51 protein-coding genes and 1 riboswitch (1 of these 52 running past the window's edge) are annotated in these 57,671 nt (G+C 44.4%); of the genes, 15 read left to right on the plus strand and 36 right to left on the minus strand.

The window, feature by feature from the left end:
• Positions 1 to 151: 151 nt before the first annotated feature.
• The 6 genes from KP77_RS14960 to KP77_RS14985 all read right to left on the minus strand — a co-directional run bounded on the left by KP77_RS14960 (position 152) and on the right by KP77_RS14985 (position 7,448).
• Complete coding sequence (locus tag KP77_RS14960) at positions 152 to 1,102, minus strand: L-threonine 3-dehydrogenase (protein ID WP_041123557.1); 951 nt, start codon at positions 1,100 to 1,102, stop codon at positions 152 to 154.
• Positions 1,103 to 1,664: 562 nt separating this feature from the next.
• Complete coding sequence (locus KP77_RS14965; protein WP_041123812.1) at positions 1,665 to 2,594, minus strand: ABC transporter ATP-binding protein; 930 nt, start codon at positions 2,592 to 2,594, stop codon at positions 1,665 to 1,667.
• A gap of 12 nt (positions 2,595 to 2,606) precedes the next feature.
• On the minus strand, positions 2,607 to 3,659 hold the full coding sequence (locus KP77_RS14970; RefSeq protein WP_041123558.1) for an ABC transporter ATP-binding protein: 1,053 nt from the start codon (positions 3,657 to 3,659) through the stop codon (positions 2,607 to 2,609).
• Between the two features lie 15 nt (positions 3,660 to 3,674).
• A complete protein-coding gene (gene opp3C / locus KP77_RS14975) occupies positions 3,675 to 4,706 on the minus strand; it encodes an oligopeptide ABC transporter permease (RefSeq protein ID WP_041123559.1) in 1,032 nt (343 codons plus the stop codon).
• Entirely contained in the window at positions 4,706 to 5,635 is a 930-nt protein-coding gene (opp3b, locus tag KP77_RS14980; RefSeq protein WP_041123560.1) for an oligopeptide ABC transporter permease, read from the minus strand. The genes opp3C and opp3b overlap by 1 nt, the downstream gene beginning before the upstream one ends.
• A 127-nt stretch (positions 5,636 to 5,762) precedes the next feature.
• Positions 5,763 to 7,448: a peptide ABC transporter substrate-binding protein gene (locus KP77_RS14985; RefSeq protein ID WP_041123561.1), complete on the minus strand. Its 1,686-nt coding sequence runs from the start codon at positions 7,446 to 7,448 to the stop codon at positions 5,763 to 5,765.
• A 238-nt stretch (positions 7,449 to 7,686) separates the two neighbouring features.
• On the opposite strand from KP77_RS14985, the gene KP77_RS14990 reads away from it, so the two are divergent.
• On the plus strand, positions 7,687 to 8,037 hold the full coding sequence (locus KP77_RS14990) for a DUF3899 domain-containing protein (protein WP_041123562.1): 351 nt from the start codon (positions 7,687 to 7,689) through the stop codon (positions 8,035 to 8,037).
• A gap of 55 nt (positions 8,038 to 8,092) precedes the next feature.
• On the opposite strand, the gene KP77_RS18240 is transcribed toward KP77_RS14990, so the two are convergent.
• Both KP77_RS18240 and KP77_RS14995 read right to left on the minus strand, forming a co-directional pair.
• On the minus strand, positions 8,093 to 8,230 hold the full coding sequence (locus KP77_RS18240) for a hypothetical protein (protein ID WP_160289541.1): 138 nt from the start codon (positions 8,228 to 8,230) through the stop codon (positions 8,093 to 8,095).
• Positions 8,231 to 8,660: 430 nt separating this feature from the next.
• The gene (locus KP77_RS14995) at positions 8,661 to 9,848 is read right to left on the minus strand and encodes a glycine C-acetyltransferase (RefSeq protein WP_041123563.1); all 1,188 of its coding nucleotides are present in this window, start codon (positions 9,846 to 9,848) and stop codon (positions 8,661 to 8,663) included.
• 222 nt (positions 9,849 to 10,070) lie between these two features.
• Here KP77_RS14995 and KP77_RS15000 point away from each other — a divergent pair, with 222 nt between their 5' ends.
• A complete protein-coding gene (locus KP77_RS15000; RefSeq protein WP_041123564.1) occupies positions 10,071 to 11,345 on the plus strand; it encodes a tetratricopeptide repeat protein in 1,275 nt (424 codons plus the stop codon).
• 32 nt (positions 11,346 to 11,377) lie between these two features.
• Here KP77_RS15000 and KP77_RS15005 read toward each other — a convergent pair whose 3' ends face one another.
• On the minus strand, positions 11,378 to 12,679 hold the full coding sequence (locus KP77_RS15005) for a DUF2254 domain-containing protein (RefSeq protein WP_041123565.1): 1,302 nt from the start codon (positions 12,677 to 12,679) through the stop codon (positions 11,378 to 11,380).
• 193 nt (positions 12,680 to 12,872) lie between these two features.
• Between KP77_RS15005 and KP77_RS15010 the strand changes: the two genes are divergently transcribed.
• Both KP77_RS15010 and KP77_RS15015 read left to right on the plus strand, forming a co-directional pair.
• Positions 12,873 to 14,522 carry a PTS transporter subunit IIBC gene (locus tag KP77_RS15010; RefSeq protein ID WP_041123566.1) on the plus strand — a complete coding sequence of 550 codons (1,650 nt, stop codon included), beginning with the start codon at positions 12,873 to 12,875 and terminating at the stop codon, positions 14,520 to 14,522.
• Between the two features lie 3 nt (positions 14,523 to 14,525).
• Positions 14,526 to 15,314, plus strand: coding sequence for an endonuclease/exonuclease/phosphatase family protein (locus tag KP77_RS15015; protein ID WP_041123567.1), 789 nt, complete (start codon positions 14,526 to 14,528; stop codon positions 15,312 to 15,314).
• 29 nt (positions 15,315 to 15,343) lie between these two features.
• Here KP77_RS15015 and KP77_RS15020 read toward each other — a convergent pair whose 3' ends face one another.
• The 4 genes from KP77_RS15020 to ybaK form a co-directional block, all read right to left on the minus strand.
• Entirely contained in the window at positions 15,344 to 16,495 is a 1,152-nt protein-coding gene (locus KP77_RS15020; protein ID WP_041123568.1) for an acyl-CoA dehydrogenase family protein, read from the minus strand.
• A gap of 117 nt (positions 16,496 to 16,612) precedes the next feature.
• Positions 16,613 to 17,254, minus strand: a complete 642-nt coding sequence (locus KP77_RS15025) for a YczE/YyaS/YitT family protein (protein WP_041123569.1) — start codon at positions 17,252 to 17,254, stop codon at positions 16,613 to 16,615.
• Positions 17,255 to 17,620: 366 nt separating this feature from the next.
• Positions 17,621 to 17,953, minus strand: a complete 333-nt coding sequence (locus KP77_RS15030; RefSeq protein WP_041123570.1) for a general stress protein — start codon at positions 17,951 to 17,953, stop codon at positions 17,621 to 17,623.
• An 87-nt stretch (positions 17,954 to 18,040) separates the two neighbouring features.
• Positions 18,041 to 18,514, minus strand: coding sequence for a Cys-tRNA(Pro) deacylase (gene ybaK, locus KP77_RS15035; RefSeq protein WP_041123571.1), 474 nt, complete (start codon positions 18,512 to 18,514; stop codon positions 18,041 to 18,043).
• A 357-nt stretch (positions 18,515 to 18,871) separates the two neighbouring features.
• Between ybaK and KP77_RS15040 the strand changes: the two genes are divergently transcribed.
• Positions 18,872 to 20,251: an MFS transporter gene (locus KP77_RS15040; protein ID WP_052474307.1), complete on the plus strand. Its 1,380-nt coding sequence runs from the start codon at positions 18,872 to 18,874 to the stop codon at positions 20,249 to 20,251.
• A 142-nt stretch (positions 20,252 to 20,393) separates the two neighbouring features.
• On the opposite strand, the gene KP77_RS15045 is transcribed toward KP77_RS15040, so the two are convergent.
• From KP77_RS15045 to KP77_RS15070, 6 genes are all read right to left on the minus strand, one after another.
• On the minus strand, positions 20,394 to 22,544 hold the full coding sequence (locus KP77_RS15045; RefSeq protein ID WP_041123572.1) for a DNA topoisomerase III: 2,151 nt from the start codon (positions 22,542 to 22,544) through the stop codon (positions 20,394 to 20,396).
• A 283-nt stretch (positions 22,545 to 22,827) separates the two neighbouring features.
• On the minus strand, positions 22,828 to 24,660 hold the full coding sequence (locus tag KP77_RS15050) for a cation:proton antiporter (RefSeq protein ID WP_041123573.1): 1,833 nt from the start codon (positions 24,658 to 24,660) through the stop codon (positions 22,828 to 22,830).
• A gap of 73 nt (positions 24,661 to 24,733) precedes the next feature.
• A complete protein-coding gene (locus tag KP77_RS17680) occupies positions 24,734 to 25,381 on the minus strand; it encodes a Rossmann-fold NAD(P)-binding domain-containing protein (RefSeq protein ID WP_052474313.1) in 648 nt (215 codons plus the stop codon).
• A gap of 241 nt (positions 25,382 to 25,622) precedes the next feature.
• Positions 25,623 to 26,474: a transglutaminase family protein gene (locus KP77_RS18465; RefSeq protein WP_041123574.1), complete on the minus strand. Its 852-nt coding sequence runs from the start codon at positions 26,472 to 26,474 to the stop codon at positions 25,623 to 25,625.
• 51 nt (positions 26,475 to 26,525) lie between these two features.
• Positions 26,526 to 27,494 (minus strand): alpha-E domain-containing protein, encoded by a 969-nt coding sequence (locus KP77_RS18470; protein ID WP_041123575.1) that lies wholly within the window; start codon positions 27,492 to 27,494, stop codon positions 26,526 to 26,528.
• Positions 27,475 to 28,941: a circularly permuted type 2 ATP-grasp protein gene (locus KP77_RS15070; protein ID WP_041123576.1), complete on the minus strand. Its 1,467-nt coding sequence runs from the start codon at positions 28,939 to 28,941 to the stop codon at positions 27,475 to 27,477. The genes KP77_RS18470 and KP77_RS15070 overlap by 20 nt, the downstream gene beginning before the upstream one ends.
• 198 nt (positions 28,942 to 29,139) lie before the next feature.
• On the opposite strand from KP77_RS15070, the gene KP77_RS18340 reads away from it, so the two are divergent.
• Both KP77_RS18340 and KP77_RS15075 read left to right on the plus strand, forming a co-directional pair.
• Complete coding sequence (locus KP77_RS18340; RefSeq protein ID WP_200889078.1) at positions 29,140 to 29,310, plus strand: SE1832 family protein; 171 nt, start codon at positions 29,140 to 29,142, stop codon at positions 29,308 to 29,310.
• 342 nt (positions 29,311 to 29,652) lie between these two features.
• Positions 29,653 to 31,719 carry a cation:proton antiporter gene (locus KP77_RS15075; protein ID WP_041123577.1) on the plus strand — a complete coding sequence of 689 codons (2,067 nt, stop codon included), beginning with the start codon at positions 29,653 to 29,655 and terminating at the stop codon, positions 31,717 to 31,719.
• 79 nt (positions 31,720 to 31,798) lie between these two features.
• On the opposite strand, the gene KP77_RS15080 is transcribed toward KP77_RS15075, so the two are convergent.
• Positions 31,799 to 33,178 carry an MATE family efflux transporter gene (locus KP77_RS15080; RefSeq protein WP_041123578.1) on the minus strand — a complete coding sequence of 460 codons (1,380 nt, stop codon included), beginning with the start codon at positions 33,176 to 33,178 and terminating at the stop codon, positions 31,799 to 31,801.
• On the minus strand, positions 33,162 to 33,629 hold the full coding sequence (locus tag KP77_RS15085; protein ID WP_052474315.1) for a MarR family winged helix-turn-helix transcriptional regulator: 468 nt from the start codon (positions 33,627 to 33,629) through the stop codon (positions 33,162 to 33,164). Before KP77_RS15085 ends, KP77_RS15080 begins: the two co-directional genes overlap by 17 nt.
• 151 nt (positions 33,630 to 33,780) lie before the next feature.
• Here KP77_RS15085 and KP77_RS15090 point away from each other — a divergent pair, with 151 nt between their 5' ends.
• Positions 33,781 to 35,337, plus strand: a complete 1,557-nt coding sequence (locus KP77_RS15090) for an ABC-F family ATP-binding cassette domain-containing protein (RefSeq protein ID WP_041123579.1) — start codon at positions 33,781 to 33,783, stop codon at positions 35,335 to 35,337.
• 282 nt (positions 35,338 to 35,619) lie between these two features.
• Here the strand turns inward: KP77_RS15090 and proC are convergent, their stop codons facing one another.
• Positions 35,620 to 36,429: a pyrroline-5-carboxylate reductase gene (gene proC, locus KP77_RS15095; protein WP_041123580.1), complete on the minus strand. Its 810-nt coding sequence runs from the start codon at positions 36,427 to 36,429 to the stop codon at positions 35,620 to 35,622.
• A 347-nt stretch (positions 36,430 to 36,776) separates the two neighbouring features.
• Here proC and KP77_RS15100 point away from each other — a divergent pair, with 347 nt between their 5' ends.
• From KP77_RS15100 to KP77_RS15115, 4 genes are all read left to right on the plus strand, one after another.
• On the plus strand, positions 36,777 to 37,124 hold the full coding sequence (locus KP77_RS15100; protein ID WP_041123581.1) for an ArsR/SmtB family transcription factor: 348 nt from the start codon (positions 36,777 to 36,779) through the stop codon (positions 37,122 to 37,124).
• Between the two features lie 18 nt (positions 37,125 to 37,142).
• On the plus strand, positions 37,143 to 38,438 hold the full coding sequence (locus tag KP77_RS15105) for an arsenic transporter (RefSeq protein WP_041123582.1): 1,296 nt from the start codon (positions 37,143 to 37,145) through the stop codon (positions 38,436 to 38,438).
• A 373-nt stretch (positions 38,439 to 38,811) separates the two neighbouring features.
• Positions 38,812 to 39,231: an arsenate reductase (thioredoxin) gene (arsC, locus tag KP77_RS15110; protein ID WP_041123583.1), complete on the plus strand. Its 420-nt coding sequence runs from the start codon at positions 38,812 to 38,814 to the stop codon at positions 39,229 to 39,231.
• Positions 39,232 to 39,331: 100 nt separating this feature from the next.
• Positions 39,332 to 39,616, plus strand: coding sequence for an iron-sulfur cluster assembly accessory protein (locus tag KP77_RS15115; protein ID WP_041123584.1), 285 nt, complete (start codon positions 39,332 to 39,334; stop codon positions 39,614 to 39,616).
• 164 nt (positions 39,617 to 39,780) lie between these two features.
• Here the strand turns inward: KP77_RS15115 and KP77_RS15120 are convergent, their stop codons facing one another.
• Together KP77_RS15120 and KP77_RS15125 are read right to left on the minus strand one after the other, a co-directional pair.
• Positions 39,781 to 40,644, minus strand: a complete 864-nt coding sequence (locus KP77_RS15120) for a permease (protein WP_041123585.1) — start codon at positions 40,642 to 40,644, stop codon at positions 39,781 to 39,783.
• Positions 40,645 to 40,723: 79 nt separating this feature from the next.
• The gene (locus KP77_RS15125; protein ID WP_041123586.1) at positions 40,724 to 41,050 is read right to left on the minus strand and encodes an ArsR/SmtB family transcription factor; all 327 of its coding nucleotides are present in this window, start codon (positions 41,048 to 41,050) and stop codon (positions 40,724 to 40,726) included.
• Between the two features lie 167 nt (positions 41,051 to 41,217).
• On the opposite strand from KP77_RS15125, the gene KP77_RS15130 reads away from it, so the two are divergent.
• Positions 41,218 to 42,024: an alpha/beta fold hydrolase gene (locus KP77_RS15130; protein ID WP_041123587.1), complete on the plus strand. Its 807-nt coding sequence runs from the start codon at positions 41,218 to 41,220 to the stop codon at positions 42,022 to 42,024.
• A gap of 33 nt (positions 42,025 to 42,057) precedes the next feature.
• On the opposite strand, the gene KP77_RS15135 is transcribed toward KP77_RS15130, so the two are convergent.
• From KP77_RS15135 to KP77_RS15145, 3 genes are all read right to left on the minus strand, one after another.
• Positions 42,058 to 43,014 carry an ATP-grasp domain-containing protein gene (locus KP77_RS15135; protein ID WP_041123588.1) on the minus strand — a complete coding sequence of 319 codons (957 nt, stop codon included), beginning with the start codon at positions 43,012 to 43,014 and terminating at the stop codon, positions 42,058 to 42,060.
• A gap of 11 nt (positions 43,015 to 43,025) precedes the next feature.
• Positions 43,026 to 44,084 carry an LLM class flavin-dependent oxidoreductase gene (locus KP77_RS15140; RefSeq protein WP_041123589.1) on the minus strand — a complete coding sequence of 353 codons (1,059 nt, stop codon included), beginning with the start codon at positions 44,082 to 44,084 and terminating at the stop codon, positions 43,026 to 43,028.
• A gap of 270 nt (positions 44,085 to 44,354) precedes the next feature.
• A riboswitch (SAM riboswitch) is annotated at positions 44,355 to 44,461 on the minus strand.
• Positions 44,462 to 44,780: 319 nt separating this feature from the next.
• Positions 44,781 to 46,046 carry a hemolysin family protein gene (locus KP77_RS15145; RefSeq protein WP_041123590.1) on the minus strand — a complete coding sequence of 422 codons (1,266 nt, stop codon included), beginning with the start codon at positions 46,044 to 46,046 and terminating at the stop codon, positions 44,781 to 44,783.
• Between the two features lie 626 nt (positions 46,047 to 46,672).
• On the opposite strand from KP77_RS15145, the gene KP77_RS15150 reads away from it, so the two are divergent.
• On the plus strand, positions 46,673 to 48,046 hold the full coding sequence (locus KP77_RS15150; RefSeq protein ID WP_041123591.1) for a dipeptidase: 1,374 nt from the start codon (positions 46,673 to 46,675) through the stop codon (positions 48,044 to 48,046).
• 289 nt (positions 48,047 to 48,335) lie between these two features.
• Here KP77_RS15150 and KP77_RS15155 read toward each other — a convergent pair whose 3' ends face one another.
• From KP77_RS15155 to KP77_RS15180, 6 genes are all read right to left on the minus strand, one after another.
• A complete protein-coding gene (locus tag KP77_RS15155) occupies positions 48,336 to 48,548 on the minus strand; it encodes a hypothetical protein (protein ID WP_041123592.1) in 213 nt (70 codons plus the stop codon).
• Positions 48,549 to 48,646: 98 nt separating this feature from the next.
• Positions 48,647 to 49,297: a 3'-5' exonuclease gene (locus KP77_RS15160; RefSeq protein ID WP_041123593.1), complete on the minus strand. Its 651-nt coding sequence runs from the start codon at positions 49,295 to 49,297 to the stop codon at positions 48,647 to 48,649.
• Positions 49,298 to 49,310: 13 nt separating this feature from the next.
• Positions 49,311 to 51,185 (minus strand): DUF294 nucleotidyltransferase-like domain-containing protein, encoded by a 1,875-nt coding sequence (locus KP77_RS15165; protein WP_041123594.1) that lies wholly within the window; start codon positions 51,183 to 51,185, stop codon positions 49,311 to 49,313.
• Positions 51,154 to 52,830: a sodium:solute symporter family protein gene (locus KP77_RS15170; protein ID WP_041123595.1), complete on the minus strand. Its 1,677-nt coding sequence runs from the start codon at positions 52,828 to 52,830 to the stop codon at positions 51,154 to 51,156. The genes KP77_RS15165 and KP77_RS15170 overlap by 32 nt, the downstream gene beginning before the upstream one ends.
• Positions 52,831 to 52,888: 58 nt before the next feature.
• Positions 52,889 to 53,191, minus strand: coding sequence for a DUF4212 domain-containing protein (locus KP77_RS15175; protein ID WP_041123596.1), 303 nt, complete (start codon positions 53,189 to 53,191; stop codon positions 52,889 to 52,891).
• Between the two features lie 19 nt (positions 53,192 to 53,210).
• A complete protein-coding gene (locus KP77_RS15180) occupies positions 53,211 to 53,393 on the minus strand; it encodes a hypothetical protein (protein ID WP_041123597.1) in 183 nt (60 codons plus the stop codon).
• A gap of 329 nt (positions 53,394 to 53,722) precedes the next feature.
• Between KP77_RS15180 and KP77_RS15185 the strand changes: the two genes are divergently transcribed.
• Positions 53,723 to 53,914, plus strand: coding sequence for a YwbE family protein (locus KP77_RS15185; RefSeq protein WP_041123598.1), 192 nt, complete (start codon positions 53,723 to 53,725; stop codon positions 53,912 to 53,914).
• A gap of 220 nt (positions 53,915 to 54,134) precedes the next feature.
• On the opposite strand, the gene KP77_RS15190 is transcribed toward KP77_RS15185, so the two are convergent.
• The 3 genes in view from KP77_RS15190 to KP77_RS15200 are tightly spaced (at most 28 nt apart) and all read right to left on the minus strand, a layout consistent with a single transcriptional unit that may run on beyond the window.
• Positions 54,135 to 56,381: a helicase C-terminal domain-containing protein gene (locus KP77_RS15190; RefSeq protein ID WP_235420734.1), complete on the minus strand. Its 2,247-nt coding sequence runs from the start codon at positions 56,379 to 56,381 to the stop codon at positions 54,135 to 54,137.
• A 28-nt stretch (positions 56,382 to 56,409) separates the two neighbouring features.
• On the minus strand, positions 56,410 to 57,591 hold the full coding sequence (locus KP77_RS15195; RefSeq protein WP_041123600.1) for a class I SAM-dependent rRNA methyltransferase: 1,182 nt from the start codon (positions 57,589 to 57,591) through the stop codon (positions 56,410 to 56,412).
• A protein-coding gene (locus KP77_RS15200) for an SRPBCC family protein (protein WP_041123601.1) crosses the window boundary here: on the minus strand, positions 57,572 to 57,671 show its end. It continues 371 nt past the right edge of the window; 100 of the gene's 471 nt are visible here — the last part of the coding sequence; its start codon lies off the right edge, out of view; its stop codon occupies positions 57,572 to 57,574. The genes KP77_RS15195 and KP77_RS15200 overlap by 20 nt, the downstream gene beginning before the upstream one ends.

The following is a 57,671-nucleotide window of genomic DNA, read 5'->3' on the forward strand; positions in this document are numbered from 1 at the left end:
TAGTCAACAATTACGATACAGGAGTTTTCGTTTTCTTTCTATTTATAACTGTTAAATTGTGCTAAATATGGTCTATCCCACGGGTTGTGGTGATGAACCAAAAAGCTGTTCCAAAAACCTGTAAACAGGCTTGAAACAGCTTTAATATGAATCAGTTTGTGATTGTTGTACGGAGTTTTGTCAGCATATCTTTTGTCATAGATGCCAAGTCATGCTGCGCTTTAAAGCCCCATTCCTGCTTTGCTGCCGATGCATCAATGGCATCCGGCCAGCTATCGGCGATTGCCTGACGCACAGGGTCCGGCTGATAGTTCATTTCAAAAGAAGGAATATGCTTTTTGATTTCAGAAGCGACCATTTCCGGCTCAATGCTCATTGCAGTCACATTGAATGCATTGCGATGCTTCAGCTTCGCAGGATCAGCTTCCATCAGATCCACAATCGCCTGAAGCGCATCCGGCATATACATCATATCCATATAGGTACCTTTATCAATATAAGAAGTATAGCTACCTGATTTTAATGCTTCATAATAAACTTCCACTGCATAATCAGTCGTCCCGCCTCCTGGTGGCGTTACATATGAGATCAGACCCGGGAAGCGTACGCCGCGTGTATCAACGCCAAAGCGCTTGAAATAATAATCACACAGCAATTCACCAGACACCTTGTTCACACCGTACATTGTTGTCGGGCGCTGAATTGTATCCTGTGGCGTATCCGTTTTAGGTGTATCAGGACCAAAAGCACCAATAGAACTAGGCGTGAAAAATTGCAGGTTATGCTCACGGGCTGTTTCAAGACCATTCATTAGTCCACCCATATTCAGATGCCATGCAAGCTGAGGAGATTCCTCTGCTTTGGCTGATAGCAGTGCAGCCATATGCATCATTGTATCTACATTGTATTTTGATACGAGTTCATTCATCTTTGCGCCGTCTGTGACATCAAGGATTTCAAATGGCCCTCCAGTAACAGCTTCTGTGTCTGCTGTACGGATATCAGATGCGATGACATTGTCTGCACCGTATTCAGCACGAAGTTTTGTAATTAATTCTGATCCAATCTGACCTAGCGCCCCAGTGACTAATATACGTTTCATATGAAACCCTCCATTACCTATTTATATTTAGGCTTTGTTAAAGTTCAATGTTGTTTTAGCACAGCTGGTGATTGCAGCGGAAGGGGGACGACTCCAGCAGGAGCAGCGTGACAGGTGAGACCCCGCAGAAGCGTAGCTTCGAGGAGGGCCGATTGAACCGGAGCCAAAAGACGGCTCATGCGGAAAGCGTTCCCCCTGAAGCGGAAATCAACAGCCAACTTTAACAAAGCTTATATTTAAAAGAACAAATGTCCATTCCAGGAATACACTTATCGTTATCAAATAGTTATTTCTCTATTAATTTAACATATATCAATTGAAATGTTTATACTGGAAGGACATTTTTTATAAATAAGTCTATTATAATTGTTCGTTTCAGCAGAGGATTGGCGGAATAGTTGTTGTATCACTTAAAATAAACTGCTTTCTATAACATCATATGGGTTGTCTATGGAATCATCCTGCCGGTTTACGAAATCTTGTCATTAGGAGCGCTTGTCGTTCTCTCCTGAATCCAATAAAAAAACCAGCCATCATGGCTGGTTTTTTCACACAGATCATATTAGAAAGTTTTTTGCATTTCCTGCATTTCTTTTTCTGAACAATAAACAAAGTGTCCAGGTTTCACTTCACGCATTTTCACGTCATCACTGTCAGTGTAGTTATGACTTTTCGGATCGTAGGTTTTACGTACTCTTTGACGCTCATAATCAGGATCCGGGAATGGAATAGAAGATAACAGTGATTGTGTATATGGGTGTAATGGATTTTTGTATAATTCTTCACTCGTTGTCAGTTCAACAAGCTTTCCAAAATACATGACACCAATACGGTCACTGATATACTTTACCATTGATAGATCATGGGCAATGAATAGATACGTTAAACCCTTGTCCTTCTGAAGTTTTCTCATCAGGTTAACGACCTGTGCCTGAATCGATACGTCCAGTGCTGAGATCGGCTCATCGGCGATAATGAATTCAGGATCAACAGCCAGTGCACGGGCAATTCCGATACGCTGACGCTGACCGCCTGAGAATTCGTGAGGATATCTGCCGGCGTGATCACGATTCAGACCAACAATCTCTAAAAGCTCATGAACTTTTTCTTCACGTTCCTGCTTGGAAGAAGCCAGTCCATGAAGGTCAATCCCCTCAGCAATGATATCTACTACTTTCATTCTAGGATTCAGAGATGCATAGGGATCCTGAAAGATCATTTGCATGCGGCGGTTGAATTCGAGTGTTTTCTCTTTGTTTTTCACGTTATGGACATTCTCACCGCGGTAGTTTACTTCACCGTCAGTCGCATTATAAAGGCGGATCAGTGTACGGCCTGTTGTTGACTTACCACAGCCCGATTCTCCTACTAGACCAAGTGTCTCACCTTTATAAATATCAAAGCTGATATCATTTACAGCTTTCACTTCATTCTTTTTACCTTCATTGAAAAATAATTTTAAGTTTTTTACTTCAATTAATTTTTCATTCATTTTTTCACTCATTTATTTCTCCCCCTTAGTTACATTGCCAGGGAATTGCTTTCTTCTTCTTTGCACAGCCTCCGGCGGATCGATCTCCGGTGCATCCGGATGCAATAACCAGGTGGCTGCATAGTGCGTATTTGACACTTTAAACATTGGCGGCTCTTCACTCTGATCAATGGCCATCGCATAGCGGTTACGCGCTGCAAAAGCATCTCCTTTTGGAGGGTTTAATAAGTCAGGTGGAGACCCGGGAATAACAAATAATTCATCGTCTTCTGTATCAATGCTTGGCATCGAACTGATCAGCCCCCAAGTATATGGATGCTGTGAATTATAGAAGATTTCATCTACTGTTCCTACCTCGACAATTTTACCACCGTACATAACAGCTACACGGTCAGCAACACTTGCTACCACGCCAAGGTCATGAGTAATGAAAATAATAGATGTATCAATTTTATTCTGAAGATCCTTCATCAGGTCCAGAATCTGAGCCTGGATTGTCACGTCAAGTGCAGTAGTCGGCTCATCCGCAATTAACACCTTTGGATTACACGCAAGTGCTACAGCAATAACGATTCTTTGACGCTGACCGCCTGAGAATTGGTGAGGATACTGATTAATTCTGATTTCAGGATTAGGCAGTCCTACAAGCTCAAGCAGTTCAAGCGCTCTTTGCTTTGCCTGTGCTTTTGAAAAGTTCTGGTGCTTAATTAATGGCTCTGCAATCTGTTTGCCAATTTTCATTGTCGGATTCAATGAAGTCATTGGATCCTGAAAAATCATTGAAATATCTTTTCCTCTGATTTTTTCCATTGCTTTATCTGATAGTTCAGCAAGGTTTTTGCCATCAAATAAAATCTGGCTTCCCTGCTTAATCTCTGAATTTGATTTTGGAAGAAGTCTCATAATAGATTTAGTCGTTACAGATTTTCCTGAACCTGACTCCCCTACAATCGCAAGTGTTTCTCCCTTTTTCAATTCAAAGTTCACACCTCTGATCGCTTGAACTTCTCCGGCATAAGTGTGAAAGGATATATTTAAATCTTTAACTTCTAAAATATTATTCACGATTATTCACCAGCCTCAGTCTCTCATTTTTGGATCGAATGCATCACGCAATCCATCAGCCATTAGGTTGAATGTAATCATCAGAATACTAATCACGATTGATGGAATAATTAACTGGGATGGATACAGAAGCATAACCTTGAACCCATCTTCAATCAATGTTCCGAGTGAAGCATCAGGTGGCTGCAGTCCGAGTCCAATAAAGCTTAAGAATGCTTCAAAGAAAATCGCATTCGGAATTGTAAACATTGTATTGATGATAATAACACCGACCATATTTGGCATCAGGTGTTTAAAGATAATACGGAAATCAGTGGCACCAAGCGTCTTAGATGCAAGCGCGAACTCCTGATTTTTTAATTTCAGAACCTGTCCACGTACAACACGTGCCATGGTTGTCCAGCCGGTTATGGCCAGGGCAAGTGTGATGGACAGTATACCAGGCTCAAGGACCAGGATTAATAGAATAACAATGACCAGGTTAGGAATACCTGTCAGAATCTCGATAATACGCTGCATGATGTTATCGACTCTGCCGCCGAAATAACCGGAAATCGCACCGTAAGATACACCGATGATCATATCAATAGCCGTTGCAAGAACCGCGATTAATAATGAAATTTGTACACCTTCCCATAATCGGGTGAACAGGTCGCGTCCAAACTTATCGGTTCCAAACCAATATGATTCTTCAATGCCCCGTTCTTCGTATGGATAAAGCTTTTCTCCACTCCGGTTTTCCCACGTTCCGTCAAACGGAAGCCAGCTTACATCTGCCACTGCATCTATTCTAGGAGGCAGGTTAGAGTGAGCAGCATTTTGAGTTTCACTATCATAGCCATTAATATATGGACCTACAAACGTCACAATCACCAGTAACATTAAGATGATGAAACTGATAATTGCGGCCTTGTTTTTTCTGACTCTTAAAAAAGCATCCTGCCAAAAGTTCAAACTTGGCTTTTCAATTTTCTCTGCCAGTTTTTCATCTACCTGGGCAGGTTCGAACATCGCTTTTGGAAAGCGCTTATCAGAATGATTTGCCATTAGTTATTTCCCCCTGACAATCTGATACGAGGATCAATAATACTATAAAGAATATCTACTACAAACACTGTAAAAATAAACAGAGACGCAAATAGTATCGTTGTACCCATAATAACAGAGTAATCTAGTACGTTAATTGATGTAACGAATTGTTCACCAAGTCCCGGAATTGCAAATACCCGTTCTACTACCAGAGAACCTGTGATCAAACTTACAGTTAATGGTCCTAAAACTGTTACAACCGGAATCAGCGCATTTCTCATTGCATGCTTAAAGGCGATTTCATATCCTGAAGCACCTTTTGCTTTTGCAAGAGTAATATAATCTGAACCTAAAACATCAATCATTTCTGTTCTCATAAATCTGGCAGCAATTGAAATGGGGAAGATGGACAATGCAATCGTAGGAAGGATGGAATACTCAAACCCACGCCAAAATGCTACAGGTAACCAGCCTAACTGAACACCAATAATATATTGAAGCATTGCAGCAAATACAAATGACGGGATTGATTTACCAAGAACGGCAACAAACGTGGAACCATAATCAAGCCATGTATTCTGTCTGAGAGCCGCAATGATTCCAAGTAAGATTCCGAAAATTGTACCGAAAATCATTGCCTGCAATCCTAAGGATAAAGAAGGACCAATTCTCCCTGCAATTAATTCAGTGACAGGCGTGTTACTGAATTGAAAAGATACACCGAGATCTCCCTGCAGTACATTACCCATATACATTGCATACTGTACTGGTAAAGGCTGATCCAGTCCGTACTTTGCATTCATAATTGCCAGCTGTGAGTCTGAGAGCTTAGCTGCTGTGGAAAAAGGTGAACCTGGTATTAACTGCATCAGGAAAAACGTTAAAGAGATTACGATAAATAAGGTTAACGCCATATAGAATATGCGTTGCAAGACATATTTACCCAATCTTCACACCTCCATTTTGTGCGAATATAAAATATTTTTAGAATACTTTTTGACACTGAAAGAGAGAGTATAAAATCATACTCTCTCTTTCAGGTCATCATATCATTTTAATTTTTTTACGATTTAATTATTCACCCATAGAAATTGGATAGAAGCTGTACTCAGGTCCTACGAAATGATAAGTAAAGTCATTTACATTCTCATTTACAAGGATATTAGACTGACGCTGGTAGATTGGGATAATCGCAGCATCTTCTTCTAATAGTACTCTTTCAGCTTCCTGAAGTGTTTCCCAACGCTTAACAGGATCGTTAGCATAAGTAGTTTGAGCTTCTTCTAGAAGTCTGTCATACTCTTCGCTTGAGTAAGCCATATGGTTGTTACCGCCATCTGTAATCCAAAGGTCAGAGAAAGAAATTGGATCCAGGTAGTCAGGTCCCCAACCAGCCATCTGAAGGTCATAATCAAGAGAAGTATCTCTTTCAAGACGTACGCTGAAAGGAACACTTTCAAGTGTGATTGTTAAGCCTTCAAGGTTTGTTTCAAGCTGATCTTTGATGAACTCATCTGAAGTCTTAGCAGCTTCAGAGTCACCGCCAAGGTAGCGAAGTTCAAGTGAATCTACACCGAGCTCTTCAAGACCCTGCTGCCAGAACTTCTGAGCTTCTTCAACGTTGTAAGTCAGCATGTCGCCGTTTGCTTCACGGAAGTCTGCTCCTGTTTCAGGATGCTGAACGAATTCTTTTGGTACAGCATAGTTTGCAGGAATAGAACCGTTGTTAAAGATGTTATCAGTTAGAGACTGCTTATCAATTGCCATTGCAAGTGCTCTTCTGATGTTTTCGTTTTGCAGAGCTTCATTTGTCTGGTTCATCTTGATCCAGAATACTGTTGGCTCTAACCATGAAACCATGTTTTCATCACCCTCGTACTGAGGTACAAGTTCTGATGAAAGCTTAGTTGTAATATCAGCTTCACCTGATTCATAAGCATTTACAGCCGTTTGTGAATCTTTTACTTCATTAAATGTGACCTTATCAAGGGCTACATTTTCTGCATCCCAGTAGTCTTCGTTTTTAGCGTAAACCCATTCTCCATCCGTACTGCCGTCCCAGTTTTCAAGAACGAACGGTCCGTTGTAAAGAATTGTATCTGCGCTAGTTGCATAATCTTCTCCCTGTTCTTCAACAAAAGCCTGGTTTTGCGGGAAGAATGTTGGGAATGCCATTAGTGATTTGAAATAAGCAACTGGCTTTTCAAGTGTTACTTCAAGTGTTTTTTCATCGATTGCTTTAGCGCCAAGTGTACTTGGGTCTGCACCATCGTTGAATACTTCTGAAGCTCCTGCGATCTTACCTTCCATCAGGTAAGGTCCGTAGCTTGAACCACTGTCCGGATTAAGTGCACGTTGCCAAGCATATACGAAGTCGTTAGCAGTTACAGGGTCCCCATTAGACCATACTGCATCTTCACGAATTGTGAATGTGTAGACTTTACCGTCTTCACTTACTTCAGGCTCACCGTCAGATAATGCAGGAACTTCTTCCTGATTAGCATTCACGCGGTAAAGACCTTCCATAACATTGTTCATTGTTGTGAAACTTACTGTATCAGACGCCATGATTGTGTCCATTACAGGAATTGCAGATGACTCCATTACACGTAGTTCCTGTGCTGCTGAATCAGAACCAGCATCATCAGAACCAGCATCGTCTGAACCAGCGTCATCAGAGCCGCTGTCGCCACCATAACAAGCTGCTAAAAAGATGCTTGCTACTAGCGTAAGTACAAGTAGAAAAGAAAACTTTCTCATTCTTAAGTGACCTCCCTTTATTTATATCTAAAATTGATACATTCACAATTATACAATTTTTTTGACTATTGTACACACATTACAAAGAATTATTTTTTTAATTTCCTGTGTTACAATAGTATTAGTCATAAAATGATAATATTATTGGGTTTATTTTACTTTGTTATCACTTTAGCGATTAAAAGCGTCAAATCGTTAATTTACCAATGCAACTTTAGCACAGGAGTGAAAATCAGGCATGAAATATACCGTTTTATTTGTTTTCGCAGGATATCTTTTTTATGGAATAGTTTTACTTTCAGGCCAGGCCGCGCCGGGGCTGGAGAGTTTCATTGATGCGTCTTTCTATATCAGCTTTATCTACTTATTTATAGCCGTTACATTCTATATACTCAGTACAGGTTTTTTCGATGTTACAACGGACAGCCTTAGAAAAGTGCTGATGATAGGCAAAAAAATGACAAAAGAAGAAGTTGAGGATATGAGATCTCTTTCTGATGCTGCGTCATACTTTAATACAAAACCGCTTTTATTCGCAGGTCTCATTACATTAATGTTCATGGGGATTGGGCTTTTCCTGTATTACTAATGCGTCCATGCATATTACAGTTTGATTAAGAGGCTTCTATTTCTGAAGTCTCTGATCATCTGAAAATGATTTTCAGGATAAAATTTAATACACCATTAATTGAATCGAGTATTAATCCTTGATTCTTACTCTTCATTCTCCGATGATATTCATCCTTCTCAAGAACCGGGTACTCTTTCTTTAAATCTTTCATTTAATCGCACTCCCTTCTTATTAATATGTATTTTCACATTACATCGACTAAAATATATCATATTTTCTTTATTTTGTAATTATTTAGCCATATAATAAAACGCACAGCTTTTATCTGAGTGCATTTAAAAACTCACATTTCTTTAAAGGTTTATCTATACAAAAAGGAAGATGACGCTCTTTTTCTTAAGCGTCATCTTCCTTTTTATTATAACAAATTGATTAAAAAGCTAGGTTCATTGAAGCGGAAGGCGTGGACTCCGGGACGATTAGCGGGATAGCTGAGACCCCGCAACCGAAGGTGAGGAGGCTCAGCGACCGCCGTCCGGAAAGCCTACGCCTGAAGCGGAAATGAACCGGTCTCTTTTAGAGACTTTTTCAGCGCCCTCATTTTTACCTCTGTGCGTTTTTTATATAACATTTATCCGTTTTTAAATAATCCCCAGCTCTTTACCTACTTTTTCATATACTTTCACTGCTTCATCAAGCTGCTCTTTTGTATGGGCTGCTGTCGGCATGTTTCTCACGCGCCCTGTGCCGCGGGGAACGGTTGGGAAGACGATTGATTTTGCGTATACGCCTTCTTCAAACAAACGTTTACTGAACTTTTGAGTCAGTTTTTCTTCACCAGTAATAACCGGTGTAATCGGTGTTTCGCTTTCACCAATATCAAACCCAAGTTTCTTCAGGCCGGCTTTCAGATAGTCACCGTTTTCCCAAAGCTTATCGTGCAGTTCAGTGCTGTCAAGTAAGATCTGCAGTGCTTCTGTAATGGCAACTGTATCTCCAGGCGTCAGTGCCGTTGAGAACAGGAATGGACGTGAACGTACTTTCAGCAGATCGATCAGATCCTGTGTACCTGCTACATATCCACCGACTACACCAATAGCTTTTGACAGTGTGCCCATCTGGAAGTCCACTTCTTTTTCAAGACCAAAGTGCTTAACTGTTCCTTTTCCTTTACCCATTACACCGGAACCGTGTGCATCATCAACATAAGTGATCAGATCAAATTCTTTTGCAATTTCAACGATTTCAGGAAGCTTTGCAACGTCTCCGTCCATAGAAAATACACCATCAGTAATCACCATGACTTTATTATAAAGACCTGATTCTGTTGCCTCTTTTGCTTTGGCACGCAGATCATCCATATCTGAGTGTTTTACGCGGATGATTTTTGCTTTTGACAGACGGCAGCCATCAATAATAGAAGCATGATTTAATTCGTCTGACAGAATGGCATCATTTTTATCCATCACAGCTGAGATCGCAGCCATATTACAGTTGAAGCCTGACTGATAGGCAATCGCTGCTTCTGTTCCTTTAAATTCAGCAAGCTTTTCCTCAAGCTTTACGTGTACATCAAGCGTTCCATTGATTGTACGAACTGCCCCGGCGCCTACTCCGTAATGATCGATGGCTTTTTTAGCCACTTCTTTCAGGTGATCATTTGTTGCAAGTCCAAGATAGTTATTAGAAGAAAGGTTGATCAGTTCCTTGCCTCCGATCGTAATCATTGCGCCATTTGGACCTTCAACCGGATCAATTTCATTATATAGTCCCTTATCTTTTAAGTCGTTCAGGTTATCCTGTAAAAACTGATGAAGTACTTTAGACATTTTATTTCCTCCTCGTTTACATTTGTCCTTCTGAAAAGAACATTTTTTGTTGTTTTGAAAGTATTTAATACAATATTTATTTTAACATGTTTATGTATTGCGGACAAAGCGATGAGTATATACTTTAACAATTCCCTCCTTATAAGCTGATTATTCATACCCGGTCATTCGTTTTCTGAAAAGTATGATATAATAAACCTGAATCTGAGAGGAGGAACGAGAATGATGAATCAAACCTTTTATTTAAAAGATAAAGATCAATCAACCACCGCCCTGACGCCAGTCCGTCTGGCTATTCACGTTCCGTGTACGATCCTTGAAGCACAAGATGAGCATAACTGCTTATATCACCTATATTTTAAAGACCAGCAATTCCTTGCCGCTAAAAAAGTGAGCCGCTCAAAGAGACGCAGCTACACTGAAGAAGCGCTCACGCAGGGAATTGTTTTTTTATGTCCCCACCCGCTGGCAGATCAGCTGGCCGGACAGGGAGAAACGATACCAAACCAGTCACTGACCATGTTGATGAAGAAATTACAGACAGATCCTATGCAGACCGTAGACATCTTCAGCTGTTTTGACGGTCTGATCAGAGAAGAAAAGCTGTTTAAAGTTCTGAGAGAGCATTACTACACCTATAAACGGGAAGGTAAATTTAAAAAAGCAGAAATTGTTTTTCGCCGGATTAAATCTGTTTTTCCTGATCATGAGTGGGTGAAGTCTACACGCTCTGAAAAGGTGGACCTGTCAGATGACCTGAGAACACTGTGGAGTAAAAGAAATCTGACAGAGGGATTCTCTATCCAGCATCAGCTCGCTGCGGCCGAGGAAGAATACAGGCTGACACCGGGACCGGGCACTTTTAAAACACTGCTCGCATTTACAAACACTCATTACTCCTCTATTCAGCAGCAGATGTTATATGAAAGGTTGCTATCAGATGGTTACGATGAACCTGCGAGACATTCATTCCGGGAACTTATCAGAAATGATCAGCCTGCCGAAGCTGTCAGGCTGCTGATCAATACTCCTTTCAAAATGAAAGCTGCAGATGTCAGAGATTTGAGGGGGCTCATGCAGAATCAGGATAACCTTGAAAGCATTTCATTTGCCGACCTGTGCAGCAAGCTGTCACCAATGTTGTCAGAACACCCGGAGGAGCTAAATCAGATGGTTCTTCAAGCCCTTGGGAAAGCACCTGATCATCAGATTGATACACTTTTACAACAGTTGGAATGTGTCTCTCACCTTCCTGTCTATCAGCTGGTTAGACAGCTTGCAGAAATAGCGGAAGATCCTGAACAGCAGACTGCTGCCGGAGAACTCTACGAAAAAATCGGGTTTTATAATGAAGCGATTGACTGCTATACGTATGAAATGGAGCTGAATCCCGGGGCTAAAGAACCGGTGGAGCGGCTTTCTAAAACGTATCTTGCTGCCGGACAGGCTGATGAAGCGAAGGCGTATCAGGAATTGTTGAAGACGATGATTCCATAGGAAAAGGACATTCCAACGGGGAATGTCCTTTCTTATATTTCCCCTCTCTCTGTAATCCTCTCAACTGCCTGCAGCTTTTGATTAATCCATTCCCGGTCCATTGCAGGCATCTGCTCAAGTGCCGCTTCTTCAATGACATAGGAGGCAATGTCTCTCAGGTCTTTCAGATGCTGGCGGGGGGCATTTTCCCTGGCAAATGCGATTGCTTCAAGCATAGCAGTCAGTACAGAGACATCCTCTTTTCCATAATGCCTTAATTGAAAGAAGGTTTTATACAAAATGTCTCTGAAAGACGGCAGCGTAATCTTCACAATGCCCTGCCCCTTTTGATCCGTCATCAGGATCGGGCGGACAGGGAACTGTGACATATTCCCGAGCAGTCTGCCAATATGTCTGATACTGTCATTTGCTGTATTTGGATCGTTAATTCCCGGAGAAATCGCACGCAGCGCAATTTCAACCATTTTCTGAATCGCGAAAACCGGATCCTGACGTACATCACGTTCATTTCCAATTAGAAAACTATCAGTGAGCGGCAGATCTCTTACCTCAGGCAGCCTTTCCGGTCTGACATAGACTGTCAACAGCGGAGTAGCTTTATGCACGTATTCACCCAGTGGGACATTCACCTCAATTTCCACTTCATACTCAGCTGCTTTTTTAGCCAGCTGATCAAGATCAACATATTGAACGTATCCATAACTGTGGGCAGGCACCTGGTAGAACGTTTCACCCGGATGCCAGTTTTCATCTGTATGCTCTAAAGAAACATTTTCTTTTTGCATAAATTGAAAATAGTACGCTGTTACCTCATCTGTATCGTTCGCTAAACGCTCTACAAGACGGCTCGCCTGAATTTCAGTTGCAACATGATGAATAAAGATTGCAAAGAAAATCAGACAGATAATTGCAATCAGTACACCGACAACCCCCGCGATCACAGGGTCTTCAGAAAAGCTGTCGCGCATAAATAACATAGACAGCGTAGAGTAGATAAACCCTCCCATAAATACGCCGAGAACACGGAGCGTTAAAGGGTCTGTAATAAAGTTTTTAATTGTCTTCGGGGAATATTTTGAAGCGTATGTTGTGAGCACAACCATAATTGTCGAGAACGTAAAAGTTGTCATTGTTAATAGTGCTGTAATTAATGCGGTTAAAATTGCTTGCGCCAGATCGATCTCAGTGTAAAAGATCGCCGGCATATCACTGATTGTGCCGCCATAATAAATATCAAAATATCCGACAGCAGCTGCAAGCCCCACTGCAAGAAGACTATAGATGGCAGGGCTGAGCCAGACTTTATCATTCAGACTGATCCACCATTTCTTCATGCCCACTCCCCCTTTTTTACTTTCTAATTTCCCTGAATATGCGGGTTATAAGCTCTTACAAAATTTATTTTATTAAAACGCTTGCAAGTTTCTCATCTTGTATATACAATATTCTACATGAACGAATAGTGCAAACGATTGCATTATGTAGTACATATACGTTTTCAATATATATAACCTTGGAGGGTTTGTGATGAAAAAGATTTTTGGCTCTTTTGATTTCTGGCAGAAATTCGGTAAAGCACTGCTTGTTGTAGTAGCAGTTATGCCGGCTGCCGGTATTATGATTTCACTTGGCAAACTGCTTGCCATGATGACTGGTGACATTATGTTAATGCAAACGATTGCACGTGTCATGGAAGACATCGGCTGGGCAATTATTACGAACCTGCATATTTTATTTGCAGTCGCGATCGGTGGTTCCTGGGCGAAAGACCGCGCTGGCGGTGCGTTTGCTGCATTAATTGCATTTCTATTAATTAACCGCATCACGGGTGCTGTATTTGGTGTAAACGCCGATATGCTGGCTGACCCCGCTTCAACAGTGACGTCTCTTACAGGAGCCGAGCTGGTTGTTGGTGATTACTTTATCTCTGTTCTTGGTGCTCCTGCATTGAATATGGGTGTGTTCGTCGGAATCATATCAGGATTTCTTGGCGCAGCACTTTATAACAAATACTATAACTTCAGTAAGCTGCCACAGGCACTGTCTTTCTTTAACGGAAAGCGTTTTGTTCCGTTTGTTGTGATCGCTGGTTCTGTTGTAGTGGCGCTGGTGATGTCTCTTGTATGGCCGTTTATTCAGGGACTGTTGAATGATTTCGGACAGTGGATTGCGAATTCACGTAACTCAGCTCCGGTTATTGCGCCATTTATTTTCGGTACGCTTGAACGTCTGTTACTGCCATTTGGCCTTCACCATATGCTGACTGTTCCGATTAACTATACGGAACTTGGCGGTACGTATGTGATTCAGACTGGCGCAAGTGCCGGCAGCACCGTATCGGGTCAGGATCCGCTGTGGCTTGCATGGGTGACAGACCTGTATAATATGCTTCAGCAGGGTAACACTGCAGGCTACAACCAGCTGACTGAAGAAGTTGTGCCTGCCCGCTTTAAAGTCGGACAGTTTATCGCTTCATCTGCCGCGCTGATCGGACTTGCACTGGCAATGTATCTGAATGTTGATAAAGATAAGCGTACTAAATACAAATCAATGTTCCTGTCTGCAGGACTTGCTGTATTTTTAACCGGTGTTACTGAACCGATCGAATTTATGTTCATGTTCGCTGCACCGCTGCTTTACATTGTGTATGCAGTACTGACAGGGGTCTCATTTGCACTTGCGGATCTGATTGACCTTCGTATTCATGCATTCGGTTTTATCGAATTCCTGACAAGAACGCCATTGATTGTAAATGCTGGACTGGTTGGTGATCTGATTAACCTGGTTCTGGTTGCAGTACTGATGTTTGCTTTAAACTTTGGTGCAGCTTACTTCCTGATCAAGCGTTTCAACTTCCCTACTCCGGGACGTGCAGGGAACTATATTGAAGAAACAACTGAAGAAAAGATTACATCAAAAACAACTGACAGCAACAAAGATTCTCAAGCTGTTGCGATTATTGGGCTTCTGGGCGGCGAAGAAAACATTGAAGATGTAGATGCATGTATGACCCGTCTTCGCGTAACGGTAAAAGATATCGATCTTGTAGCAGATGAAAGAATCTGGAAGCAAAACGGCGCACTTGGTCTTGTTCTTCGGGACAGAGGCGTACAGGCCATCTACGGACCGAAAGCTGACGTACTAAAATCTGATATTCAGGATGAGTTAGGAGCATAAACAATGAAACTGCTTACGCTTAACTGCCATTCATGGCAGGAGGATCAGCAGCTTGAAAAGCTTGATGTACTTGCACAGACAATTGTTGAACGTGACTATCACGTTATCGCCCTGCAGGAAGTGAGTCAGCTGACTGACGCGCCTGCAGAAGGTGATTATAAAAAAGGACATTTCGGAGTTGAACTGTTGAAACGTCTCGAGTCACTGGGAAGAACAGATGACCGGATGCACTGGTCTTTATGCCACTATGGATATGACGTGTATGAAGAAGGCGTTGCGCTGATCTCACGCCTTCCTGTCACTGAGACATCATCCTTTTTCATTACTCAGTCTGAAGATCCGACTCACTGGAAAACGCGTGCCGTCCCCCGCATCACGGTTGATGCAGGCGGGCAGCTGATTGATGTCTATTCCTGTCACCTGGGCTGGTGGAGTGATCAGGAAGAACCTTATACGTATCAGGTTGAACAGCTGTTAAAAAGGCAATCTGCTGACCGGCTTTCATTTTATATGGGTGACTTCAATAACCACGCCGGACTAAAAGAAGAAGGCTATGAGTTACTGACAGTAAAAGGACTTTATGATACGTATGCACTGGCTGAAACGAAAGACAGCGGTGTGACCGTATTCGGCCAGATTGCGGGCTGGGAAGGTAACGCACAGCCGCTGCGCATAGATTATATTTTTGCTTCAGCGCCTGTCCGTGTAACATCTTCACAGGTTATCTTTAACGGTGAGCATAAGCCTGTTGTATCGGACCATTTTGGTGTGGAAGTGGAGATTGATATATAAAAAAGCAGCCCTGCGGCTGCTTTTTTATATCATTGTTCTGTCATTTGCCTACCAAACCCAAGCTTCACCATATCTTCCATCGGCGGATTGTGAAGTCCCATCCGTACATCGCGATAATAGCGTTGCATCGGGCTTTTTGCAGACATGCTCTGCGGGCCAACAATTCTCATCGCTTTTTCTACAATGTCAATTGCGGCATTAGTGACATGCACTTTTGATGAACTGAGAAGTGCGCGCACGTCCTCTTTATTCTCAGCACGCTCATATGCTTCTGCCGTATGGTACATTACCTGTCTGGCACTGAGCAGCTTCACCTGCAGACCGCCGAGTTTTTCCTGTACATTCGGAAGGCTGCCGATCGGTTCACCAAGTGAGGCCGGTTCATAGGAAGACGCAAACGCTGAGGCATCTTCAAGCGCAGCCGCTGCAATACCGATGTAGCACGCCGGAATATGAAGCAGCCAGCTCATCGGCGGTTTCGCACCTGCTTCTTTTCCATCCTTCAGCATATATGTTTCCGGAATCTTTACCTTTTCGAGCACAAGATCGTGGCTCGCAGTCCCGTGCATCCCTATGCTGTCCCAGGACTCGCGGATCGACACTCCTGTTGCATCTCCCGGAATAATAAACGTTGCCACCTGCTCCGTTCCTTCGATCACTGCTGTGACAAATATATAGTCAAGCATCGGCGCAAGAGACGTATATGACTTCTCCCCAGTGATTTCAAAGCCGTCAGCCGTTTTTACTGCTGTCGTTTTTGGCAGCGCACCTCTCGCAGGACTGCCAGCTCCTTTTTCAGTAGCGGCTGTATTGACAATGGCACCATTACTGATTTTTTCTAAAATAAAATCAGCCGCTCCTTTTTTCCAGTGCCGTCTTTCGCTGAATTCAAGCAGCGTGCCAGTATGCCAGCCGATCGACAGTGCCGTTGCGCCGCTCCCTTTCGCAATTGCTTCCTGACCAAGAACGAGTTCATAAAGTCCTTTACCCTGACCGCCAAATTCTTCAGGAAGCGTCAGTTTTGAATAACCAGTATGGATCAGTTCATTTATATTCTCTTTTGGATAAGCATTCGGTTCATCAAGTAAGTGTTCGCGCTTTTTAAATGAAGGAATGAGTCTGTTTAATTCAGCCAGCATTCTTTTCTGCGCATCTGTTTTTGTAAAATCGTACACAAACATCACTCCTGCGTTTTCGTATAAGTTTACAGGACACTGTTTCTATAACCAACCGATCTGCTCGGGGAAAGCGGGACGGGTGTGTTGTCAGCGTAGAAGCGGGTCTGACCCGTCTCAATGCTATGCGTGATGTGCGGCTGCTTTCGATTCTCTGTTCAGCATTTTCTGCAAAGTCATGCGGCTTTGCGGAAGTGACAGATTCACGATCGTTCCTGTGAAAAAGGCAATCAGGATCGTGCCGATTCCAACCGGCCCTCCAAGCAGCCAGCCGATGGCCAGGGCAACTAATTCGATGCTGCGGCGCACCTTGGACAAATTCCAGCCCGTTTTTCTGACAATCATCATCATAATTGTGTCACGCGGTCCTTCACCAAGATCTGCAGATACATAAATGCCAACGCCATAGCCCATTACAACAATCCCTGCGAGTAAAATAGCAATTGCCCCAGGCAGCGACTGCGGATCAGGTATCAGCCAGTTGAAGAAATCAATGAATACTCCGATTAACAGCATATTCAAAATGGCCCCGATGCGTGGCGGCTTTTTCGTCACGGCAACAGTACATGCGATAATGAACGCACCGACTAAGATCGCCCACGTTCCGACTGTCAGCCCGAGCTGCTGGAACAAACCAACATGCAGTACATCCCACGGGCCAATGCCAAGCCGCTGCCCTTTAATTGTCATCGAAATGCCGAGTCCAAGCACGACAAGCCCGGTGAGGAAAAAGCTCCAGCGCACCGTTTTTTCTCTCTTATTCATTCAGATCCTTCTTTCTATATGACAGGTAAAACCCGTTACGGTATTTTCACTTAGACTACTTTAACATATTTGAGTGGGGTTTTGGGATGGGGGTCGGGTTGGTTCGATGAAAAAATGGGGATGTTCGGCGTAAAAATGCTGGTGTTCGACGGGAAATAATGAATGTTTGATGGGAAATAATCTGGGTTCGGCGTAAAATAGTTCATATTCGCCTTTCACCGAGTCATGTTCGACGCAAAACCAGACATGTTCGCCACTTCGTGTAATTAGACCTATGCCCGGGAAGCCATTTTACGGCCGCCGTCCCAACCCCAATTCACTCCACAAAAAATCCGCCCTGCAAAGAGGACGGATTTTCATACGTTTTTATAATGCAAAGCCTGCCGGCGCGTCTTTAACAACGACAATGACTTTACCTTCATCAAGTTTTTCTTCTAACGTTTCTGCTTCTGAGGCCGTGAATCCAAGGTGCTGGAACTGGTCACGAAGCTCATCGCCTTTTTTGTTAAAGATGTTTTTAGCTTTAGTTGCAAATCCGCCAGGTGTATTTGCGTCGGCGTTATCTGCGATTCGTTTTGTACGGTCATCATCATGTGTTACGACATAGATCGTATCCTCGTTAACACCTTTTGCTTTAATGGAGCCAATTGCATTTACTACTTCCTCATCATTTGTGAACTCTTTGTAAAATAGACTCATGCTTATCTCCTCCTGGTTAATTGCTGTAAATTGCTCTACAGAACAACTCTACCCGGCTTCAGAAATGCTTAAACGTTTGAAAGTTTTTTACGAGAGCTCTGCAAATATTCCACCCGTGATCTGACTGAGGTCATGGGGGTTTATTTCAATTTGTTTACCAATCTGACCTGCGCTCACAAGAATCGTTTCTTGTTCCCCTGCCTGCTCATCAATGAATGTTGGAAACTGTTTTTTCATACCGATCGGAGAGCAGCCTCCTTTTATGTAACCGGTGATCTGCTGAAGACTTTTCATCGGGATCATTTCAATCTTTTTTTCACCTGCTGCAGAAGCGGCTTTTTTCAGGTTCAATTCCCGGTGAACGGGTATAACAAAAACATAATATTGTTTCGAAACGCCCTGTGCTACCAGGGTTTTGAATACTTCCTCCTGTTCGCGGCCGATTTTTTCAGCTACCGAAACCCCGTCAGTCAGACCATCTTTCACGTCATATTCAGTCATCTTATGGGAAACACCTGCTGCTTCTAGCATCCGCATCGCATTTGTCTTACCTTTAGCCAACTTTACACACCCCTTTTGCGTTTTCTGATTATTTTTATTTTACACGAATTCAGCTAAACTGTTTTACATTCTTCAATTCAGCCTCTATGATTATTTTGGATAGCGAAATATTTATGTGGTTTAGGTTTATACTTAATAAAATTACTGAGACCATTTAGCTGCCTCTTGAAGCAGAGGACGGAGACTCCCGCCCCAGGAAGGGACAGGTGAGACCCCGCAAAGCGAAGCTTGAGGAGGCTCACCGCCCGGGGGCAGGAAAGCGCAGTCTTCTGCGGAAAGAGGCAGCGTTTAAGAAGTAAAACCGGGTCCAACCAGTCTCTAATTTCACAAAATAAAAGAAACAACGAGGTTTTTAACATGACAGATATAAAAGAAGTTCCAGACAGTCAGAAGAAAAAGCTGACTTTTTTAATTTGTTTGATCCTGGCGTTTACGGTAATGAACGGCACGATGTTCAATGTGGCGATTCCGGATATTTCTGCGGATTTCGGTTTGTCTCCTTCTCAGGTGAGCTGGGTGCTGACGGGATATATTCTCGTTTTCGCGATTGGTTCGCTCATGTATGGAAAGCTTGCTGATTTATTTGCAATCCGTACGTTATTTACAATCGGCATTTCATTATTTGCGATTGGTTCATTAATTGGTTTCTTATCGCCTAACTTTCCGACACTGATTGTCGCAAGAATTTTTCAGGCGATGGGCGGCGCGAGTATCCCGGCGCTGTCATTTATTATCCCGGCAAGGTTTATGCCTTCAAGCCGCGGAAAGGTGTTCGGCTATGTAGCATCAACTGTGGCATTCGCTTCAGGGGTTGGGCCGATTGTCGGCGGCCTGATCGGGGGCGTACTGGATTGGCGCTTTTTATTCATTTTGTCCATGATGTCTGCGTTATCGATCCCGCTTTTCAGAAGATGGCTTCCTGAGGAAGAACGCCGTCAGGGCAGTATTGATATTCCGGGTGCGATTTTAATTGCGATTACAGTGGCCAGCCTGCTGTTTGTCATTACGACTTATACGCTGTGGATGCTTGGCGTAACGGCTGTTGCAGGTGGATTATTTATCTGGTGGACACTGAAAGCGAAAAATCCGTTTATTCAGCCGGCTATTTTGAAAAACAAACGGTACACAGTCACAGTGTTGACCAGCTTCTTTGGGACGTCATGCCTTTTCGGATTGATTTTCATTATCCCGATTATGCTGCGTGATCTGAATGCACTGTCGACAATCGGAATCGGGCTTGTGCTGTTTCCCGGTGCGATTATTTCAGGGTTTCTCGGTCAGGTTGGCGGACGCGTAATTGATAAGCGCGGCGGGGTACCTGTTGTCATCACTGCACTGCTCCTGATTGCAGGCGGATGTCTGCTGATTTCAACTTTTGCCGGCAGTCAGGCATGGATTATTTCAGTCTGTATGCTCGTGGCTTATCTTGGTTTCCCACTTGTGCAGAGTTCAACTGCAGACATTCTTTCTTCAACGCTCAGCCGTGAGGAAAATGGGGTTGGAATTGGACTGTTTAACCTGCTGAACTTTATGGGCGGTGCGTTTGCGAGTGCGATCTTTGGCGCGGTGCTTGAGATTCAGGGCGTGACACTACGTCTGAACCCGCTGTCTGCAGGCGGAGAAAATATCATTTACAGCAACCTGTTTCTGGTGCTGACACTGCTTGCGACTGCAAGTGTCGTGTTCTTTACGATTTTTTATAAAAGGGCTTCTGCTAAGCATGTGGAAGTGAGTTAGGTATATTTTAGGCGGCACAGCGGGGACGGAGCTTCGTGATTCATTTCTAGAATGATTCTAAAAATGGCACAGTTAGCTCCGTCCCTCTTGTGCCTCTACTTAAAAAGCGTTTCCCTCCACTCATGGAGAGAAACGCTTTTTCTTATAGCTTCAGATTCTTCAGTGCATCAGCGAGTGCTGTGTTTACTGGTTCATCCTGATCCTGTTTTTTCATATATTTCTTTACGTCCTGCTTACCTGCTTTGTTTTTCTGGTTTTCCTTGCGGCGCTTCTGGAAAGCATCCATCTTTTCACGGTAGCCGCATACGCAGCTGAATGTCTGTGCATCGCCTTCACCGCGCAGGTCCATTTTCTTTTTACATTTCGGACAGCGGGCATTCGTTTTCTTGGCTACGTTTTTACGGTGACCGCATTCCCGGTCCTGACAGACGAGCATTTTACCCTTTTTACCATTTACTTCGAGCATCAGCTTGCCACAGTCAGGGCAATGCGTGCCTGTCATGTTGTCGTGCTTATACTGCGCTTTACTGTTTTTGATGGAACGAACCACATCTTTTGAGAACTGAGTCATTTCAGTCATAAATGCCTGCTGCTTCAATTTGCCATCAGCAATAGCAGAGAGCTTTTGCTCCCATTCTGCTGTGAGCGCAGGTGACCGTAGTTCCTCAGGGACGAGGTCAAGCAGCTGACGCCCTTTTGACGTTAGGAAAATATCATTCCCGCGCTTTTCGATTAAAAAGCTGTTGAATAACTTTTCAATAATATCAGCACGTGTTGCAACGGTTCCAAGTCCACCTGTTTCACCAAGCTTATCAATCAGCTCTTTTTTCTCACCCTGCATATAGGCTTTTGGATTTTCCATCGCTGACAGTAGTGATGCCTCGTTAAATCTAGCCGGGGGCTGTGTTTCACCTGTTGTCACATTCACATGCTGAACGGTCAGACGGCTCCCTTTTTCCACATCAGGAAGTGCTGCATGCTGCTCTTCCTCACTCTGGTCAAGTTCTTTAAAGCCGAGTTTAATTGGGATGTTCCCTTTAGCAATGAATGTTTCACCACCAATCTCTGCTGTTACAACCGTCTGCTCATATTCATATGGAGGCATCAGTACAGCCAGGAAGCGCTCTGCAATCAGGTTATAGATTTTCCACTCCTTATCATTCAGCTTTTCAGTGCGGAGCGTTTCTTCAGTCGGAATAATCGCATGGTGGTCTGACACCTTCGCATCGTTAATAAAGCTGCCTGCCTTAATCGGTTTTCTCAGCAGCTTCACTACGTGCTGGGCATACGGTGGCACCTTCATCCCTTTCAGTCTGTCAGCGAGCGTTTCAGTCATATCAGATGACAGAAAGCGTGAGTCCGTTCTTGGGTATGTCACAAGCTTGTGCTGCTCATAAAGCTTTTGCAGCACTGATAGCGTTTCTTTTGCCGAAAAGCTGTAGCGTTTATGTGCGTCACGCTGCAGTTCAGTGAGATCATAAAGCGGCTTAGGATACGTCTTTTTCGGCGTTTTCTTTACTTCTTTAATGACCACATCATGACCTTTTACTTTCGATAAAAGGCTGTCTGCTTTTTGCTGATCAAACGTTTGATTGGTTTTTCCATCTGTCCATTTCAGCGTTAGCCCGTCTGCTTTTGCCTGCAGTCCGTAAAACTTTTTCGGCTTGAACTGGTTGATTTCCTCTTCACGCATCGCGATCATGGCAATAGTCGGCGTCTGTACGCGGCCTGATGAAAGCTGCGCATTGAACTTGGTAGTCAGCGCACGTGTTGCATTGATACCAACGATCCAGTCAGCTTCCGCACGGGCAACTGCTGAATGATATAGCGGCTCATAACGCTTTCCGTCTTTCAGGTTTTTAAAGCCTTCCCGGATTGCTTTATCTGTGACAGATGAGATCCACAGGCGTTTGACCGGCTTATTCACTCTCGCTTTTTCAAGAATCCAGCGGGCAACGAGTTCACCTTCACGACCGGCATCTGTAGCGATGACAATCTCTCCGACGTCACCTCGAGTCAGCTGGCTTTTCACTGCCTGAAACTGCTTGCCTGTCTTCTTGATCACAACAAGCTTCATTTTTTCAGGCAGAATCGGCAGGTCTTCAAGATTCCATGACTGATACTGATCTCCATAATGATCAGGGTCTGCATGGGTTACTAAATGGCCGAGTGCCCACGTAACGATATAGTTGTCTCCTTCAAGGTACCCGTTTCCTTTTTTATGACAGTTCAGCACACGTGCAATATCGCGGCCAACTGAAGGCTTTTCAGCCAGTACGACTGTTTTTTTCATGATTAAATCCGTCCTTTATACGTTTTATTCTGTAGGTGAGTATAACATATCCCGGGGATTAGGTGGCTGCCCGCGATGCAGGTGGTCGTGTTTTGGCCGGCGAGGGTGGTATTTCTGCTCCTGACGGTACGATACACCCGGGTTGACGGTCGTATCACGGCCCGCGAAGGTCATATTCGCGCAACCGAAGGGCATACCCAGCCTTTCGACGGCCGCTTCCCTGCAAAATCGCACCATTAAAAAATCCGGAAAGCGCTCATTCATGCTTTCCGGATCTCATCATTTATTTCTCATTTTGTTTCTGCTTTGCTTTTTCTGCTTCTTTTGTTGAAGATGTCAGTCTGATCAGTGTATCTCCCGGGTTGATGACTTCTTCCCAGTCCTTAACGAACGGTTCAAAATGTCCCGTCTTATTTAGTACACCAATCAACAGATCATCACCGTTAATTTCTTTTTTATATTGTTCAAATGTATATTGTTCAGTAATCTGCGTACGTCTGAACACATGTCCGCTTTCAACGCGTCTGATCAGTTCCTGAAGGGTTGCTTTTTCATCAAACAGAATACGTCCGCCTACTGTATGACGCAGTCCTTCGAGGTCCGCATCATGGTTCTTTTCCATCGATACCTGGAACAGATGTTTACGCCCGATCGATGGTGTAAATGTTGAACAGACAAGTGCATTATATGAATCGAGTGAAGACGCTGCAATGATCGCTTCATAAGGCGTCATATCAAGCTTGTATTCTGTCTGTTCGGATAATAATTCCCCGTGGAATGTTTGGACACCTCTTTGTCTAGCGGGTGCCAGGTTACGCCAGGTTGAATCAACCAGGATCACGGGTACTTTCACTTCCTGCAGGATCGCTGAAAGCCCTCTTGTAAAGGCATTACCACCTACAATAATCATGCCTGGACGATCATCATTAGCAAGCTTCAGCTTCTTTGCTACCCAGCCGATTGAGAAACCGTGTGCAACTACTGTTGAGAATACGAGTGCAAAGGTCAATGCGGTTAAGATCTCTGCATCTTCAAAGCCCGTGTCAAGAAGCACCGAGGCGAAGTAGCCTGATACAGTCAGCGCTACAATTCCACGAGGCGCAATCCACCCGACCAGTGTCCTCTCCTGCCAGGACAAGTCTGTCCCGATTGTGGAAAGCCAGATTGAGAGAGGTCTTACGATCAGCAGCATCAATACGACATAACCGATAATTCTTGGATTAAAGATCTCAAGCAGCGTTTCCACCTGAAGTGACGCTGTCAACATGATAAAAATGGTTGAGATCAGCAGAACTGAGATGTTTTCTTTAAAATGACGCATATCGCTGATTGAGGAGATATGCATATTGGCCATTGTCATCCCCATCGCAGTAACAGATAACAGCCCCGTTTCATGCATCACTTCATCTGCCACACTGAAACAGAACAGCACAACTGCAAACAGAACAGGAGACTTCAGGAATTCAGGGATGTACCCTTTTTCAAACATCCAGCCCATTCCGCGGCCAAGGGCCCATCCGAGCACGGTGGCAAATGCCGCTGCACCAAAGAATAATAACAGATTCGTAAATGTAACTGCTTCATCTACAAAGAACAGGATAATCTGGAATGCGAACAGTGCAATCAACACGCCAAACGGATCAACAATGATCCCTTCCCACTTCAAAATTTTGGCGGGCCTCGGCTTCAGTTTTGCCTGCCTGAGCAGCGGCAAAATCACGGTTGGCCCTGTTACAATAAAGAGTCCCCCAATGACAAATGCTACAGGCAGTGACAGACCTGCTATGTAGTGCGCTGTCAGAGAACCGAGGATCCAGGCAAGAAATGCACCGAATGTGACGATTCTGAATACAGGCTTTCCGAGATCTCTGATTTCACGGAAATCGAGCTGCAGACTTCCTTCAAAAAGAATAATAGCAACAGCCATTGAAATAATCGGACCATACAGCTCACCGAATTCCTGTTCAGGATTAATAAACCCGAGTACAGGCCCCACGATAATTCCTGCTACCGACATTACAACGATTGCAGGCATACGGATTCTCCATGATAACCACTGGGACAGAATACCGAGAAAGACGACCAGCATCGCCGTAAATAATAAGGAATTAAACAACTCCGTGACACCACCTTTTAGCTTCAGACTAATATGCATATACTTTAACAGTATTTTTGATTTTTAAGAAGAATTAAGGCTCTGAATCTCCTCTTTTTGTATTTTCAATTACACCTGATTTGTAAATGGCTACTTTTGGAGAATAGCGGTTCAGCGCTTTTTCTGTCATCGCCAGTGCCAGCTGTGAAGCTCTGATTCCTTTATATGTTTTAAAGGGCCCCATCATCGCCCATCCGGCAAATGCAATAAATTTTGCAGCAGCCGATTCTTTCACACGAAACTCTTCCGGGTCAGTCAGCAGAATAGATGGACGGAAAAGGTGCAGAGAAGGGAGGTTAAGCTTTTTAAGCTGCATTTCATAAACACCGTAAAGCCTGTTCAGCTTTAAGATCGAGCGGGGGTTCGCTCCCATTGAAGAAAGTGCAAGATATTGCGAGACATTGCTTTTTTTAGCTGCTGCTGCAGTTTTCAGCGGATCAAACCAGCTGTCATGCCTGTCAGGGTGCACGCAGCAGAACACATCATCCACGAGGCCGAAATGACCTGCCTCAATGTATCTGAAATCGATCAGCCGCTCCGATATTTTTTCGTGATTGAATGTCATTCTACTTTCTGAAAGGACAATGACTTCATCATATACGCTGCGTGAGCATAATTCTTTAATCAGTTCACGACCTGTTGCTGTGTGTGAACCGATCACTGCCGCAGTGCGGGTCTTCATCTCAATCACCGCCTTTCTTAGTATATCGACATCCGTAAAGACATCTAAACTAATTCAGGCAGGTTGAATGTGCTATATATTTAAGCTCTGTTAAAGTTGGCTGTTGATCTCCGCTCCAATCAACATCTGTGCTAAAACAATATCGGCCCTTAACATAGCCTTTTATATAAAAGCATTCACTCAGATACAAAGAAGGTCTTGTGCAGTTGTTTTGTACACAAGACCTCCTTCTCTCAGGCTTTTATTGATCAAGTAATTTGACGCTGACCTTTACGTCAAGTTCCTGTTCACCGCCGCGGTATACTCCCTGAAGCGGGCTGACATCGGCATAGTCCCGGCCGACGCCGATCCGGATATGGTTTTCAAGTGCTTCAACATTATTAGTCGGATCAAGTCCAACCCAGCCAATGCCTGGTACCATCACTTCCACCCAGGCGTGTGTCGCTGCATCCCCGACCAGTGCCGAATCTTCTCCGACATACAGATAACCGCTGATATAGCGCGCCGGAATGCTGCGGGCTCTCAGGATACCAATCATGACATGGGCGTAATCCTGACAGACACCCTTTCTGCCTATGATTGATTCTGTGGCTTTTGTATTCACATCTGTCGCAACCGGGTCATATGAGAAAAGATCATAGACATATTTCATCACATCAAGTGAGAATCGAACGGGATTCTCTGTACTTCCGACCTGATTGACTACTTCATTCACCTGATCTTCAGTTACGTACGTATAAGCTGTCTGATTTAAAAACGGCAGATATTGCTGTCTGAAAATATTCGAATGAAAAATTGACTTCATTTCAGGTGAATAATCAATTCTTTCTATAAAAGGACTTCGCTGAATACTGATTGTTGAAATCGTCTTTACTTCAAGTGACTGATGGATGTCAGCGATAAAAAATGATTCTACATTGTTGCCCCAGATATCCTGATATTCTTTTGTAAGTGCGGTAGGTGTCAGCTCTGTTCTGTAAGCCAGCAGTCTCTGACACTCATCTGTTCTCGGCTTTAACCGGATCTCATTCATACTCTGGTCAACTTTTGTAGAATAATTAAACGTATTTGTATGAGTAATTTCATACTTCATAGAACTCCCGCTCCCTCGTGTTGTAAGTTTCTCTTTTTCAGCCTTACCCTTTCATGTTGTTTTGGAAGGCTCGACAAGATAGTAGGTCTCAGAAAAAATCCGTCCGATATCATTACATTTGTTCTGGAAGTCATCTAAAAATGCGCTGATGCCTTCATCTTTCAGCGAACTGATCTTACGTTCGTCAAATTCATCAATCATCAAATCAAGCGCTGCATATATTCTCCATGAATAATGTGAGACACGTCCGCCTTCAAGTGAAATCACGGATTCTCTGATATGATCCATACAGTATTGTATGGATCTCGGGAATGAAAAGTCCGAAATCAGGAATGTCAGGATGTCTTTTTCATTCATTCTTGGAGGATACTGCTTCAGATATTCTTCATACCCGTTAACAAGCTGCAGTGCTGAGCGCCAGTAATAATAATTCGTGCCGTCAGCTTTTTCTCTGTCAGCAGTTGAGCGGTCGTTGAGCACATTCAGAATGCGTGCTGTTTTCTCACCGCGTTCAAGCCATTTTGCAACATTGAAAAACCTGTAAGGGACACCTCTTGTCATCATGGAATCAACAATCCCGTGCGAAGTCAGTGCTGCGATTTTGACTCTGTTTAAAAACTGCTGAATATCTCTCAGCGAACCTTCTGATATTTTCATTTCAGTCGTTTCAAGGTAAAGATTGTTCCATACTTCAAAAAGATCGGTTGGAATACTATCACGTGTCGTGCGTGCATTTTCACGTGCATATTTAATACAGCTCAGAATGGAATTCGGATTATTTTCAGCAAATGCAAGATAATCGATCAGATGATTCGTGCTCATTTTCGGATACATCCGATTAAAATCTTCTACAGATCCGCAAATTTCAAGCACCGTTTCCCAATCATGGCGCGCGAGTGTTTCTTCAGAAGAGGCTTCAAGCATCTGAATCAGCTGAACCCCAAGCACCCGTGCATTATTTTCTGCCCGCTCAATGTTCCGTGACATCCAGTAAAGTGAATCAGCTACTCTGCTCAGCATGATTGTCTTCGCCCCCTTTCAATACCCATGTATCTTTACCGCCGCCGCCCTGAGATGAATTCACGACAAGCGATCCTTCTTTCAGTGCTACACGTGACAGTCCGCCAGGTAAGACATTCGTTTTCTTCCCTCTCATAACAAATACGCGAAGGTCTACATGGCACGGATAAAAACGTCCATCCTGAAAAGCAGGTGCGCGTGACAGCTGAATGGTCGGCTGTGCAATATATTGATGAGGTTCTTCTTCAATCTTCTTTCTGAACCGGTCAATTTCTTCATTTGTCGCATGCGGTCCAATCAGCATATCGTAACCGCCTGATGCACCTACATTTTTCACCACTAGCTGATCCAGATTTTCAAGCGCCCATTTGCGCTGTTCAATATTTCTCATAAAATACGTATCTACATTCGGGATAATCGGATCTTCCTTCAGATAATAGCGGATCATCTCAGGGACAAATGCATACATCGCTTTGTCATCTGCTACTCCGTTTCCAACACCGTTCAGGAATGATACATTGCCTTTTTTATAAGCACTCATTAATCCCGGAACGCCAAGTGCTGAGTCCTTGTTGAACACCTGCGGGTCAAGGAAATCATCATCAATGCGGCGGTAAATGATATCAACCCGCTGCATTCCTCTGATCGTTTTTACATATACAATATTGTCTCTGACATGAAGATCGCGCCCCTCTACAAGTTCGATCCCCATCTGCTGAGCAAGAAATACGTGATCATAATAAGCTGAATTATACATCCCCGGCGTCAGCAGAACCGCACGCGGCTCGTGCAGACAGTTGATCGGGCAGTGATCCAGCACAGCTTCATGCATATGTGAAAGCTGATGTTCGAGTGAATGGATGCTGTGACGGTTAAAAAATTCGGGATATACCTGTCGCATGACATAACGGTTCTGATAGACATAAGACATGCCTGAAGGGTTACGCAGATTGTCTTCGAGGACACGGTATGTACCTTCCTGATCACGGATCAAATCAATTCCTGCAAGGAATATATGATTTTTCAGTGGCACATCAATACCAGTGACCTGCTTTTTAAGATAATACGGATTCTGTTCAACGAATTCTCTCGGAACAACACCGTCTTTTACGATTTCAGCATTGTGATAGATATCATCAAGAAACATGTTCAGTGCCTCAACGCGCTGCTTCATCCCTTTTTCAATCATTGTCCACGTCTCAGGTGGCATAATGATCGGAATAAAATCAAACGGCATGGTACGTTCAGTGCCGACATTATCGTTATAGACAGTGAATGTGATCCCCTGCCTTAAAAAACTGAGCTGGGCTGTTTCATGCTTTTCTCTCAGTTCAGATTCACTGAACTGATCCATTACTTTATGAAAATCCTGATAGTGAGCCCTGGTGGATCCGTCTTTTTCGAGCATTTCATCAAAGTTCCGGTCTGACTGATACGGCTTAAACATTGCCCTGTCCCCCTTTTTTTATGGTCATTCTTAAACACCTCTATAAAACTTTTTCAACAAGAAAAGATTAAACTCCTCTAAATTTTCAGAAAATACTTTAATCTTTACCCTTCTTTTGTCACGGGTAAGCACGATGCAGTCATGTTTTGGAGAATAAGATAAAGATTTGTTAAAATAAGTGAACGGAGGGATGAGTCAATGACACAAAATGAAATCAAGAATAGAATTGCAGAGTTAAAAATGGAATATATCCGTGCACAGGATGACCTCGAAAAGCTTGAATCAGTGGGCCGTAGCGGCGAATTCGCGCAAAAGAGACTGACTGGAATTGAAGAGGAATTATCTGAACTGAGAAAGATGGAAGAATAACCCTTTTGCTTATGGAGTTTAAAAAAACTTGAACAGTCACCCCTAACCTCTTGCCTATACAGGTAAGGGGTTATTTGTTTTCTATATAAACTTTTTCACTTATAATCTTTTTATTAAGAACGTTATATTAAAGTTAGATATTGTTTTAGCACAGCTGGTGATTGGAGCGGAAGGGGACGACTCCAGCAGGAGAAGTCGGACAGGTGAGACCCCGCAAGCGCCCCGCGCTGAGGAGGCTCACCGCGAACCAAAATCGGGTTCACTGCGGAAAGCGTTCCCCTGGAGCGAAAATCACCAGCCATATGTAACAAAGCCATTAAGAAACGAAAGCTGGTGAAATCAATGACTCTTCCCTTTCAGGAGCCGGTCCTGGTCTTCGGGCTCGCTGTTATTATCTTTTTAATCTCTCCATTTATGATGAGTAAGCTCAGAATTCCGGGAATTATCGGACCCATTATCGCCGGTGTTATTGTCGGACCAAACGGGCTTGGCCTATTAGAACGCGGGGAGACGATCCAGCTGCTCGGTACTGTCGGCCTTCTATTTATCATTTTTATAGCCGGGCTGGAACTTGATATAGACGGCTTCAAAAAATACAGGTCAAGAAGTATTATGTTCGGTCTACTGTCTTTCTTCATTCCTTTACTATTTGGTACAGCTCTTTCCTACTATCTCGGTTTTTCATTCAGTGCGGCGATTCTTTTAGGATCCATTGTCGGCTCGCACACGCTGCTTGCCTACCCGATCGCTTCGAGGCTTGGTATTGCCAAAAATAAAGCCGTCACGACTGCAATCGGCGGTACGCTTTTGACGGATACCTTTGCCATGCTGATTCTCGCTGCTGTTGTCGGGCTTGCAGGAGGGGATACAAGTGCTGAATTTTGGCTCCGCTTGATGATCTCAACTATTTTATTTGGGCTTGTGGTGCTCATTGGTGCTCCAATTGCAGCAAAATGGTTTTTCCGCAACTCAAATAACGATGGTCAGATGGAATTCAACTTTGTCCTGACAATTATGTTTGTGGCAGGCGCAATTGCGCTTTTAGCAGGACTAGAACCGATTATTGGTGCGTTTCTCGCCGGCCTTGCATTGAATCGGTATATTTATGATCACGGTACGTTGATGAACAGAATCCGTTTTACAGGAAATGCACTATTCATCCCGTTTTTCCTGCTGTCAGTCGGGATGCTGATGGACTTATCTGTTCTGTTCTCAAGTCCCGATGCCTGGATCATGCTTGGTGTGGTACTTGGTTCAGTATTGATCGGAAAATCGATTGCGAGTCTGCTCACAAGTAAAATTTATCACTATAGCAGGTTGGAAAATTTCGTGATCATCGGGCTGACCACCCCTCAGGCAGCTGCTACACTTGCTGCAACGCTCGTCGGCTTCGAGATCGGCCTGTTGAATGTAGCAACTGTGAATGCTGTGATTGTCATGATTCTCCTGACCTGTATCACCGGTCCTTATCTGACTGAAAAGTTTGGACGGAGACTGGCTGAGAGTGAAGCGCTTGATACACCTCAGCTGTTTGACGAACGTCCTGAGAGAATCCTGATACCTGTTGCAAATCCAAAAACGACTGAAACACTGCTTGATCTCAGTTTTGTTGTCAGAAAGGCGAAAGCTTCAGAAGAGCCCATTTACCCGTTGAGCGTGGTTCAGCGTGATGTAAAATCTGTTCAAAATGCGGTGGCAAACGCAGAAAAAATGCTGACACAGGCTATTGCCCATGCAGCCGGTGCTGAAATTCCGGCACGGTCACTGATCAAAGTTGACCGCAATGCAGGACGCGGAATTGAACGCGCTGTTGCAGAGGAGCGTATTACCACCATTATCGCAGGCTGGAATGGACAAAAATCTGCTAAGACGGCTTTATTCGGGAGTGTCATTGATAATTTCCTTGACCATACGAATGAACGTGCAATGATCGTGAAGCTTGGACACCCGCTTAACACAACTGAACGCATTGTGTTACTGATACCGAGCGGCTCTGATCATAAGCCCGGGTTTGCAGATGCCCTCCGTATTGTAAAAGGAATGGCCGCTCAGCTGAACACAGTACTAGAAGTACTCATTATCCGTGACAAAACGGAGCCATATGAAAAGTTAATAGAAGACATAAAGCCTGGTGTCACGACTTATATTCACAGACTTGCATCCTGGCAGGCACTTTATCAGCAGCCTGTTGAATCATTAAGGAAGAATGATTTAGTCATTGTCATGAGTGCGAGGAAAGGGACAATTGCCTGGCATCCTCAGCTTGATCAGTTGCCAAGCCGTCTTGCAGTCGCTAACCCTGAAAGCTTTATCATCTTCTACCCGACCGAAACCGGCGAGACAGATGTTCGCGGTGCACGGGGTACAGATGTACCAAAAGAAGTGCTTTTCAAAAGGGATTATGACTGAATGAAAAACCAGGCTGAGACGCGAAACTGTCTCAGCCTGGTTTTTATGACGATAAAATTTTCCGTCAGGTCTCACTGTATTAACTGTGCGCACCTGCTTCACGTAATTTTGCAGGCGGTGTTTTCTGAAACAGACTGCCGCGGTCTCTCCAGACGAAGAAGAGTGACAGCAGAAACGCCAGTCCATCAGCAATCGGAAAGGCAAGCCAGACTCCGGTTAGCCTTAAGAATGTCGGGAGGATTAATACAAGTGGAATCAGGAAGATCAGCTGCCTTGCCATAGAAAGCACAAAGGAAATTTTCGCTTTACCAAGTGCCTGATACAGCCCCCCTGTGACCATTTGAAAACCGATAATCGGCACAATCAGGAAGATAAAGCGCATTGCTTCCTCTCCTCCTGAAATCACTTCAGGATCCGTTGAAAAGACAGACATCATCGCACCTGGGAATAACATCGTTACAGCCCAGACAAAGATCGCCATGACCGTTGAAATCCCTATACCAAGCTTAAGTGTTTCACTTACTCTGTAGTGCAGCTTCGCGCCGTAGTTATAGCCAATAATCGGCTGCATGCCCTGAACAATTCCAAACATCGGCATAATCGCAAACATCATAATCCGGTTAATAATACCGAAAATGGCCACTGCAGATTCACCGCCATAGATGACAAGCATCCAGTTGACTGCAATAAACATCAGGCTACCTGCAGTCTGCCGTACAAAAGTGGCGGAACCGATCTGTGTAATCTCACGCACCACGCGCCAGTCCGGAAGCAGGCCGATCCATCTTAATTCCAGTGAACTCTTTCCTGCACGGAAGTATAAATACAGCCAAATCGCTCCGACAGCCTGCGAAATGACTGTTGCAATTGCTGCTCCCGCCATTCCCATATCAAGCGTAAAGATAAAGATCGGGTCGAGTACAATGTTCAGGCCTGCTGAGATCACCATCGTCAGCATCGCCATTTTCGCATTCCCTTCAGAGCGTACGACGTTATTCATCGACATTGCAAATGCCTGGAAAATTGCGCCGTATAGAATGATTGATAAATATTCCGCTGCATAAGGAAGAATATCTGCTGTTGCACCAAATGCGATCAGAATCGGTTCAAGAAATGCCAGTGCAGCGATGACCATAATTACACTTAAAAAGCCTACAAGCCAGATCACATTCCCGAAAATCTTATTCGCTTCATCCAGCCTGTTTTCACCGAGGCGCCTCGAAATAATGGATGCTCCACCAATCCCAATCGCTGCTGCAAAAGCAGTAATGATCATCTGCAGCGGGAAGGCAATAGAAAGTGCCGCTACTCCGACTGTACCGATCCTTCTTGCAATAAAAAATGTATCAGCAATATTATAAAAAGCCATGACGAACATACCGATGAACGCCGGCACAGAAAATCTGATCATTAATGAAGGGATTTTTTCTGTTCCAAGTCTTTCACTCTGCTGTTTCATTTGATTTCACCTCTTCCATTCTTTCAACCTCTTTAACCGCGTTATCTGCCATACGTTTCAGCAGTTCAATCGCAGTCTGTCTTTCTTCATCACTGAATCCATGAGTCAGCGTCTCTGTCCAGTGCGTCATTTCTTTTTTAATGATCGATTCAATTCCTTTTGCTTTATCAGTCAGGAAAATTAAATTCGCTCTTCTGTCTGATTCATGCGGCTTCCTGATCACATAGTCTTCCGTTTCAAGCTTGCGGATCGCACGGGCCACAGTTGCTTTATCAATATTCAGCTCCCCTGCCATGTGCTCCTGTGTGACGCCATCCTGCTCAAACAGGATCATTAGAAACTTAATCTGCCCCTGACCAATTCCGTATTCGGCAAATGTTTTACTTAAAAAAATATAACTGTAACGGTGGACTGTAGACAGCCAGCGTCCGGCAGTATGTGCTTGTTGCATATTCTCATCTCATTTCGTTTTTAATCACTGAGAAAGATTATAATCAATTTTAGTTGCATACGCAACCTTTCATCTCACGAAATTAATTACACTGGCAGGAAGAGGTTACATCCTTTATGATGGAGGAAGACTTTTATTTTGGAGGAATACGATGAGCGTATTAACAGTAAGCAAGCTGTCCCATTCATTTGGTGACCGCACGCTTTTTAAAGACGTATCTTTCCGGCTATTAGCCGGTGAACATATTGGACTTGTCGGTGCAAACGGCGTTGGTAAATCTACGCTGATGAATATATTAACGGGTGAACTGATCCATGATGAAGGAAAAGTGGAGTGGCTGCCCGGCACACATTACGGCTATCTGGATCAGCATACACAGCTGACGCCCGGTCGTACGATGCGTGAAACATTAGGAGATGCCTATCTTCCTCTTTTCAAAAAAGAAGAAGAGCTGAATGAGATCACTGGTAAAATGGCAGATGCATCTCCTGAAGAACTCGAGACGCTTCTTGAGGAAATGGCGGAAATCCAGGACGCACTTGACGCAGGGGATTTCTATACGCTGGATATAAAGATTGAAGAGGTCGCACGCGGACTGGGACTGGATGCGATCGGACTTGACCGCGATGTCGCTGCTTTGAGCGGCGGACAGCGTACGAAAGTGCTGCTTGCAAAGCTTCTTCTTGAAAAACCGAAAGTATTATTGCTGGATGAGCCGACGAACTACCTGGACGTTGAGCATATCCGCTGGCTGTCGATGTATCTGAAAGATTACCCGCATGCCTTTCTATTGATTTCGCATGATACGAACTTTATGAATGATACAGTAGACATCATTCTTCACTTGGAGTTTGCCCGTATGAACCGCTATACGGCAAGCTATGATAAATTCATTGAACTCGCTGAACTTCATAAGAACCAGCACCTGCAGGCGTATGAAAAGCAGCAGGAATTCATTAAAAAGCAGGAAGACTTTATCGCTAAAAACAAAGCGCGCTATTCAACAACAGGACGTGCGAAAAGCCGTCAGAAGCAGCTTGACAGAATCGAGCGGATTGACCGCCCTGAAACAGCTGCCAAGCCAACATTTGAATTCAAGGAATCCCGCGGAAGCAGCCGTTATGTCGTGGAAGCTGAGAACCTTGAAATCGGTTATGATGAGCCGCTGCTCCCAAAAATGACACTTGAGATCGAACGCGGTGAAAAAATTGCTGTAGTCGGCTGTAACGGTGTCGGTAAATCTACGCTTTTGAAAACGATTATGGGTAAGCTTGATCCTTTAGGCGGAAAAGTCATTCATGGTGACTTCCTGTATCCGTCTTATTTCGAACAGGAAATGAAGCCAAAAGCGATCACGCCGATTGAAGACGTGTGGAGTGAATTCCCGGGGATGGACCAGCACCAGGTGCGTGCAGCGCTGGCAAGATGCGGACTGAAAAATGAGCATATTTCCCGTCAGATGAATCAATTATCAGGTGGCGAGCAGGCGAAAGTGCGCCTGTGTAAGCTGATGATGCATGAAAGTAATTGGTTGCTGTTTGATGAGCCGACAAACCATTTGGACGTTACGGCAAAAGAAGAGCTGAAGCGTGCGATGAAGGCTTATAATGGAACGATTGTACTTGTATGTCACGAACCTGATTTTTATGAGGGTTGGGCGACGAGAACGTGGAATGTGGAAGAGTGGAGCGAGAAGGTGAACGCTTAGGTTTTTGCTTTTGAGAAGCCGCCGGTGATTTCCGGGCAGGACTGCGCTTTCCACTGAGGCCGAGAAGGACGGAAGAATTCTGTCACCTTTTAAGATTTATCTATCAGCTTTCGGATTATTGCGTCAGGAATCCAATTATTTAAACGTGGGGACAGTGGACAGTCGTTTTATCTATGACCTTTTGAATTAATTCCATCACCTTTGCGATTAATTCCATCACCTTTGAATAGGATTCGACTTTCCACTTCCAGTAAGTAAAAATAAGCAGAGCCGCAGCTCTGCTTATTTTTTATGCCCTAATTCCTTCACTCTGGCTGTACAGCTTTCCATCGCTTCCAGAATTGCACCTCTGAAGCGATGTTTTTCAAGGGCTTCTGTTGCTGCAATGGTAGCGCCGCCGGGTGATGTCACCTGGTCTTTCAGTTCTCCAGGGTGTTTGCCTGTATCTAACACCATTTTTGCCGCACCAAGAACCGCCTGGGCTGCGAGACGGTAGGCCTGATCACGTGGTAATCCCTGACGGACACCGCCGTCTGCCATTGCTTCGATCATGATATAGACATAAGCCGGTGATGAGCCGCTGATCGCAGGAATTGAGTCCATTAAATCTTCAGAAATCACTTCTGCTTTGCCGAATGAACGGAACAGCTTGAGTACAGTCTGAAGTTCTTCATCAGTTACTTCCCCGTTTGTACTGATCGCTGACATTCCTTCCCCTGCAAGTGATGGCGTGTTCGGCATCGAACGGACGACTTTCAGTTTCTTTTCAGCAAACGCTGAAATATCAGCTGTCGTCAGGCCTGCCGCAATGGTGATCACGACCGTTTCTTCTGTTAAATGAGCTTTGACTTCCTGTAGGATCTGACGATGAAGGCCCGGTGCAATCCCGAGAAACAACAGGTCTGCTTCTGCAACTACTTTACTGTTGTCTCCTGTTACTTCAATTCCAAACTGATCTGATACTTTTACTCTCGTTTCTTTCGTGGTAGCACTCGCAATAATTGAAGACGGCTTGACTGTTTTTGAACGGATCATTCCGCCAATCATTGCCTGTGCCATCTTGCCGCATCCGATAAAACCGATTTGTGTCATGTGATCCTCCTACTTTTTCTTTCTCGAGCTGATATATAAAATGCCTGCCGTAACGACTGCAATCGTAATAACTGTTAAGATCAGCGATGTGCTGAATAACGGAAATCCTTCCATTGTCCATCTCCCTTTCGTTCGTGACTGGTTTTGTTTACTATCTCATATTTTCCCTGAAAGCTCTATCTGAAACGCGATCTTATTTGAGAGAAAGCCAGTCACAAACTGCACAGCAGGTATAACTTCCACAGCCAGCCATATAAAATTTACAAAAGAAATACGATCACAGTATTGCGTATATAAGCATATGCCTATATACTAATCAACGGATAGAATATTGGGAGGTGTGAGCCATGCTCGCAAAAGAAGCGATGTCGATTGATAAAGCGTCTACAGCTTTGAAGCTGATGGGTGATAAAACCCGTCTGACGATGCTACGTATTCTTGCAGATCATGACTGCTGCGTATGTGAATTCGTTGAAATCTTTCAGATGAGTCAGCCATCTGTCAGTCAGCATGTCCGGAAAATGAAAGATATTGGCATGATCAAGGAACAGCGGAAAGGACAATGGATTGTGTATTCGCTGAATGAATCATTTGAAGGATACGAGATGATCCGAATCATTTTGAACCAGCTTCCTGCACAGGACCACCATCTCGAACAGCTGATCGAAAAAGGCAAACGCGTTTCCTGTAACTAATTTCAAAGGAGTTTCTCAATGGATATATTTTTAGCAATATTGATCTTTCTTATTACTTTAACATTGGTGATCTGGCAGCCAAAAGGGCTTGGGATCGGCTACTCCGCAATGGGTGGCGCTGTGATCGCCCTGATTTTGGGTGTCGTTTCCATGCAGGACGTGGCCGATGTAACAGCAATCGTCTGGAACGCCACACTGACATTCGTCGCACTCATCATTATTTCATTGATTTTAGATGAAATCGGATTTTTCGAATGGTCGGCGCTGCATATGGCACGCTTTGCAAAAGGCAGCGGCATCAGGATGTTTATTTACGTGACATTACTCGGTGCACTGGTTGCAGCCTTTTTCGCAAATGATGGTGCTGCACTGATTTTGACACCGATTGTACTCGCTATGGTGCGGAATCTTAATTTTAAGGAAGCAATGATCTTACCATTCATTATGGCCAGCGGATTTATTGCTGATACAGCTTCCCTTCCACTGATCGTCAGTAACCTTGTGAATATCGTGTCTGCTGACTTGTTCGGCATCGGTTTTGCAGAATACGCAAGCCGGATGATAATTCCGAACTTCTTCAGTATCGGAGCAAGTCTTTTGGTACTCTGGCTGTTTTTCCGTAAGAGCATTCCGGAAAATTATGATTTGTCACAGCTTCGCAAACCGCAGGAGGCACTGAAGGATCCTAAGATGTTCCGCCTGTCATGGGGTGTACTTGCCATTCTGCTGATCGGATATTTCACCAGTGAGTTCGCTGAGATTCCGGTTTCAATCATTGCCGGCATCATTGCAATTATCTTCCTGCTGATTGCAAGAAGAAGCCCTGCTGTGAATACGACCACTGTTGTAAAAGATGCACCGTGGGCAATTGTGTTCTTTTCAATCGGTATGTACGTAGTCGTCTACGGATTGCGTAATGTCGGCCTGACAAGTCTGCTCGCTGACGTCCTTGATGCAACAGCTGATCACGGGCTGCTCGCTGCCACAATGGGTATGGGCTTTATCGCAGCCTTCCTGTCTTCGATCATGAACAATATGCCAACCGTGATGATCGACGCACTGGCCATTCAGGAGACAGCTACAACAGGCGCAGTGAGAGAGGCATTGATCTATGCAAATGTCATCGGTTCTGACCTTGGACCAAAAATTACACCAATCGGCTCACTCGCAACGTTATTATGGCTGCATGTCCTGAGCAAAAAAGGCTTCAACATCAGCTGGGGCTACTACTTTAAAGTAGGTATTATCCTGACAATCCCGACATTGTTTATTACGTTGTTTGGATTGTATGTATGGTTGCTGATTATTTTGTAAATAAAAGTTTTTAAAAATAACGCTGCCCCTCTCCGTGGAGGACTGCGCTTTCCTGCCCCCGGGCGGTGAGCCTCCTCATGCTTCGCATTGCGGGGTCTCACCTGTCCCTTCCTGGGGCGGGAGTCTCCGTCCTCCACTCCGAGGGGCAGCTGAATTACTCTTCAATATTCAGCGTTTTCTTAAAACCATATTAGTTCATTCCACAGCGGTGATTGCAGTGGAAGGCGGTGACTCCAGCGCGATTAGCCGGATAGGTGAGACCCCGCAGACACGTAGTTTCGAGGAGGCTCACCGCCGGCCGCGCGGAAAGCGTCCGCCTGAAACGGAGATCAGCCGCCCACTTATTAAAAACAATCTAAGAGGAGTGTTTCTCATGTCTAAAAAAACATTATATTTTCTATGTACAGGTAACTCTTGCAGAAGTCAGATGGCTGAAGGCTGGGGTAAAAAATATTTAAGCGATGAATGGAACGTACTGAGCGCAGGTCTTGAAGCGCATGGGCTGAACCCGAATGCTGTGAAAGCAATGAATGAAGCTGGAATTGATATCTCAAACCAGACCTCTGACACAATCGACCCTGAGATCCTGAACAACGCAGATCTAGTGGTTACACTTTGCGGACATGCTGCTGACCACTGCCCGGTCACTCCACCACACGTAACACGTGAACACTGGGGCTTCGATGACCCTGCTAAAGCAGAAGGTACTGAAGAAGAGAAATGGGCTTTCTTCGAGAGAGTACGCGATGAGATCGGTTCAAGAATCAAGACATTCGCTGAAACAGGCAAATAATATACTGGATGTAACTTCCACCAAAACAGCATGATGCTTGCGTTTCCCGGCTTTTTCTTACATGATGAATGTATAAGCAAAATGAGAAAGGAAGACATTCATGATCATTACAGATGAAGCAAAGGAAGCATTTAAAACGTTATTTCACCAGTATGAATCTGAAAATATCCGCGTCTATTTTGCAGGACAGGGAGAAGGCAGTCCTGAAATCGGGTTATCGTTTGATGTACCTGAAGATAATGATGTCATTCAGACTATTAACGGCATCAAGGTAGCGATCGATCCACAGATTTTATTCGTGGCAGAAGAATTGACACTTGATCTTCAGGATACGCCTGAAGGCCGGGGCATTGTGATTACCGGCGGACCTGACCAGATTATGTAATATGGGTTAGTCAGAAAATCACCCGGAACACACGTGTCCCGGGTGATTTATTAATTTGATTATTTCTCTTCTTTCATCTCTACAATCTTTATATCGCAGCAGCTTTCTTTTCTCTCAGGCTTAATGATTGAAATGAATTTTTTCAACACTGAATACCACCTCCTTTAAATGAAGTAAAAGATAAACCCTGATACAGAAGCCATTGTTAAAACAGATAAGACAAATACAGCAACAAGCTGGATATTAAATATAGACTTCAGCAAGACGACTTCCGGCAGGCTCGCTCCTGCTGAACTGATCAGCAGTGCCATAATCGGCCCGAGTGCCATACCCTTTAACAACAATACCTGTGAAATCGGGATCATACTTGAAAGCCTGATATACAGCGGGATTCCGAGTAATGCAGCAAGTGGAATGAGCCACCATTCCTGATGCCCAAAATTCTCGGCAATCCATTCAGCCGGTACCAATCCGTGAATCCCTGCACCAATCGCAGCGCCAATGATCAAAAACGGAAAGACCGACTTCATCATCTGACCTGTTTCACTGAGTGCCTTCTTTACATCCCATTTTTTATGTTTAGATTGATAACCTTCTACCATGACCGGCTTCACATACTTTTCAAATCCCAGACGTTCAAGTGTAAATCCTAACATTACTGAAAAGATAGCTGTGACTGCTGTATAAATAGCAGCTGTTTCCCACCCGAGTATGACACCCATCACTGTCAGAATGGTCGGATCAAGCAGCGGCGACGCGAACAAAAATACCATTGTTAAACCGAACGGTACTTTATTCCGTAGCATATTAACCACAACCGGAATCGTTGAGCATGAACAAAATGGTGTGATAAATGCAAACACAATCGCAAACGCCCCCGCTTTCCATTTAGACCTTGTTCTCAGATAGTGTTCTACTTTCTCATATGGAATAAATGACTGAAGCAATGAAAGAACAAATGAAATAACGACGAACAAAACAGTAAGTTCAAGTGCAATCCATAAAAATGATTCAAACAATGTTCTCACTCCTTATATCAACTTTTTTTGATTAATAAATCAATTTTATTTGATGTATAGATTAAACCGAAGCATTTACCTGCTCCGATTATTCACAGCACTGCTCATCGTTTCTGAATAAACAGCATAACGCCGGTGACAGCACTTCATTGACTCCCTCATCTTTTATAGAATAATAATTCCACGTACCCTTTTTTTCTACATTCAAAAAACCTGCGTCAAGCAGCTGCTTTAAGTGATAAGAGAGCTTTGACTGGGACATATCGATGTGTTCCGCCAGATCACATACACATAGCGAGCCGTGCTGCTGAATCAGATGAAGGATCTCAAGTCTTTTATGATCAGCTAAAGCTTTAAATTTCTTTTCATATTTTACAAACGTTTCTTCAGTCGGGACAGGAATTTGAGTGGTCATGTGAATACTCCTTTGCATCAAATTTATTTGATATTTAAATCATATGCTCGAAAAAATTTTTTGTCAATCATTAAATCAAATTTTTTTGATCAATAAACTGTAAGTAACTGGTTTGTCAGAAAAAACTTCGGGTATAAAACCTTTATCTGAATACAGGAGGTTTTATGATGTCACATCGCATTGAAGTTGAAAAAGGCGTATCACTATTTGTAGAAGATATCGGAGAAGGTCAGCCGGTTATTTTCATTCACGGGTGGCCTGTGAATCACCGCATGTTTGAGTATCAAATCAATGAAATCGTGAATCTCGGATACCGCTTTATCGGAATTGATCTCCGTGGATACGGACAGTCTGATAAACCGTGGAGCGGCTATGATTATAACCGGAAAGCTGATGATGTAAAAGCAGTAATCGATCAATTAGGGCTTGAGAATGCAGTGCTAGCAGGCTTTTCAATGGGTGGGCCTGTCGCCCTCAGGTATATGGCGCGTCACCAGCAGCACGGGATCACGAAGCTGATGCTTCTTGCACCGGCTGCACCGCGCTTTACAAAAACAGATGACTTCCCGTATGGAATTGAAGCAAAAGAAATTGACGGGATGATTGAAAGCATTCAGAAAGACCGTCCGGCATTTTTAGAGGAGTTCGGCGGTATGTTCTTCCACCAGGAGCAATCAGACGCTTTTAAACACTGGTTTGGCACACTCGGCCTGCAGGCATCTGCCCATGGAACCATTCATTCTGCCGAAGCCTTACGGGATGAAGATGGCCGCGGTGACCTTGAACATGTAACCGTACCAGTTCTGTTATTACACGGCACAAACGATGAGATCTGTCCAATCGATTTTTCTGAGTATCTACAATCTCACCTGAAGGATGCACAATTAGTAAAATTCGAAGAAAGCGGTCACGGACTGGTTTTTGAAGAAACAGAAAAGCTGAACGCAGAAATCCTGCAGTTTTTGCGGACGTAATAAAAAGCCCTGCACGCAGGGCTTTTTCATGTATTAAGCTTCCACAACCGAATATTCACGCTCAAGCTTTTTCTTCAGAAACTTTGCAAGCTCAAGCATGCCATAGGTACCATGCGCTGCTTCAGCATCCGCATTGTAATTCGTGTTTGTATTAATATCATATACATAAATCTCACCGTCAGCATCCTTAATAAATTCAATACCTGCAACGGCAATGTCATTTTTAGATAAAAAGTACTCAAGCTGTGTAATCAGTAAAGGTTCATTGAAATCTTTTACCACCTGAAACTTCGGCTTCTCTTCCACTTCTTCACCAACCGGGCAGAATAGATCATTAATCTGGCACGCATCTGCCGGGCAAAGCTCAAAGCCTTCTGACGTATCTACACGAACAGCATAGACAAATCTTCCACCGACAAACTCACAGCGGGTAATGCAGGATTCAGGCGATTCAATATATTCCTGAATGAGCGTAATACCATCAATCGGCAGCTCGAAATCATCACTGTTCACATATTGTTTCAGTGCATCAATCGAGTGAAACAGCTGAACGCCAAGTCCTTTACCGGCGCGGTTGTGCTTGGTGATGAATGAAGGCTTATCAAGCTTCTCTGCTGCTTCTATAATTTGCTCACGGCCAACTGCCGCAATCGTATCAGGCGTTTTGATTCCGTTCAGCTGAAGGGCTGTATACTGATTAACCTTACTGACTTCAAGACGCAGCGCACGTGAACCGTTTAATACCGTTCGTCCGTGCTGTTCAAGCCAGGCAATCACTGACTCAGTCAATTCCGGTGCAAAGCGGTGACCACGCGTATGGGATGAAGCACTCATTCTGCTGTAAAAAATCCCTTCAGGCGGTTCTTCCGTGAGATCGACAATCCCCTGATCCAGATGCCACACTTCGTAAGGTACATTCAGCTCATCCAACCGCTTCGTTAAATGAATCGTCCACTCATCGTTTTCATGCAGTACATACGCTTTACTCATGCTGTTCCCCCCTAAATGTTGATTTCCTGCTGTATCTTCCGCTTCTTTTCAACCAGTGGCATCACTTTTTCAGAAAAACGCTTCATCTCTTCAAGCTGTGGTGAAAATTGAAGCAGCAACAGGTCCAGTCCCGCATTCTCAAAAGCAACAATCCGGTCGGCAATCTGTTCAGGTGTGCCGATCAGATTCGGTCTGAGTCCGCGGTTTGATACGGAATAGTCCATCAGTTTGACCTGTTGTTCAAGCTGTGACTTGCTGACAAAATCGTTGTAACCCGCATAGCCGCTTACGTCTTTTACATCCGTAATGCGCTCAAGCTCAGCCTGCACCTCTTCTTCAGTGTCACGGCAGATAATAAAGGCCGCCATTCCAAATGAACCAAAAGGATCTTTACCGGCAGATGCGCGACGCGTCTTCATATCAGCAATCTTTGTTTCAATTTCCTCAAGCGTTCCACCGTGCATTACATATGAATCGCAGTGTTCCACGATTGACTGCTTACCGCGCGGGCTCTCTCCACCAGCATACAGAATCGGATTTGGACGCTGAACAGGTTTTGGCTCGAGCTTTGTATTTTCAATATCATAATATTTCCCTTTGAAGCTGAAGGTTTCTTCAGACCATAATCCCTTTAAGATCGTCAGAAATTCATCCGTACGCTCATAACGCTCATCATGCTCTGTAAAAGCACCGCCATACTGCTTTGCTTCCTCAGCCCACCACGCAGATACAACATTCAGCGTAAAGCGGCCGTTAGAAATATGATCAATATTTGAAGCCATTTTTGCAGCAACTGCCGGATTATGGAATCCCGGACGGATTGCTGTCATGATTTCAATTTTTTCAGTTACAGCTGCAAGTGCAGCCGCAGTGGACCAGGCTTCGATGGAATCGCGTTCCGGTCCTTTTATATCGTTCAGGTACAGTTCAGCAATCAGTGTGGTATCGTATCCCCACATTTCTGCTGACTGTATCACTTTTTTCGCGTAGTCAAATGTCGGTGGCATGTTTTCATCTTCTACATTGCGCAGCCATCCGCCAAAGATCGGAAGCCAGAAACCATATTTCATCTTGATCCACTCTCCTTATGTGCTGGTTAAAATAAAAGCTCTGTTAAAGGTGGCTGTTGCTTTCCGCTGCAGGGGGAACGCTTTCCGCAGGGCGTGCGGTGAGCCTCCTCGCACTTCGCGCTGCGGGGTCTCACCTGTCACGCTGCTCCTGCTGGAGTCGTCCCCCTTCCGCTGCAATCAACAGCTGTGCTAAAACAACATTGGGCTTTAACATAGCCAAAATAAAAAAACTCCCTCTGCGACAGACAGAAGAAGAACCTTTTTACTCCTGTCTTATCTTTCAGGTGATCTCACCTGATGGATGTAGCACCTTTCTGACTATGTCAGCGGTTGCCGGGCTTCACAGGGCCATATCCCTCCACCACTCTCGATAAGAGCTATTCACTTTAATACGCTAATCCTATAACATCACTTGGATTTAGTCAATACTTAATGTGTGAATTTTCTAATCTATTCTATAAACGAAATATCATGAACCGTTTCGCTGCGCTTCGGGCGGATGCTTTCCGGACGGAGGTTGCTGAGCCTCCTCGCCTTCGGCTGCGGGGTCTCAGCTTCCCTCTAATCGTCCCGGAGTCACCGCCCTACGCTCCGCTGCACTTAGATTTCAATAAACTGAAGTGTTACGATTCAAACTTTATATATGACTTCTATAATTAATATAAATATATACAAAAAAACTGATGGCATCTGCCATCAGCTTTCAATATCTTTATCATCTTCAATTCCATCGATCACGCGCTTTTCAATGCGGACTTTGGTAATTTTGTTCTTTTCCATTTCAAGAACAGTAACACGCAGGTGCTGGTAATCAAATTCATCGCCTTCTTCAGGTAAATGACCGATTTCTTTTAGCACAAATCCGGCAAGTACATCCTGCTCCTCAGGAATTTTAGTTGAAAATACTTCATTCAGCCTGTGAATATTCAGCTTACCGTGGCAGACAATTGTACGTTCTGTCAGCTCATCGATCCATGACTCTTCTTCATCATCATTTTCGTCAGCAATCTCCTGGCCGATCATCGCTTCAATAATATCTTCATGCGTGATGATACCAAGCGTACCGCCATACTCATCAAGCACAATCGCGAAATGCTTTTTCGCCTGAAGCATCCGTTTGAAAATGCGTTCAATTGATGTTGTCTCAACTGTGAATAGTGGATCATTATCCATAAATTCAGTCAGCGGCTTCTCAGGCGTCAGTGACCATTCAATCACCTGCTTGGAATGAAACACACCAACGATGTTATCCATATTTTCTTTATATACAGGATAGCGCGTATACGGATTATCAATGACATAATCACGCACTTCTTCATAAGTCGTCTCAATCGGGATCCCGATAATATCAACACGCGGCGTTTTCATTGCATCGCCTACGTCCTTTTTCTGAAAATCAAGCACACCTTTAATACGAAGTGATTCATCACCTAAAAATGTCCCTTCAGTTGATGCGATATCAACCATTGTACGAAGCTCTTCTTTGGTAATCGTGGCTTCCTTAATATCACCTTTTGAAAGAATGCGGATGACGATATTTGTAAACTTAGATAAAAACCATGTAATTGGCTTAAAGATCGTCATGAGAACCCGGATGACCGGAGCAACAATATAAGCAATGCGGTCTGCAAACGTAGCTGCAATCGTTTTTGGCAGCACTTCCGAAAAAATAATTAACGTTACAGTCAGGATCCCGGTTGCCAGAGCTACCTCAACATTGTACTCAATGGCAATAACAGTCACGAGTACAGGTAACAGGATATTGGAAATATTATTCCCAATCAGGATTGTCGTGATCATCTGATCCGGCTTTGATACTTGTTTTAACAGCTTTTCAGCCGCACGATCACCCTGTTCGGCACGGGTCTTAACCTTCATTTTGTTAACAGCAGTAAGCGCTGTCTCACTCCCTGATAAAAAGAATGAGGCAAAAAGCAGAGCAGCTATGGCTATAAATTCCAACGATATTCCTCCTGGTTAATTAGCAGTATGTAAAAAATATAGATAGCACTAGCGTATACTATCCGTTCTGAAAATTCCACTGTCATATACTGAAAAATCAATCTTTTTGTCGATAAGGGAAAGTAAATTGAAATGAATTAAAATGTGGAGTAATGTTAAAGAGGATTGGTGATCTGCATTACGGGAGCGGCATTACATAATACCTAAAACAACGAAAGCCCTAGCCTCTCTTTCGTCCTTGCAGCTCCGAAGCTGCGCCAGTGTGAATCAGATATTACTTTAAAACGATTAATACGTTCTTAAAGTAATCTGGAATTTTTGGTCTGAATCGGTTCGGTGAGATAGAACCTTTAGAAGTGCACAGTCATCTGCGTAGTAGTTTGAAGTACTGCTCCGGGCAACGACCCCGGTTTTTTAGAGGGTTTTTGCTTCAATCGGTGAAATAGCTTAACTGCTTAGCGTCATCAGAAGATGAGACGCTGAATTCAGGCCTTGGATTTCCAGACCTTGTTATTTAATTATGGCGGCTGGCGATATCCGCCGAACAACCGCTCCCGTAAAACGATCAACCACTAGCATAACAGAGCACCAATACACTGTCAAATTTTATTAAGGAGTGTTTGAACATGACATTAGATCAATACTTTCAACACAATCGTGACCGCCATCTTGCAGAACTGACAGAATGGCTCTCGATCCCAAGCGTCAGCTCTCTTTCAGAACATAAGCAGGATACATTAAAAGGCGGCGAATGGATTGCAGAAAATCTGCGTAAGATCGGTATGGAAAACGTACAGATGATCCAGACAGCAGGACATCCAGTTGTCTACGGAGACTGGCTTCATGCAGAAGGCGCACCAACCGTTTTAGTATACGGTCACTACGACGTGCAGCCTGTTGACCCGCTTCACCTGTGGGAAACGGAACCATTTAAGCCTGCGATCCGCGACAATAAAATTTTCGCGCGCGGCGCAACGGATGATAAAGGGCAATCATTTATGCACGTAAAAGCAGTTGAAGCATTATTGAAGGAAAAAGGCAGTCTGCCGGTTAATCTGAAGTTTCTAATCGAAGGTGAAGAAGAGATCGGCAGCGTGAACCTTCCTAAGTTTGTTGAAGAAAATCAGGACCTGCTTGCATCAGATGTCATTGTAATTTCAGATACAGGCATGCAGGAAAAAGGTCAGCCCGCGATCTGCTACGGCCTGCGTGGTCTTGCCGGAGTCCAGATCGATGTGAAAGGCGCGAAAGGCGACCTTCATTCAGGACTTTATGGCGGCGCTGTACAAAACGCACTTCATGCGCTTGTCAGACTGCTGGACTCATTCCGTGACGAGAACGGTGTCATTCAGGTCGACCGCTTCTATGATAAAGTCGAACCGCTTACTGATGAAGAAAAGACAGCTTATGAAGCATTAAACTTTTCTGACGAAGCTTTGAAGAAAGAACTTGAAATTGATGCGCTATTCGGTGAAAAAGGCTATACCTCACTTGAGCGCATGTGGACACGTCCAACCCTTGAGATCAATGGTATGTGGGGTGGATTTGAAGGTGAAGGTATTAAAACAGTTCTGCCAAACGAAGCTCACGCAAAAATTACATGCCGCTTAGTTCCACATCAGGATCCAGATGAAATCGTAGAGCTGCTGACAAAGCACGTCAACGCCCATACGCCTCCTGGTGTCACTGTTGAAGTCACACCATTTGATAAGGGTGCACCATATGTAACGCCGTATGATCACCCTGCGATTCAGGCTGCAGGCGCCTCGTATGAAAGAGTATACGGTGTCCCAACACAGTTTATCCGTGGCGGGGGTTCTATCCCGATCGTCGCAACTTTTGACCAGATTCTCCAAAAGCCGATCGTGCTTATGGGCTTTGGACTGCCGGGCGAGAACTTTCATGCGCCAAATGAGCATTTCCATCTCGAAAACTTTGATCAGGGGCTGCGCGTAATTGCGGATTATTACAGCACGCTTCCTGAAGTGTTGAAGAAATAAGTAATTTTGCCGCCGCTCCTTTTGGGGTGGCGGTTTTTTGTGATGCTTGCGGATACCAGCTTGGAAAATGGTGGAGATGTGGGGCGGCGGGCGGATAGGTCTTTTTACACTTTTCTGCGAACGTTCGTGGTTTTTCTCCGAACATGACCGGTTGAACGTCGAACATGGCTGCCTGAACGCCGAACATCAGCAGTTGAACGCCGAACACCACCGGTTTTCCCACGAACCACACCCAAAAACCCCAAACAAAAAACCGCCTGGCACCATCGCCAAACGGTTCTCTCAACTATTAAGTATCCATCAGCCGGTTGCTTGCGATCAACCTGTACACCGTACTGACCGACCGATTTTTTTGTTCCCATTCTTCTGTAATCACATCAGGAATCTTGTATGACTGCTCCATCCGGATCATTAAGTCTGCATACCTTTCATCTAGTAAATCTACTGGGATGACTTCTGCTTTTAATGTATGGAATTCCTGTAAAATGCTTTGAAGTGTCATCTCTGACAATCCTCTCTTCTCTCAATTTACTTCGTGCACCTTACTATTCCCACATAACAAAGACTGTCAAACCATTTCCAGAGCATTTCATTCAAAAGTCATATCGTTCTTGATGACCTGAGTGCGAGAAGCTCTCCCCAGTTCTTAATTCCCCTGTCCTTTACGCGTTCACAAAGCTCACAAAACAAGTAAGCAGCGGTCATCGCATCCCCAAGTGCTGTGTGACGATCATACATTCTTGTTTCAAAAACCGACGCATAATAAGCAAGATCCTTCATCTCCCAGGTCGGCACTAGATATGACAAAAGATCAAGCGTATCGATTGCCGGCGGCTCCTGAAAGCGGAGAGAATTCCGCCTGAGCTCATGTTTTAAGACCAGGAGATCAAAAGAAAGATAGTGACCGGCAAGAGCATGCGTCTGAAACTCCCTGCCTTTTTCAAACAGCGATTCAATAACTTCCATTGAATCAGGGGCTCCCTCCACATCCGCTGCAGTAATTGACGTCAGATCTGTAATGACAGGTGGAATATCCCTTTTCGGATTCACGTATGATTGAAACGCTTCTTTTTCAAGTACCTTTAAACCCGATACCGGCACTGCCCCCACTTCAATCAGACGGTCACTCTTTCCGACTGCGAATCCGGTAGTTTCAGTGTCCACAACGAGCAGATTCAGTTCATTCAGTGGAGTGGAAAGCGGAATATCTGTGATGATCTGATCATCAAATTTCTTAGACCATATCTGCATGACGCTTCCTCCTTCACACGCCCAGTTCCCTTACTGCTGACTGCTGAAAATTCCGCAGCGTTTCGAGAGATCTGGACAGTATTGCTTTTTCACGGGAAGTCAGATGATCGGGCCTGACTTCAGAAGTGCCTTCCTGTTTGCGCTGAAGATTGAGCGAGAGGATAAAATCAACACTCTCCTTTAACTCTGTCTCATCTTCTATTCTTCCTTTTTCCGTCAGCCTGGCGATTCGCTCAGCAGTTGATCCTTCTATCACTCCTGCAAGGATCGAGCTGATCTGAAGTGCATGATGGAATGGAAAAAGCACCTGCTTTTTCAGATCGATCACTTTTCCTTCACGCAGCAGCAGGCTTCTTATCCGGTGATCAATTGACGGGATTGGCGTGGATCTGATTTCTTCTGCCATTTGCCTGAGCAGCACTCCTGAATGCTTCAGTTCTTTTTCAATCCCGCTGATAAATGCATGATGGACTTCAGCACTGCCATACAGGTGTCTCATCGCAAAAAAATTATAGGCGTATAAGATATTTTGCGGAGTCGAGCGCAGCGCCCACCTCCTGATCAGCTGCTGCCAGTCTGATACTGACCCTCTCCATATCGGATTACTGATCATCATATCTCCGTCACATAATGAAAATCCGGCCATTTCCAACAGTGATGTAACAGCAGCCCCCAGCTTTTTAAAATAAGCTTCTTCTGTCTCTCCATTCTTTTCAAAAACAAGGAAGTGATCCTGGTCTGTCATCTGAAACTGTTCTCCACGCCCGGCACTCCCCATCTGGTAGAAGGCAAAATCGCATGGCGGCTCCCCGGTTTGTCTGACCGCTTCATTCAGAATCTGTACGGTGAGCTGGTCAAATAACGGTGTCATAGCTGAAGACAGCAGGCGGATACTTGCACGTTCTTCAATTAAACGGGAAGCCATTTTTTTCAGATCGGCTGACAGCTTTCCGAGCGTATCAGGCTGAAGTGAGTAAATCTCTTTCATTAAATGCTGAATAGAGCGGTGGCGCTGTTTCAGCACATCAGACAACGTCAGCATGCCAACGGGACGCTCTCTGTCATCAAGCACGACGATATGCCGAAGGTCTCCCTCAAGCTGAAAAACTGAGAGTGCATCATAATAGTAGGCACTTCGCTTAATCACTGCACATTTTCTCCCGATATCAGACAGGTTGTCCTGCAATGGCTTTTTGTCAGCGATCGCCTTCATGACTTCTCTCATTGACACAATATATGGCGTGTCTTTTTTCACATAGACAGCTGCACTCAGCGCGTGACGGGTCATAAAGACAATTGCTTCTTCGATGGTGCTGTCAGCTGAAACGGTAAGCAGCGGGGAGGACATCATGTCCTGCACCCGCTGAAATACCTGCTTTTGCTGTTCAGTCCATCCAGCCTGCTGCATCTGTTCAGTCAGAGACTGATATACATCCTGCAGGCGGAAGATCGTTTTTTCAAGAAAGTACTGCTGTACAGAAGGCTCCCCCCAGAGCTCTTTCAGTACATTGTAAGGGATGAACAGACCTTGCGTTGTTTCGAGCGCAAGGATCTCTACTGTGTTAACCGGTTCATCCGATGGTTTTAACATCGTACTGATACTTGCAAGCCCGACAATTTCGCCGGGACCTGCAAGCTCAAGCACTTCTCTTTCATTCTGGAACCCTGATGCATACACTTCCGCAAGGCCGGATGTGATAAGCAGAATTCCTTCCCTTTTTTTACGTGCATCCGCTATTAAAACACCTTTGTCGTACTGCCGCTCCTGACATGCCTGATAGAGCCTGCTGAACGATTCATCAGATCTGTTTTTAAAAAGCGGTGTCTCTTTGATAAATGCTTTGATCGGTTCACCATCACGTGGATGGCGGTACGTCGCTTCCGTCATCAAGCCACACCTCTCCGTCCCGGTAGGTCATCTGTTCAGGATAACGAAGGTCGATAACCTCCTCCTGAATCTTCTGTGAAGGCGGTTTTGTTGCAAGTGATACAACTACGTTAGTAATAATGGCTGCTGATGCTCCGAATACGCCGGCACCTGTATCGATAATACCCAGGATTGTAAATCCTCCGTATTTGGCAGCAAAGATGTAACCGAGCGTAACAGACAACCCGACCAGCATCCCTGCAATAACCCCTTTCGCATTCGAACGCTTCCACCACACACCAAGCAGCAGCGCAGGGAAGAATGATCCCGATGCGAGTGCGAATGCCCAGGCCACAATCTGTGTGATTGCCCCCGGTGGATTAAGCGCAATCACACCTGCAGCAAGTGAAGCAAGGACGATTGACCAGCGGCCGACAGCCAGACGTTTTTTATCTGAAGCATTCGGATTAATTGAACGGAAATAAATATCATGTGACAGTGATGCAGAAATAGCGATCATCAGACCACCTGCTGTTGATAGTGCGGCAGCCATTGCACCAGCTGCCATCAGCCCGATCACAAACACGCCGAGATTTGCGATTTCAGGTGTGGCCATAACAACAATGTCATTGGCAATCTGAAGTTCCTGCCACTGCAGAATCCCATCCCCGCTTGTATCGGCGACCTGGAGCATACCTGTATCAACCCAGGATGCAGTCCATGCAGGAAGCTGATTAATTGGTGAGCCTGCAACCTGCGTCATTAAGATAAAACGTGAGAATGCGGCATAAGCAGGTGCAGAAAGGTAAAGAAGTCCAATGAATAACAGTGCCCATGCACCACTCCAGCGGGCAGCTTTCATTGTTGAAACTGTATAGAATCGTACAATCACGTGAGGCAGTCCTGCAGTACCGGCCATCAATGTAAACATCAGCGCCAGGAACTGCCATTTGGTTCCTTCTGTGAACGGTACGACGTATTCAGAAATACCAAGCTCCCTGTCGAGTACCCTCATTTCCTCAATGATTGATCCGTAAGAAACCCAAGGCAGCGGATTATTTGTCAGCTGCAACGCCATGAAAATAACCGGTACCAGATAAGCTGTGATTAACACCACATACTGTGCTACCTGCGTCCACGTGATCCCTTTCATCCCACCAAGTGCAGAGTAAAAGGCGATCAGACAGGCGCCGATAATTGTCCCGATCCGGTAATCCACTTCAAGCAGACGGCCAATAACAACACCTGACCCTGACATCTGTCCAATTGAGTAAGTAAAACTGATAATAATTGTTGCAACGGCTGCAATCAGACGTGCCAGATTACTGCCATAACGGTCCCCGATGAATTCAGGCACTGTATAGCGGCCGTATTTACGAAGCTGAGGTGCCATCAGGAAGGTTAGTAATAAATAACCCCCGGTCCACCCCATAATATATCCGAGCCCGTCATACCCCATAACCATGACGGTTCCGGCCATCCCGATGAATGAAGCTGCACTCATCCAGTCAGCACCGATCGCCATCCCGTTGTAGATCGGCGGGACCCCACGCCCGGCTACGTAGAAGTCAGAAGTTGCTTTTGCCTGATTATAAATGGCAATTCCTATGTAAAGTCCAAATGTAACAAGTATAAATGCCAATGATACTAAAAACTGAGTATCCATTCTCTTCCCCCTTTGAATGACTTACTATCCATTTTAGTTGTCCAGTCGATTATCCCCTTTAATGATCAACTGTTTTTCCTGACCCGATTGATTCGTTACGCGCTTCATCGATTCCATACTTTTTATCGACTCTGTCACTGACAATCGCATTGACAAACAGCAGAATAATGAACGTCAGCACAGCACCCTGTGCACCCATATAATAGTGGAGCGGAATGCCGTTGAACGTAATCTCTGACAGCGGCTCAGCAAACAGGACAACACCGTATGAAACAGTCGCTCCAATCGCCAGATAAATCATAATGAGCGTTGTACGTGTCTTGAAATAAGAATCAGCCACTTTCTTGTCAATCTTCTTCATATTTCTCCCCCTTTTCCAATTAGCCCCTTAAATCAAAAATAAATGTCACCGTGTCCCAAAACGGCATCGGCACCTTTGCAATTTCAACCACGAGAAGCGCTGCAACAGCAATCAAAGGTGTAAACAGCAGCTTCTTCTTCAGCTTCAATGCAAAGAAGACTGACAACACAGTGAGTATTCCAATAAACCATACTGAAAACATATAATCCCCCTTTTGTAAGCGTTATCATTTTGTTGTAAAAAAGTATGAATATTCGACCTTTTTACCTTATTCATTCAATTAGCACCTGATGTCAAGAATTGTTCACAACTTGAAAAGGGTATTTAGTCCTGTAACAGTCACCCTTTCATTACCTGTACTTCTATAAAAAGGTTGTCATACCGTTTTGTAAAGAAATACTTTAAAACTGTATTAATAAAGAAAACTGACGAAACTTTTTTCGAATTCAAAGTAATTTTCTTCTCTGGACTTTTGCGGTTTGAAGTGCATTTTGTGATATACTGAACAAAAATTGAAACGGGGTTTTTCACATGAACGGTCAGAAAAGAAGCGATATCACTCCCGGCAAACAGGTGGATATTGTCTTAAAAAAAGACCAGCGATCAGGTAACCTGACCACTGGTACAGTAAAAGATATTTTAACAAATTCACCAAGCCATCCGCATGGCATCAAAGTGCGTCTTGAGGATGGACAGGTTGGTCGCGTGAAGAAGGTTTACTGATTTTGATGACGCTGCGGTCCGGAGGTTAGTCTCCGGACCGCTTTTTTGCATTGGAATGGGGTAGGTCTAATTACACTATACGTCGAAGTTTGCTCTGGTAGTGGCGAACCGCACTTGTTTTGCGTCGAACATGACTGTTTGAACATCGAACGAGCAGTGTTTTACACCGAACATCCCGGGGCGGACGCCGAACCCCAACCACCACACTACTCTATTGACGTCATCGCCACTCCTCCGGCAGCAGCTGCTGATACTGACCCGTCAGATAACGGTCATCGATCAGCAGCAGAATCCCACTGTCTGTTTCGGTCCGGATCAGCCGGCCGCCAGCCTGAAGGACTTTATTCATGCCGGGGAATACGTAAGCATACTGATAGCCATTCAGGCCTTTTTCCTGAAAATACTTTTTCAGCTGATCACGCTCAGGATTAATCTGAGGCAGCCCAACTCCGACAATCGCAACGCCTGTCAGCTGTTCACCCGGCAGATCAACGCCTTCTGAGAAGACACCGCCGAGCACCGCAAACGCTGCGATCCTGTTCCCGCTTTTAAAAGCAGCAAGAAATTCATCGCGCTCAGTCTCATCCATTCCTGCAGACTGCATCCTCAGATCTGTACCTTCTATCCCTTCTTCCTCAAAATACTCATATGCCATTTTCATATAAGCATAAGAAGGGAAAAAGATCAGGAAGTTGCCTGTATGACGCCGGATGGCTTCCCTCAGCTCATCTGTAATTCTTTTAATAGTCGCTTCACGATCTTTATATTTTGTCGACACCGGCACTGTCCTGACCTCAATCTGCTCTTTGCTGAAAGGAGAAGGCAGATCGAGCTGGAAATCCTCCTGTTCACCGCCAAGCATCGTTCTGATATAGGATACAGGCTGCATCGTAGCACTGAAGAACACTGAGGCCCTGTACCCTTTAGCTGACCCCTGAATAAATGCTGATGGATCCATACAGACGATCTTAACCAGCACGTCACTGCGCATTTTCTGAATATAAATGTAAAAGCGTTCATCCACCTGCTCAGCAGCTGCGATCAGCTGGCGCACAGCAAAATACTGATCAATCACCTGCTCATCCCGCACGCCTGACTGCACGAGCCGCTCCGCTTCTGTATAAAAATCCTGCACAGCTTCAAGCCACTGCTCCGGCAGCTTATGTACAATCGCAAATGACTCCTCAAGCTGTTTTTTCACTTCAAGGAATGCTTTATTCACACGCTTCGCCGCCTGACTGAGCGCCGGGTGCTGATCATTTCTGCTGATCTGCAAAAATGGCTGTTTCGTCAGCGCTGCAGAATACATACTGCTCGCCCGGTCCGGCAGATTGTGCGCCTCATCAACAAGCAGCACGGCACGGCTTTTCTGTTCCCCGGCCATCCGTTTTCTCGACACGCGCGGATCAAAAATATAGTTATAATCTCCAATCATCGCATCTGTTACATATGACAGATCCATCGAAAATTCAAAAGGGCATACGCGATGCTTCATAGCATAAGACTCAATCACACTGCGCGTCATCAGCGTCTCATGCTCAAGAATATCCATCATTGCCCCGTTGATTCTGTCAAAGTGACCATCAGCAAATTCACAGTATTCCTTCTGACAGATCGTTTTTTCTTTAAAGCAGATTTTATCCTTTGCAGTCATGGAAACAGCAGACATCTTTAAACCGCTTCCCTGCATCAGCTGAAAAGCTTCTTCGGCTGCAATACGGGTCGTCGTTTTAGCAGTCGTATAGACGATCTGATTCACTTTCCCTTCGCCGGCAGCTTTGATCGCAGGGAACAATGTTGAGATGGTTTTACCAATCCCTGTCGGCGCCTGGGCAAACAGCTTTGCTTTTTCATCAATCGTCTTATAGACTGAGCCCGCCAGCTGCCGCTGTCCTGGTCTGAATGCGGGAAATGGAAAGCTGAGTGATTCAATCGATGACTGCCTTTCTGACTTCAGACGCTGCATCAATGTCGCAAACGGTTCATAGATTCGTACCATCTCAATTACTTTATTGCGCAAAAATGCCGCTTCATATGTATCGATAAAACGCTTCTCTTCACGCGTGGATGACTGCACATACGTCACCTGCACCTGAATCTCCTGAAGCGCCATCTCTTCCGTTAAAATCCACGCATAGACAAACGCCTGCGCTTTGTGGACCTCTGCAGGCGATTCTATATCTTCTAGCTGTCTTGAGGTAGATTTAATCTCATCTACAATATATCCGCTCTCACGCTTCAAGAGGCCGTCACAGCGCCCCTCTAACACAAACGTTTTATCATCAAACTCAAGTCTGCGTGACAGGAATTTTTCTTTTTCATCTTCATCGCCATACGTTTTCTGGATCGCCTGATGGATTCTGGTTCCTTCCATCATAGCGTTCGCACTGCCAATTGCAGCATCAATACTGCCGCTGCGGTGGACGTATTCGGCGAGTCTTCTGGCAGATAAGGTAACCGGATCCATCAGATGTTCCTCCTTTTGGCGGTTTTGATCAGAGCGTCTGAATCACACACACCTTCAAATAATCACCGGGCGGATAGCCTTCAGTCGTCCGGAAGTCATCCGGCAGCGAGAAGGTTTCAATGATTTTATAACGCATACCTTTTTCTATAAAGGCCTGATCAATGAAAGACTTAAACTTTTTCATATCAAATGAAGCTGCGTTGGTTGATGCAACAATCACGCCTTTTTTCTCTGTAATATCGATTGCCTGTTTGACAAGGTTTTTGTAATCTTTTGATGCTGAAAATGTATGTTTTTTTGAACGGGCAAAGCTTGGCGGATCCATGACAACAAGGTCAAACTTCACGTCATTTTTCACACAGTAATTAAAGTAGCGGAAAACATCACGTACCAGAATATCCTGCGCCTCATAGTCAATGCCATTCATACTGAACTGTTCAATCGTTTTCGGCACACTGCGGTTCGCAAGGTCAACACTAGTTGTTTTGACTGCGCCGCCAAGCGCTGCAAATACCGAAAATGCGCCTGTATAAGAGAACGTGTTCAACATGTTTTTACCTTTAGCATACTTATCACGGATCGCTTTACGGACGTTGCGCTGATCAAGGAACACACCCGTCATCGCACCGTCATTCAGATAGACTGCAAAGTGCGCACCGTTTTCTTTCACTACAAGCGGAAAATCAGGACGCTCCCCTTTTACAAAGTCATCATCTTCTACGTACTGCCCTTTTGAATCAAACCGTTTCTTCTCGTAAATACTTTTAAAGTCGAGAACCTGTTCAAACGCATGCAGGATCTCATCTCTGAACTCATAAATTCCTTTACTGTACCAGGTAAACAGATAATGACCTGCATAGTGATCGATCGTCAGACCGCCGATTCCGTCACCTTCCCCGTTGAACAGACGGAATGCATCTGTCTGGTCATCATTGAAGAAGGCTTCTCTGTGTGAAGCTGCATCTTCAATCTTCTTTTTAAAAAACGCTTCACCAATCTCTTCCTGCTGATTCCAAGTTAATAGCCAGCCCGAGCCTTTATTCTGCTTACCCAGATATCCTTTTGCAAGAAATTGTCCACGCGGGTCAATTGCGGTGAATATCCGGCCTTCCTGATCATAATCACCCTGCTGAACCATTTCTTTCGTCAGCAGCGGCCACCCTTCACGGATTTTTTCCGAGAAGCCTTTTTTAATTGTTATTTTCGTCATCCTGAACCTCCGTACGGCTTTCAATGTAGTTTTTTAATTTTTGTAAATGGAATAATTCCTCTTTCGAAATCATGCGCACG

The sequence above is a fragment of the Jeotgalibacillus alimentarius genome (assembly GCF_000829445.1).
Lineage (GTDB): Bacteria > Bacillota > Bacilli > Bacillales > Jeotgalibacillaceae > Jeotgalibacillus > Jeotgalibacillus alimentarius.

Excerpts from the sequence above, each read along its gene's own strand:
- KP77_RS14960 (WP_041123557.1), bottom strand. The coding sequence starts at position 1,102 with ATGAAACGTATATTAGTCACTGGGGCGCTAGGTCAGATTGGATCAGAA.
- KP77_RS14965 (WP_041123812.1), bottom strand. The coding sequence starts at position 2,594 with ATGAATGAAAAATTAATTGAAGTAAAAAACTTAAAATTATTTTTCAAT.
- opp3C (WP_041123559.1), bottom strand. The coding sequence starts at position 4,706 with ATGGCAAATCATTCTGATAAGCGCTTTCCAAAAGCGATGTTCGAACCT.
- KP77_RS14985 (WP_041123561.1), bottom strand. The coding sequence starts at position 7,448 with ATGAGAAAGTTTTCTTTTCTACTTGTACTTACGCTAGTAGCAAGCATC.
- KP77_RS14990 (WP_041123562.1), top strand. The coding sequence starts at position 7,687 with ATGAAATATACCGTTTTATTTGTTTTCGCAGGATATCTTTTTTATGGA.
- KP77_RS18240 (WP_160289541.1), bottom strand. The coding sequence starts at position 8,230 with ATGAAAGATTTAAAGAAAGAGTACCCGGTTCTTGAGAAGGATGAATAT.
- KP77_RS14995 (WP_041123563.1), bottom strand. The coding sequence starts at position 9,848 with ATGTCTAAAGTACTTCATCAGTTTTTACAGGATAACCTGAACGACTTA.
- KP77_RS15000 (WP_041123564.1), top strand. The coding sequence starts at position 10,071 with ATGATGAATCAAACCTTTTATTTAAAAGATAAAGATCAATCAACCACC.
- KP77_RS15005 (WP_041123565.1), bottom strand. The coding sequence starts at position 12,679 with ATGAAGAAATGGTGGATCAGTCTGAATGATAAAGTCTGGCTCAGCCCT.
- KP77_RS15010 (WP_041123566.1), top strand. The coding sequence starts at position 12,873 with ATGAAAAAGATTTTTGGCTCTTTTGATTTCTGGCAGAAATTCGGTAAA.
- KP77_RS15015 (WP_041123567.1), top strand. The coding sequence starts at position 14,526 with ATGAAACTGCTTACGCTTAACTGCCATTCATGGCAGGAGGATCAGCAG.
- KP77_RS15020 (WP_041123568.1), bottom strand. The coding sequence starts at position 16,495 with ATGTTTGTGTACGATTTTACAAAAACAGATGCGCAGAAAAGAATGCTG.
- KP77_RS15025 (WP_041123569.1), bottom strand. The coding sequence starts at position 17,254 with ATGAATAAGAGAGAAAAAACGGTGCGCTGGAGCTTTTTCCTCACCGGG.
- KP77_RS15030 (WP_041123570.1), bottom strand. The coding sequence starts at position 17,953 with ATGAGTCTATTTTACAAAGAGTTCACAAATGATGAGGAAGTAGTAAAT.
- KP77_RS15040 (WP_052474307.1), top strand. The coding sequence starts at position 18,872 with ATGACAGATATAAAAGAAGTTCCAGACAGTCAGAAGAAAAAGCTGACT.
- KP77_RS15045 (WP_041123572.1), bottom strand. The coding sequence starts at position 22,544 with ATGAAAAAAACAGTCGTACTGGCTGAAAAGCCTTCAGTTGGCCGCGAT.
- KP77_RS17680 (WP_052474313.1), bottom strand. The coding sequence starts at position 25,381 with ATGAAGACCCGCACTGCGGCAGTGATCGGTTCACACACAGCAACAGGT.
- KP77_RS18465 (WP_041123574.1), bottom strand. The coding sequence starts at position 26,474 with ATGAAGTATGAAATTACTCATACAAATACGTTTAATTATTCTACAAAA.
- KP77_RS18470 (WP_041123575.1), bottom strand. The coding sequence starts at position 27,494 with ATGCTGAGCAGAGTAGCTGATTCACTTTACTGGATGTCACGGAACATT.
- KP77_RS15070 (WP_041123576.1), bottom strand. The coding sequence starts at position 28,941 with ATGTTTAAGCCGTATCAGTCAGACCGGAACTTTGATGAAATGCTCGAA.
- KP77_RS18340 (WP_200889078.1), top strand. The coding sequence starts at position 29,140 with ATGACACAAAATGAAATCAAGAATAGAATTGCAGAGTTAAAAATGGAA.
- KP77_RS15075 (WP_041123577.1), top strand. The coding sequence starts at position 29,653 with ATGACTCTTCCCTTTCAGGAGCCGGTCCTGGTCTTCGGGCTCGCTGTT.
- KP77_RS15080 (WP_041123578.1), bottom strand. The coding sequence starts at position 33,178 with ATGAAACAGCAGAGTGAAAGACTTGGAACAGAAAAAATCCCTTCATTA.
- KP77_RS15085 (WP_052474315.1), bottom strand. The coding sequence starts at position 33,629 with ATGCAACAAGCACATACTGCCGGACGCTGGCTGTCTACAGTCCACCGT.
- KP77_RS15090 (WP_041123579.1), top strand. The coding sequence starts at position 33,781 with ATGAGCGTATTAACAGTAAGCAAGCTGTCCCATTCATTTGGTGACCGC.
- proC (WP_041123580.1), bottom strand. The coding sequence starts at position 36,429 with ATGACACAAATCGGTTTTATCGGATGCGGCAAGATGGCACAGGCAATG.
- KP77_RS15100 (WP_041123581.1), top strand. The coding sequence starts at position 36,777 with ATGCTCGCAAAAGAAGCGATGTCGATTGATAAAGCGTCTACAGCTTTG.
- KP77_RS15105 (WP_041123582.1), top strand. The coding sequence starts at position 37,143 with ATGGATATATTTTTAGCAATATTGATCTTTCTTATTACTTTAACATTG.
- arsC (WP_041123583.1), top strand. The coding sequence starts at position 38,812 with ATGTCTAAAAAAACATTATATTTTCTATGTACAGGTAACTCTTGCAGA.
- KP77_RS15115 (WP_041123584.1), top strand. The coding sequence starts at position 39,332 with ATGATCATTACAGATGAAGCAAAGGAAGCATTTAAAACGTTATTTCAC.
- KP77_RS15125 (WP_041123586.1), bottom strand. The coding sequence starts at position 41,050 with ATGACCACTCAAATTCCTGTCCCGACTGAAGAAACGTTTGTAAAATAT.
- KP77_RS15130 (WP_041123587.1), top strand. The coding sequence starts at position 41,218 with ATGTCACATCGCATTGAAGTTGAAAAAGGCGTATCACTATTTGTAGAA.
- KP77_RS15135 (WP_041123588.1), bottom strand. The coding sequence starts at position 43,014 with ATGAGTAAAGCGTATGTACTGCATGAAAACGATGAGTGGACGATTCAT.
- KP77_RS15140 (WP_041123589.1), bottom strand. The coding sequence starts at position 44,084 with ATGAAATATGGTTTCTGGCTTCCGATCTTTGGCGGATGGCTGCGCAAT.
- KP77_RS15150 (WP_041123591.1), top strand. The coding sequence starts at position 46,673 with ATGACATTAGATCAATACTTTCAACACAATCGTGACCGCCATCTTGCA.
- KP77_RS15155 (WP_041123592.1), bottom strand. The coding sequence starts at position 48,548 with ATGACACTTCAAAGCATTTTACAGGAATTCCATACATTAAAAGCAGAA.
- KP77_RS15160 (WP_041123593.1), bottom strand. The coding sequence starts at position 49,297 with ATGCAGATATGGTCTAAGAAATTTGATGATCAGATCATCACAGATATT.
- KP77_RS15165 (WP_041123594.1), bottom strand. The coding sequence starts at position 51,185 with ATGACGGAAGCGACGTACCGCCATCCACGTGATGGTGAACCGATCAAA.
- KP77_RS15170 (WP_041123595.1), bottom strand. The coding sequence starts at position 52,830 with ATGGATACTCAGTTTTTAGTATCATTGGCATTTATACTTGTTACATTT.
- KP77_RS15175 (WP_041123596.1), bottom strand. The coding sequence starts at position 53,191 with ATGAAGAAGATTGACAAGAAAGTGGCTGATTCTTATTTCAAGACACGT.
- KP77_RS15180 (WP_041123597.1), bottom strand. The coding sequence starts at position 53,393 with ATGTTTTCAGTATGGTTTATTGGAATACTCACTGTGTTGTCAGTCTTC.
- KP77_RS15185 (WP_041123598.1), top strand. The coding sequence starts at position 53,723 with ATGAACGGTCAGAAAAGAAGCGATATCACTCCCGGCAAACAGGTGGAT.
- KP77_RS15190 (WP_235420734.1), bottom strand. The coding sequence starts at position 56,381 with ATGGATCCGGTTACCTTATCTGCCAGAAGACTCGCCGAATACGTCCAC.
- KP77_RS15195 (WP_041123600.1), bottom strand. The coding sequence starts at position 57,591 with ATGACGAAAATAACAATTAAAAAAGGCTTCTCGGAAAAAATCCGTGAA.